The organism is Nostoc sp. (assembly GCF_036917975.1).
Classification (GTDB): domain Bacteria; phylum Cyanobacteriota; class Cyanobacteriia; order Cyanobacteriales; family Nostocaceae; genus Nostoc.
Genome location: NZ_JBALEJ010000001.1, coordinates 1 through 57671, shown reverse-complemented (window position 1 = coordinate 57671; position 57671 = coordinate 1). Strand labels below are relative to the sequence as shown.

Genomic DNA, 57671 nt, shown 5'->3' with positions numbered 1-57671 from the left:
GAAAAACCAACCCGTCCAGGAATAGGGAAATAGTCTATTTTCGAGGAATGGGAGGACAGGTAGTAGAAACATTGTTGTCACTCCACAGCGCCACAGCATGATAGTTGCAGTGCTAAATCGGGTTCGTAGTCGTTCTATGAGTAGCATACACGTGGCCATGAAAACCGCAGTAAGCAATGCTAAGGCATCACCCAATATTTGATCGGTTGCAAATTGTACCTTATTGAGTTCAAATGCGATCGCTCCCCCCAAGGCGATGACCAAACCAATCACAAATCTGCGATCGAAACGCCGACCAAATAAAAAATACCCAGCTAAAGCAACAAATAAGGAGTTCAAATTAGACAGTAAAGCCACATTGGCAACACTAGTTTGACTCAGCGCCCAAGCCCACAAGAGAAGGTAGGTTCCAGCAGAGGTTCCCATTGCCAACAATAGCCACACTTCTTGTTTCGTAAAAGGCTTCTGTTCTATAGATTGGCGATCAATAAAGGTAGGAGAAATACTGCCCCCTACCGACGCTCGCGGACTCGCTAACGCTGCGCTATCTTCCCTTCTACCTCCTTCAATAGACTGTTGGTAACGGTAAGCCTCAAATCCATTCCACAGCCCAAAAACAACTGTAGCAATCCAACTGCGATGAAATACTACAGCATTTGCACCAATTTCTTGTTGACACAATTTGGTTAGAGATGGTGCTAAAGATATAGGAATTAGGGCAAACAATAATGAGACAGTCCCTAATAAAGCTGGTGTTTCGGAGAATTGTTGCTTTACTAATGACAGTTTGCTCGTCATACTTTTAATGAAAGTGTTAACTATATTTGTGACTGATTCTTGAAACGGCAAATTAACAGCAGCTTGGCTAGATACGGCTAAATATAAACCGATTAAAACTACAGCAAAACCTACCCAATTTGATAAAGTTAATGTTTCCGAAAATATTACCAGAGCGAAAATGCCGCTAAATACTGGCTCTAAGATATGCACCAAGGAGACAACCACAGAGGAAAACTTAGCAAGGCTATAGGTCAAAAGCCCATGACCTAAAACTTGGCAGATCACAGCTAGAAAAATGACCCAAAGCCATCCGTTGACTGTAGAAGGGAAAAGTTGATCTTGAGTGAATAAAAGTATGGGGAAAATAGCTAAAGCTGCGATCGCACAGATCCACAACTGAATTGTGACCGGAGAAAATTTGGTGCGTAATTTTTCTACGATTAGCAGGTATGCACTCAATAAAATTGCCGAAACGATGGCAGCCAAGCCTCCTTGAACTTCGTCTGTGGCTATTTGCAGTTCCTCAAATTCAATCGCGATCGCTCCCCCAAGGGCAACGACCATGCCAATCAAGAATTGGCGCTCAAAACGCTTACGAAATAACAGCCATACCCCTAAACTAGTAAATATGGGGGCGAGATTATGCAACACACTAGAAATTGCCACACTAGTTTGAGTTAGTGACCAAGCCAACAAAACTAAAGTGGCAGCCCAAAGAATACCAGCACCTAGCAATAGCAATAGATCCTGACTGGTGTAGGGTTGCTGTTCTACAGGTTTTTCTCTGGAAAATCGCTGCCGTATTGCCTTGTATCCATGCCAGAGTAAGAAAACCACACTAGCAAGCCAAAAGCGATTAAATACAGTGGCACTGGGGCTGAGTTCCATTTCGCTCATTTTCAGAAAAATAGAGCCAAAAGATATGGCACCTACACCTAGAAATAATGAAGCGATCGCGATCTTCGTTTGATTAAATAAATTCATTAGAAAATTTCAATGCAACTCAACTATATGGATCAACCCTCTAACCAACCCAACGCTCTTGGGCAAATCCTACAGCTATTTTGGCTAGTAGTGTCATAAAAACCCCCAATATTAAATATCCCTGACGAGGATGGCGAGATAACAGCACACCAATGGCTATGTTCAAAGGCACAATACCATAAGCGAGACGGCTCAAGGAGATGGTGCCTCCAGAAGCCAACAGCAAACCAATACCACAAAAGCCATAAATCACCGTAACCGGCGTTAGTTGCGTGTGTAAGTGCCACAATATATAGCCACCACCCAAGACCATGAACAAGTTGAGCAAGTTATTAAGCCACTGTTCGCTTGCTAGAATCAACAAAAGTAAGGCTAAAGCATAAAAGCCATAGAATAATTTTACAGAACTAAAACGTTGAGGGAAACGCCATAAAAGATAGCCACTGGCAACACTCAAGCCAAACAACAAGGGATACCAGGGGTCTGGAATTCCGCCAGAGGGGTTTTGCACCCAACCATTCTGCCAATTTTCTCTGCCGACTACAATTTGCATGAACATATTTAACCAACCCTGCCAATCAAAGCCCAGAGTTGGTCGCCATCCTTTTTGTGCTTCAATAAAAGCTAAAGGGTTGCCAAAATAAATCGCACAATACAAACTGAATAAAAGTACGCCAATAGCGGTAGTCAAAGCAGCTATATAGGCAATGGGTGATCGGCGTTCTTTCCAGGCTGCGATCGCCAATGCTGGAATTAATGCCATACCTGTAGGACGTGTTGCTGTGGCCATCGCACCCCAAAGGGCAGTCCAGCCATACTGTTTCTGATCAAACGCCCGCAAAGTTGCCGTACTCAAAAACAAATACAGCCCCTCTGTGTAAATCACTCCCGTAAACATGGACGACGGATACAAAGAAACCACAGCTGTTACCCAATGGGCTGCATTGATGCCATAATGCTCCTTGACCCAAAAGTATAAACAGTAAAGCCCTGCAAAAAATGCCAAATTGTTGACTAACATACCTGCTAGTTCAAACGGTAAGCCTAATTTCATCAAAACCCAGATGCTTAAGGGAAATAGAGGAAAGAAGGCCAGATTATGCTGTTTGCCGTCATTGGCAAATTCATAGCCAGAAGTTGCGATCGCTCGATAATGTATACTATCCCAAGCATCAAAAATCCCCCAACCAAAATGAGGCAAAAAGTCTTCTGCTGGTAATGGTAGTTTTGGCGCAATCAGCAACATAGCAGTCCAGATGAATATTCTACTGGCAAACCATATTGCGGCTGGAAACAGGAAATCATTTTTCCATAAAACTTTTTTTATAACTATCTGAACTTTGACCATAAGGTTGAGTACTTCAAAAAACTCCTCAAATATTGATTTTTCTAGCGCACCATCGAGTTGACTTTACAGAGCAACAATATAGCAATCCTATTTGATTTGTAAACACCGAGAGGCTCAGATCCCCGACTTCTTCAAGAAGTCGGGGATCTTTTTGCCCCTACGACCTCTGCACTTCGGTTTGATAAATCTGGTGAGAAATCCGGGTTAAACCCTTGATTTTACGATCAAGAAAAAACTTACAGCGATTTTCAGGTAAATGAACCACAACTCTAGTCTCCGTAATGGGGGCTGACCACTTTACCTTGAAATACCCGGTAAAGATAGATATTGTAGAACAATATAATCGGGACGAAAAACCCGATAAAAGCAATCATGAAGGTTTGGGCGCTAAGGGAAGAGGAAGCCTGATAAATTGTGACTTGGAAGGGAATGATGTAAGGAAACACCACAAAAGCCAAGGACAGAATAGTGATTAAGAAAACCACAATTGTCCAAACAAAAGGCATCTTTTCTTCACGGCGATTGATACTATTCATTAGTAGTGCCATTGCACCCGTTGCCACAAAGGGAATCGCTTCAAAAATCAATACCTCTGGTTGATGGAATATCTTGGTACGGATTGATTCGTAGAACATTGGTGCCGCAATTGTCAATGCCAACGCACCAATAAATGTGGTAATAGCGCTAAATTTGGCAGTGATGTAGTGATATCGTTTTAACTCACCTTCTGTCTTAGCAATTAGGTAAGTAGAACCGATTAAGACATAGCCTTGCACTACAGTTAATGCCACTAATATTGATGGTAAATTCCACCAATCCCAAGTACCACCAATAAAGTTTCCGGCCTCATCAACTTTAATACCGGCAATCACGCCACCTAAGATTAATCCTTGAGACAAAGCGACTAGCAAACTCCCACCACCAAAACCCCAGTTCCAATAGGTTTTGTTGATAGAATGTTCACGGAATTCAAAGGATACAGCGCGGAAGATAAACCCAATCACCATTAGAGTAATAGGGATGTACAAGGCGTTGACAATAGTAGCGTAGGCGAGGGGAAAAGCACCATACAACAAACCTCCCGTACATACCAACCAAGTTTCATTGGCATCCCAAACACTGCTTAAGGTATTGATAATTATCCCGCGTCGTTCTTCGTTAGCAGCAGTCAGTGTGAGAATCCCCACGCCTAAATCAAAGCCATCTGTGATTAGATACAAGGTGAGGAACAAGGCAACAAGTCCAAACCAGAGTAGTGGTAGAGTAGTATTTATGGCTTCCATGAAATCTCCGGTTGTGTTGCGGTAATGTTTTCTGTCTTGCTGTTTTGTAGAAAAGCATGATTGGGCAATGGTAGTTCTAAATTTGGCCCTTGGCGGACAATACGGCTACCAAAGTATAAAGCGCTGGCGAATAACAGCAGGTAGATGCTGGTGTAGGCAATTAGTGAAACTAGAACATTGCTTGCTGGTACATTAGAAACAGCATCAGCAGTACGGATTTGTCCGTAAACAATCCAAGGTTGTCTACCAACTTCTCGCACCATCCAGCCACATTCAACAGCAAGATATCCTAAAGGTGCAGCCAATATCCAAGCACGCATCAACCAGGGTTGTTCGGTAATATTTTCTACAGATAGCTTACCCCGTAACCATTGGATGACACTTACTCCCATCAAACCCACGAGCAGGAAGCCAATACCTGCCATGATGCGGAAAGTATAAAATATTAGGGAAACCGCATGGGGCCGATCTTGAGGTCTCCACTCATTTAAACCAAGTACAGGTTCGGAAAGCTTGGGCTTCATTTCCAAAACCCTGCTTAAACCGCCTGGTACACTGAGTGCCCAGTTATTCTTACCCTCTTTGACATTCGGTATAACCAAAATATTCCAAGGTGCAGACTCACCAGCCGGTACAGTTTCCCACAAAGCTTCCATTGCTGCTAATTTGGTAGGTTGGTTGTGGTATACTTGTTCACCACTGAAGTGACCAACAAGAATTTGCAGTGGAGTGATGAGAATAGCCAGAGCGATCGCTGTTTTGAAAGATTTACTGAAAAATGCTTGATGGCGTTTGTTGAGGATATACCAAGCACTGATCCCACCAATTACAAACAAGGCGGTTTCGAGAATAGCCAATACCATGTGAAACCAGCTATTCAAAGCTGCTGGGTTAAAAATGGCTTCTAGGTAACTACGAACCAAAAATTTACCATTCACCATTTCCCCACCTGCTGGTGTTTGCATCCATGAATTGGCGACAATAATCCAGAAAGATGAGAGCGTAGCACCAATTGCCACAAACATAGTTGCTAACAAGTGCATAATCGGTGGAACCCGATTCCAACCATGTATCATAATGCCGAGGAAAGCAGCCTCTAACATAAATGCCATCGTGCCTTCAAAGCCTAAAATACTGCCTAAAAAGTCACCAACAGCTAAAGAAAATGGTGCCCAGTTTGCACCAAATTCAAATTCAATCGCTACACCAGAAGCAACACCAAGACCAAAGTTAAGAATGTAGATTTTTGACCAAAAACGTGCATGGCGATAGTAGTCAGGATTTTTCATTTTTAGCCACAGTATTTCCATGACCACCAAATACCAAGACATCCCAATTGTCAGGATAGGCCAAAACATGTGGAAGATGCTGGTGACAGCAAATTGGATGCGCGAAAGCATCACTGTATCTGAGAGAAAACTCATAGTGTATCCTCCAAATCTATTGCCATCAGGCAATCTTGATAGGTCTAAATATTGAATGAGTCGAAAATCATGAAACTCTACCCCACAATTTTTTGTAATTGTTGGATGGAGTTAATGATTAAGAATTAGACTCTATAAACAACAAAGCTTTTCAATCTCAAAACTTCATTGTTTAGATGAATAGGTTCTTTAACTCTGGCTCTTGATATTTCATATTTAACTAAAAATATTGAGTTCTATTCTGTATTTGTTGCCACTTTTTTATAGCAAATTTAAAAACAATTATCTGACAGAAATTTCAATAAATGCTCTTTAATCTGCTATCATTTTTATTGATAAATCTAACACAATAATTCAACAAAAGTCTCTGACAGACTGTCTTGCAAGCCTGTAAATAAAATCCTAAAAAAATATTTTAAACATAATTATGGTTTGACAGATTGTCTTTTGACACTATTATTTCAAGATGATATAAATTACTTTCATATTGGCTACTAAAAGTAGTATGAGCGAAGAAAAGCAGCTATGCTGAAGAAAGTCAACCCCTTCGGGTAATTCAAAATTCAAAATGACGCTCGCGGACTCGCTAACGCTGCGCTAACAAAATTCAAAATTACAATCCCCATAAATAAATTTAGTTGCTCTGAAACAAGGACGTAGTAAATATGCGCTGTGCGTCTAGAAATACATTTTTTTGCTTCTCCATAAATAAATTTAGTTGCTCTGTATCCTTTACGTTTTCGGTCAATAAGAGGCAGAGGGGATGTTGACCGCCTACAATATGCAGAGTATGAACCTACTCCAATAAGAGAAGATTCCGCCTACAAGGGGCATAGCTTGTACCGAAAATCATTTTTCTCCTCTACCCCTATGCCTTCCAATACGGTTCGGTTAAGGTTTTTTGATGAAAATTCTAGATCACAAAGACGCGATAAATCACCGTCAAGACGAAGAACTGATTATTGTAGAGACGGCGATTTATCGCGTCTCTTGCCTTAACCGAACAGTATTGCTATGCCTTCTTGTAAAAGTAATTTCTCCCTCTACTAAAAGGGTCTCAGAGCAAACTAAATTTATTTATGAAAATTAAAACAAGTCGCAAGTCGCAAGTCGCAAGTCAGTTTTGTGAAAGCGTTGCGGTAGCGAGTCTGCGTTAGCGAGTACTCGAGTGTCGCGTCCGGGGATTTAGACTCCGACCCAAAACTTACCGGTTATTGAACCGGGGGACTTAAACCCACGGTACTCGGTTAAAAAAATGAATAAGGGGTTTATCCCAAAAGTAATTGATGAACTGCAAGCAGAGTAAAGTTCCCCCGAACTTAGGAACTGCTACCGATCAAGTACTTCCACAATCCTCCAGATACTGTGGAGCAAGATCATCAGTTCATCAAACTATTGGTGAACTTATGGGATTTGGCTTCTTCACTAGAGCGCAAGTGCTTGGAGATCCTTAGTGCTTTAGCGATTTATATTCCCTATAAATAAAGAATATCATACATCTGGCCGATTTACTTGCGCTGGACAATTAATTTACAAACAGTATTCGTGGTTACAATCTGATATGTACAAAAAAAGTACAAATTCTGCCAGATATGAATTTACATTCATTCAAGCTTAGGCTTATCTACATCCATTGTTTGTGTGGCTTCAAACCAAGTATCGCAGTCATGAAGCTGAAACCAATCATTGCTCAAATTGGTATCACCTATTCTCCATAATGTGTGCCTGCCACTTTCCCTCCCCCCACTCCTGGACTCAATGTATCAATTATGGTGATTGCTGTGATTAAAGAGTCCCCAGCAATTTATAGTGGGAGTTGTCTGTAAATCCTTAAGCAATTGTGAAAGCGATTACTCTCGTTGGTTCCACTGGTTCTATTGGTACTCAGACTTTAGATATTGTCACTCAGTACCCAGATCAATTTCAGATTGTGGGATTGGCCTCTGGGCGCAATGTGGAAATGTTGGCTGCTCAAATTCGGCAATTTCGACCGAAAATAGCAGCAATTTGCTCAGAAGAGCAATTACCAGCCCTCAAAGAAGCAATCATTGACCTCGATCCCCAACCGATTCTACTGGCGGGTGACGCCGGAGTGATAGAAGTCGCCCGTTACGGCGATGCCCAAACTGTTGTTACGGGGATCGTTGGTTGTGCTGGTTTGCTACCCACCATCGCAGCGATTGAAGCTGGTAAAGATATTGCCTTAGCGAACAAAGAAACCCTAATTGCAGGCGCACCTGTGGTTCTACCCCTAGTTGAAAAACATGGTGTCAAATTACTCCCAGCCGATTCCGAACATTCCGCAATCTTTCAATGCCTCCAAGGTGTGCCAAAAGCAGGCTTGCGGAAAATCTTGCTGACTGCCTCTGGTGGGGCTTTCCGAGACTGGGATGTAGAAAAATTAGCAGATGTAACCGTAGCTGATGCCCTCAAGCATCCGAATTGGTCGATGGGGCGGAAAATCACAGTAGATTCTGCTACTTTGATGAATAAAGGGCTGGAAGTAATTGAGGCTCACTTTCTGTTTGGGTTGGATTATGACAATATCGAAATTGTCATTCATCCCCAAAGTATCATTCACTCGCTGATTGAATTGCAAGATACTTCAGTTTTAGCCCAACTCGGTTGGCCGGATATGCGCTTACCTTTGCTGTATGCCTTATCTTGGCCTGATCGCATTTACACCAACTGGGAACGACTAGATTTAGTCAAAGCTGGAAATTTAACCTTCCGGGAACCAGATCACCAGAAGTATCCTTGTATGCGGTTGGCTTATGCTGTGGGGAAAGCTGGTGGTTCCATGCCAGCTGTGTTGAATGCCGCCAATGAGCAAGCTGTGGCTTTATTTTTAGATGAAAAAATTCGCTTTTTAGATATTCCCCGGTGTATCGAATGGGTGTGCGATCGCCATCAAAATGATAACCGTACAAATCCCTCTTTAGATGACATTTTGGCAGCAGATAAATGGGCAAGACAAGAAGTTTTAATAGCGACTGAAAAGTTAGAGACTCACTCGCAGATAATTTCTCTGCGATAAAAACCTTTAATTCAGATATCCAAAAGGCAGATTTTCTGGCTCTTGACCAATTCTTGTTTAGCCTTCAGCCTAATGCTGAAGGCTAACGGTCAAATATCACACTTCCCCAATATCAAAAATGCGTAGCCGTAAGGCTTGTCGTCAGACATCGCATTCTCCCCAAAATCACCAAAACGCAATGATAATTTGTGCTTCAATCTTAAAGAAGTCCACCCGAATCTGAGGGAATGCTTAATTGTCGAGCAGCATCAATAAGTCTACGATCTAGTGAGAGAAGATTTTCTATGCTGTGGTTGCGAGCGATTGCTAAATGTAAAGCGTCTCCTGCTCTCAATCCGGTTTCCCATTGCTGGATAAATTCAGCTGCGAGAATAAAATCAGCAGTTGTCACTGTAAAAACTGTGTAAGATTGAACTGCATCTTCTTTAAATGAGTGTATTACCGCTTCCATTTGTTCTAGATTCAACTCATTCATCCGAACGCGACGGGACACAAGACTGGTAAACTCGACGGTTGTCCAATCGCTAATGGCTAATTTATGAGTAGGTATATTAAGCAGGATTGTCTCAACTGATGTACTAGTTGCTTCTTGGATGTAGAAAGGTGCAAGAAAGCTTGTGTCTAGGTAGATCAATACCTTGCCTCTTGACGTAAACTTTGAATGATTTCTACATTACTGGCTAGTGTCTGAGATTGGGTAGCTCTTAGTTTGTGGCGAGATGTTAAAGGTTGAGGTATATGTGAGATTGATGACAACCGAGCGACGGGTTTACCATGACTAATAATCACTATTTCTTCGCCATTTTTAACTTGGTTAAGCAGTTGATTTATGGTAACGGATATGTCAGTAATATCTATTTGTTGCATAATATTAGGCGATCGCACTCATAGGCTGTATATCTATATTTTTCAATCCTATCGCAACTTGTCGATGAACGCGATCGCCCTCCCAGAAACCCCAATCCCCAATAAATGCGATCGCACCAGCACCAGAATAGAAAATATTCTCTCCAGATGACTCAAGTCAGTGATGTCAGAAAGTTTTTTGACTCCTTCGAGTTGATACAGTAATCATTAAATTACTAGTCGCCAAATAGATTTTTTGGCAACTATTAGAACTCCTGTCTGATTTCTGAACAAAATGTCAAATTAAACCCTGATTCAACAGCCTTTTAAGTCTCAGGATGTTTTCAAAAATCAAATCGGAGTCCTAATCTAACTCTTGTATATTGTGATTATTGATACAAAAGCTTTAAAAAAGTCTTTCCAGTAACTCTGCCAAATTGCCAAATAACTTGCCTCTGCTCTGCATTTTTGTCTAATTTCCAGGTAATATGGCATTGGCACAGCTACATAAAAAATCTGAGCTTTAGTATCTATTCAAAATTAGGTCTAATAGCTTTAGCACTAATAATTGTTACTCAGATAAAAGTTTATCTTCCCTGAATAAACGGGTTCTCAGATAACGGCTAATATAAGGAATTTATATATTATGATTGCTACGTTGATTGTAGCTTGGATTGTCTTCATAATATTGTGGAAGTTGCTGAAAGCAACCCTAAAGAGTGCATTGACTATTGCCGCAATCCTAATCTTATTAAATATCAGTTTTGGCATTACCCCGCAAGATATCTGGCACCAGGTAACGCAATTTGCTCAAACTATCTCCCAGATACAAAGTGGCAAATAGAAAATTAAAAATTGTTATTTAATGCCGAAATCTTGGCTAAAGCATCCTTAACACTCGCTGGCAATTGACGCATAATCTTGCCTCTTTCGCGATCTAAAGCGACTAAAGTCACCTTGGCAGTGACGTACAATTGTTGTCCATCAGTTGAGACAATGGCATAATCCCAATTGATTCGGACACCAGTCACCTCAGCCATGCGCGTTTTTACCACCACTGCCATACCCAATTGAATTGAACGGTGATAGCGCACTGACAGTTCTACAACTGGTAAATCGCAGCCTATAGCGACTAAATCAGCAAATTCAACCCCTATAGATCGCAAGCATTCAATCCGCGCTTCTTCCATCCAAGCTAGATAGGAACCGTGCCAAACAAGACCGGCATAGTCAGTGTGGTGGGGTTGCACTCTCACAGGATATTCAAACCAATTCCCAAATTCATGACTTGATGGATTGTCAATGGCGCTGGTTGGTGGTAGTTTTGGTTGGCTGGGTTTTTCTTCTGACATCTTCAAATTTCTCAGCACCTATAAATTTTCCAAATCAATAAAAATTAATTGCGTTGCCAGACTTCTTGATTTAATATTTACCTTCCTGGAATAGACAGTATTTTATTATGCAGCCTGATCTTAAGTATGTTAATGTTTTTGCTTTGACTCTACTTAGTTTACTAGTACAACACGGCGTAAATAAACCACCCATTCAAAATCGATGAAACGCTTACGCTGCATTCATTTTGAATTTTGAATTTTGTTAGCGCCGGCGGCAAGCGAGTCTTCTCCCAAGGGGAGACGCTAAGAGCGAACGAGCGTCATTTTGAATTCCGCCTTGCGGTACTAGGTTTTGGGATGGCATACCCAGACAATAACCATGTAAGCACAAATGCAAGGTTGAGGTACAAATCTGGAGAAAAAGCTCAAGCTTTACCGTGCCAATTTTAGATTTTAGATTTTGGAAAATGGAATTGTTTTTTGGTTCAAGCCCCGCCCGAAGTCAAGCGGAACAAATCTAAAAGACGCTCTCTACGAGACGCTAAAAGCGTAGCTTGCTTCCCTGAAAGGGTACGCGGACTCGCTCTAAGCGTTGCCATGCTGAAGGCGTTACCTCTCGTTCGCGTTAGCGTCTCCGACAGGAGAAGCAGAAGAGAAGGCTTTACGCAACGCTTACGTCAATCCAAAATCCCCAAGCTGCAACCCAACCTGGATTTCTCACCACATCTCATTACTTCACCCGCGAGGGGAGCAGGGGAGCTTGTGAGAAATGCGGGCCAAGAGTAGGTGCAATCAATCCAAAAGACGCTCGCGGACTCGCTAACGCTACGCTATCGCAAATCTAAAATCCAAAATTGATTGACAATCAGTAATTTACAGCCCCATTGAGTATAAAATTATCCTATCATGTAGGCGATCGGGCAAAATATGCTTTAGCAACGCTCCAATTTTGGCATCTTGTCCAACAAGATAGCGCGTCTTAGGTCTCTTTGCAGTGAGCGCCTCAACAACGGTTTGAGCGACAATATCCGCAGAAATTCCCCCAGATGCAAGAATCTGCATTTTTTTGCGGACAATATTCATTGCTTGCCCGTAGAGATTTTGTGCCGATTGTGGTAAATCATCCTGTGCTATTTCCGATTGACTGAGAGACTTTTCCCAAATTGGAGTAGCGATCGCACCAGGTTCGATAATAGAAACGGAGATTCCCCAAGGTCTTAACTCCATCCGCAGCACATCAGTGAGTGCAACGAGGGCAAATTTTGACGCATTGTAAGCTCCCAAGAACGGCGTCGGACTTCTACCAGCAATGGAACCCATATTGACAATTCGCCCCCGACTCTGGCGTAATAGACCAAGAAATGCTTGTGTGACTGCTAATTGTCCGGTGACATTAACCAGCATTTGTTGCTGAAATTCGGCGATCGCTAATAATTCTAAAGGGCCAGGGACAGCAATTCCGGCATTATTTACTAAACCCAAAATTCCCCCACCACCGATTGCATTTGTTACCTTATCAACCGCATCTGCGATCGATTCAGCGTCAGTAACATCTAAAAAAATCGGAATCAGCCTTGGCGATCCTTTCTGTTTAAGTGTTTGAGCATCAATATCTTGACGCACTCCAGCAAAAACAGAGAAGCCCAACTGGTCTAAAAGCAAAGCAGTGGCCTGACCAATTCCTGTTGAGGCTCCTGTAACCACTACTGTACGTTGATATTCTACAACCATTAATTTTCTTTGATGATGGGGCTGCCGTAATTACGAATTACGAATTACGAATTACGAATTAGTATCAATCTTTGCAAATACCAAGCCGAAGGCAATCTTCGGTTTGGTCATCTCTAGCCGATATTTGCCACGGTAATATGCGTGATTGAGCATTTGTACTGTAAGCAATTAGAGCAGCTATTGTGGAAAACTGGTTTTTAACAATTGTCACGTCACTACTACAAGTATTGCCTAGCTCAACATTGTATAAATAAATAGGCAATGCCATGAGGGCAATGCAAATTGTCCGGTTCATACCCAACCTCAGCTAAAAATTTCCGATTACGCTATGTATAGATGCCACCTTGATGAACCGGATTTTTAAAACTGAGTGTTAAATGTTGAAGTTTTGAAGTTGTGTGAATTTACCATACTCAGTGCTGTTAGCGGTAGCGGGGCGTTTAGCCCGTGCTGAGTAAGAAGAGGAGTACTCGGTACTTTCGCACTTGGGTTTTTGCTATGCCCCTCTCTGCGAGACGCTGCGCGAACGTGGGCGGTCTTTCAACTCAGCACTCAGCACTCGGAACTCAGCACTCTTCATTCAGCGCTACTAGCAGCAGAGACGTGATTTCTTAATTATCGGTTCCACCCTTTTTTTAGGTTAGGCATTGCCTACAAGATGGCTTCCTACTAACTTATGCAGATGCAAACCCAAAAAACAGGACAAAAAACCCACAGCACCCAAAAACATATCTTAGTAACTCCATTCCCCAGATAAAATAGTTAACAAATGTTGCCTAGTAGCTAACTCATGACCCCTTCACAAGACGTAGATACTGTAGACGTTCCCAACATCGATCCTGAAGGATATGGCAACTCAGACACCGATCCTCTTGATGAGTTGCCAGGTGAAATCGAAATGTCCCTTTTCGACCACCTAGAAGAGTTGCGGCAGCGGATTTTTTATTCGCTCATTGCCGTAGCTGTGGGCATTATCGGCTGTTTCTTTGCCGTTAAGCCCATTGTCCAACTACTTGAGGTTCCAGCACAAGGAGTAAAATTTCTCCAACTTGCACCCGGAGAATATTTCTTTGTCTCCCTCAAAGTGGCAGCTTACACTGGCTTCATAATTTCTAGTCCTTTTATTCTTTACCAGATTATCCAGTTTGTGGTTCCAGGACTGACTCGCCGCGAACGCCGTTTACTGGGGCCTGTGGTTTTGGGTTCGAGTGTGCTGTTTGGGGCAGGTTTAGTATTTGCCTATTTACTTCTTATCCCCGCCGCCTTGAAATTTTTCATTAGTTACGGAGCAGATGTAGTCGAACAACTTTGGTCAATTGATAAATATTTTGAATTTGTGCTGCTACTGTTATTCAGCACTGGTTTAGCATTTCAAATTCCCATCATCCAATTGTTGCTTGGTAATTTGAATATTGTCTCGTCTCAACAGATGGTTTCTGGTTGGCGTTACGTGATTATGGGAGCAGTGGTTTTAGGAGCCGTCCTGACACCTTCTACTGACCCCCTGACTCAAAGTCTTTTAGCGGGAGCAGTTTTAGGGCTTTATTTCGGTGGTGTAGGACTAGTGAAGCTTACAGGTAAATAACATTTGGAATAGGTAAAAAGATTTTAATCCAAGCGTTGGCTCACCAGTCATACAGAATTCAGAATTGAATTCTGGCGACTGATGCCAATATTTATATTTTTTAAATTACGAGACGTTTAGCACGTTTATGCTCATACATGAGCTTGTCAGCCTCTTCTAGCAATTGTTCTAGTGAAACGTTTTCATTTAAAGCACATTGGGTGGCACCAACACTTATAGATAGTTGATATGAGTAATTATGCTCTTGATTAAAGCGCTCAATATTTTCTTGCAATCGCGGACGAAATTCATCTGTATTGTCTGGGGAGCAGACAGAAATAAATATTACAAACTCATCTCCTCCTATACGGGCAACAATATCCGACTCACGGAAGCTTTGTTTTAGTAATTGGGCTGTGTCAACGATCGCTCTGTCTCCTATTTCATGCCCTAGAGAATCATTAATCTGCTTTAAATCATCTAAATCAACAAACAAAAGACAGCAAAATACTTGTGTGCGTCGGGCAATTTTGAATTGATGATTTGCCAGCCAAAAGAAACCACGTCGATTATATAATCCTGTCAACTCATCAGTTAGGGATAGCTGCCTTACCTCTGCTTCAGCCTTCAGGCGTTCCTGAATTTCACCCTCTAGGCGTTGATTTTGTTCAAGAAGTTGTTGGTGTTGCTGTTTGATGAATAGCTGATTTCTGACTCGCATTAGCACTTCAAGTTCTTGAAATGGCTTGGTGATATAGTCTTGTCCACCTAGTTCAAAAGCCTGCAATTTATCATTGATTTGGTCAAGGGCACTAATAAAAATAATCGGAATGTGATTTGTTATTTTTGATGCTTTCAACTGTTGACAAATTTCATATCCGTTCATTTCGGGCATATTAATGTCAAGCAGAATCAGATCCGGCGGATGTCGATAAGCAGCTTGTAATGCCATTCTCCCGTTGAGGGATTTACGGATGATATAACCCTGCAACTCTAGCATTTTGGCTAATAACCGTAGATTATCGGGGGTATCGTCTACGACGAGGATATTCGTTTCCGAAGGGGATTTAAGTAAATTAGCCATAGGAGAATGGGGAATATTAACAATTCAAAATTCAAAATTCAAAATTCAAAATTCAAAATGACCCTCCTCCGTGGATAACGCTAACGGGGGATTTAAACTCCGAATGAAATGGGTGCTATATATATGTAGATTGCAGGTTCTTAAACCTTTTAATTTAGGGTAAAAACTAATTATTTTTTAACCCTTGTTTGCGTAAAAGGGTATCAGACCATACAGCATCTTCCGATTTTAGAGGTGGTACTGCTTCTTGATTATAATCGATTGCTAAGTAATATCTGGCACGATTGTATATGCCATGCAATAAAGATTGCAAATCTACAATCGGTTCTATATCTTCTGACTGTAAAGGTAATGGAAATACGGGAATCGTTTCTCTGATGTTAAATCCGTATAATTTCGCTTGAGGACGTGTTTCACTTCTGCTAACAATAATTTGATAATTAGTTACAGGAATTTCCCCTAAAATTAACATGGGTTTTCCAGTTCTGAGTAAATCAATTTCGACTAAGTGAGAAAGACTAGCTAAAACTTGTTTGCGTTTCAGTTTATATGCTTTTCTCCCTTCGCCTGCCCGTTTATTTTTAGGCGATAAAATTTCGATAGATGTCACCACAAAACCTGTAGAAACTTCTCGAATTTCTAAGTAATTTTCCGTAATATTTTCAGGTAAGGGTATCATCACCGTGATGCCTTCTGATGTTTCTTTGTGGATAGCAGTTGATGAGTATTGTTGCGGTAATTTTTGTTGAGAAAAAACTGAAACATCAGGTATACCAACTAATACAGAATCGGAGTCATCACTTAAATAAGTACGTTGTTCAATTGCAACTCGATACTGTGGGGGAATATTTTGCTCAATAGTATCTGCGATCGCTGTGATCAATCGATGATGTACTTCTGACCAAAACACAGGATTTTCTAAATAAGGATTCATTCCGGGAAATGGAGAATTCATAGTTTTACTACCCTGAAATGAGGAATTAGGATGATTCTAAATTAACGCTTCCCTGAGTTTGGGTAAGAGTTGCGATCGCCTCCAACTCGAAATTATCCACCAAATATTTCAGAGCATTGGCAAGAACTTGCTCCTGGTTGGGGATTTGGGCGATGAGATTATAGAGTTTGGCATCGTTGAGATCCAGGGCTGCTTGATGTGTCTGAATAATCCACTCTGGCGACATTACCTGTAAATCTTTGGCAGTTAGGGATTTATGAAGTAAGGTTTGCTGGTCTAACCCTGGTAAAACTTCTTCGCGGTAGCGGTAGCGGACTCCCAAATAGTGGGCAATCTTATCAAATAGGATAGTTTCTATAAATGGTTTGGTGATGTGGTCGTTGCAGCCTGCTTGAATGCTGGTGGTGTAGTCTTCCTCAAAGGCGTATGCTGTCACCGCAATAATCACCACCTCTTTACCTCCCTCCATCCCGCGAATTTGCTGGGTACTTTCGTAGCCATCCATCACAGGCATTTGAATATCCATTAAAATCAGGTGGGGATGCCATTCTGACCAGAGAGCGATCGCCTCCTTTCCGTTCTCGACTGCACAGACCTCAAACCCAACTAATTCTAATAGCCTGACGAGCAACAGACGATTTTCTTTAACGTCTTCCGCCACCAGAATCCGATAACTGGGCTGTCCCGGTTCCAGACCAATAACAGCGCCAGTTGTTTCCGGCACTATGACATCCACTGAGTTTACCAGAGTCAGTAAAACCTCACAAATGAAGGTTGACTGATGATTCAGGATGCTTCGCGCTGTAATATCACCACCCATTAAACGGGCAAACTGACGACTAATCGATAAGCCTAAGCCTGTACCTTTAGCCTGCCGACCTGATTCTGTTTGCGTGAAGGCTTGAAACACAGCCTCGATATCTGACTGAGCGATACCACATCCAGTGTCTTCAACTTCCAGATGAAGGGTGATGATTGATTTGGAATCATCGGTAGAAATTGAATCAACTCTCCCATTCAAAGCTTGTAATCGCATGGTGACACTGCCTGTTGTCGTAAATTTGATCGCATTGCTTAAGAGGTTGAGGATAATTTGGCGCAGTTTTGATTCGTCACCATACACATAGCGAGGAACGCTGGGATGCTGTTGTGCGATCAGATCAATTTTTTTCTCTAAAGCTTGCAGGGCAACCATATCTGTGATGGAGTGGATTAGCTGATGCAAATCGAAAGAGTTTTCTGTTAGGTGTAACTGACCCGCTTCAATTTTGGACATTTCCAACACATCGTTGATCAGAGTTAGCAAGTATTCTCCACTGCGGCTGATGATGCCTAAATCTTCTTGAAACTCAGATGAAATTTTGTCGTTGCGGTTCATCAACTGAGTAAATCCCAAAATGGCATTCAGGGGAGTCCGTAGTTCGTGGCTCATTTTAGCGAGGAACTGGCTTTTGGCACAGTTAGCGATCGCCGCTTGTTCTGCGGCTTGTTCTAGGGCAATCTGGGAAAACTCCAGCACTGCCAACATCAGCGTATTTCGCATCTCAGTAGCGGCTTCCACTTCCGCAACCTCCCAAGGCAAGGAAGTTTCCCGCACGGTTTCCTTCCACATTGCAAAGGACTTCCGGGGAGACAATTGCATCTCTCCAATTTCGTTGATTGTTATCGTATCCTGGGGATTGCCTGCCCAATTCACCGTCTGGATTTGCTCCGGTCGAAACCAGATAATGTGGTAAGACTTTTGTTTGGCATGGTTGAATAAAATTGAAATTGCCAGGATGCCGCTAGCTTGATCTTTAAATGCCTCCGCTTCTGGATATAAATGTGAGAGGAAATCGGTAGCAAACACTTGTTCCCCCTTGCGTTGCACCAACCAGGTAACAAGCTCCTGCACCTGGGTAGCCGATGGCGTTTGACCAACTAATGTCAGATGACCATCAAGCAAAATCGCGGCTCCTTGGGCATGAACTAGAGAAAGCAATTGAGAAGTATTTCGGATCAACACTTGCTCAATGAAATTGGACTCCTGCAATAACGTCTGTTGCAGTTCATCCTGAATCCCTTTCACTTGCGTTCGGTAAACATCCAATTCTCGTTCTTGCTGATGCACCAGTTCAATTGAGGCAAACTGTCCTAAAAATTCACAGGCTTTGCGAGTTTCATAATCCACTAGTTTCGGGCTGTAGTGATGACAGGTAATTAATCCCCAGAGGCGTTTGTCGTTGAGCAACGAAATCGACATTGACCCAGCAACCCCCATATTCTGTAGGTATTCAATGTGAAAGTGAGACACTCCTCGTAACATAGAATCACTCAGATCAAGGGGTGTATCCGTCAGAGGATGGTTAGCGGGAATCAGGAAGACAGGGATGTAATTGATATCGGGAATGAATCGCACCCACTTGCGGCAAAACAACTTGCGGGCTGGCGCGGGAATGTCTATTGCCAAATAGTGCAATCCCAAGTAGCTTTCTAGATGGCTCTGTTTCTCCTCCGCAATCACCACGCCACTGTCGTCTGCCTGAAAGCGGTAGATCATAACCCGATCAAACCCAATCATTGCTTTCACCTCTCTGGCAAGGGTTTGAGCCAGATTCGTCAGGCTAGTGGCATTACGGAAATTGGCGATCGCCCCTTGCAGGCGATGATAGAATTGGATTGAAGAGATGCTTTTGAGCGATCGCACAGGTTCTAGTTCTACGATCAACCCATCTACTATCCGGTACATCACACCTGTGAAGGTCTGACTTTTCCGTTGCCCATCAGTCTGGGCAACTCGCCGCGTTTTTAGCTCAAACGGATTGCAAAACTCCAGGTTATCTTCAGCCAGATAGCCAGCAAGTCGCTGCACTTGAGGGCGGGAAAACAACCGTTGTAAGGGTTGACCCAGCAAGGCTTCTGCCGAAATCCCAAAAAACTGTTCCACATTTTCACTAATCTGCAAGATTGTTAGCTGTGGCTCTTGCAGCATCAGCAACATTCCATGTGGCTGAATATAACCGGGAGCATACACTGATTCATCACTGCACACTTCTAAAGCCGTCAATATAGACGTGAGCGAGGAGAGCGAGATTGGATTTGGTGATTGCATAATTTCTGATTTGGATTGGCTAGAGAATTAGATATTCTCCAGCCCAATCTCAGAATTGTAACTGTGTTACTGATTTCAGGTGCAAGTAAGATAGAAGACTGATCCTTCACTTGCTTGTGGAACACTAGTACAATAAGGCAAAAGTAAAAAGGCAAAAGTAAAAAGAAAGAATGCTTATTTTGTAAGCTTTCTGACTATTTTAAATGGGTGGTTTATTTACGCCGTGTTGTACTAGTAGTATGTCCCAAAAGTTTTGAGAGGTTAGTGGTGTTTAGATCCCCGACTTCTTAAGATAACTCCACAGAATGATTGATCCAAAAGCTGTCATTGCGAGCGAAACGGAGTGTAGCAAAGCAATCCCAAGATTTTGCGGTTGCTTCATTTCGCTTCTCTACGAGACGCTACCGCGAACGCTCCATTCGCAATGACAATTGGGCATTTCTTTTTGTGGAGGTCTCTAAAGAAGTCGGGGATCTAGCGAACAATCCGAAAACCAGCGTGCTGATAAAAATTGGGACGGAACCAGTTGCGGTAATATTTTAAAGCTTCTGTACCATTAGTTATCCAACATCCTCCTAACATCATCTGATGTTGATCGTCAAAAAAGATGGCAGAATTATCTTGATAAAGAAAATGAGGTTGATATCCTGTAAGTGGATTTAAGTTATCACTCAACCATTCCCAAACATTACCCCGTAAATCGTATAATCCAGAGTTACTTTTTGTACTTTCTAACATTCCGACAGGGCTAGGTGAGCCAAATTTTAAATTGAGATTGTAATTTTCTACATTATCTAATAAGCTATTACTGTAAGTTGCTAAATGATATTCTGCTTCACTCATTAAGCGAGTATCTTTCCCTTGCCAGCGACAATAAGCCATTGCTTCATAATGGTTGACTTCTACAGGCCAATCTAAGGGTAAATTTATTTCATCAAACATAGCTCGATACTTGTAGCTACCGTTTTCATGTAACCAAAACTTGGGACACTGAATATTGTATCGATTTTTCCAATTCCAAGATTCTTCATCCCAATAGTCTTGATTTTCGTAGCCACTAGCCTTGATAAAATAGATAAATTCGGCGTTAGTAATCAGATATTTACTGGCGAAAAAAGGTGCAACTTTAACAGTGCGATCGCCATAATCAATATCCCATCCATAAGTTGAATCGTCAAAGGCTTTACCGAGTTTTACTACTCCACCAGTAACTTCTATCATTTCGTTCTGGGGAGTGTAACCATTAAAAGGGGCATATTGCCAATTTTGGGGACGTTTTACTCTCTCAATCGGTAGTTGGCGAATTAACATCGAAGAGGTTTCAATATGAATACGCTGGTGTTCAATCCCCATTATTAAAGCCCAAAGGGGATGAGTGGGATGAATTGGTAGAGTAATTGGGGTTGTCTTAATTAGTTCGGAAATTACAGTATATGCTTGTTCTCGATATTCCCAAGTCTCTGCAACTTGCGGCCATTGCAAATGAGCGATCGCTTCATTCAACTCCTCTGGAATTTCTGGATCGACTCCAATTTCAAACAGGATTTCATACTCTGGATTGAGGCGTTTTTCTAATAATCCTACCTGAATTAATTTATTGATGTAGAAAACAGCCGAATGCCCCAGATAAAAAATTAGAGGATTTCTCAAAGGGTCTGGATTTATATAGAATGTCTCTTCCCCAACCAGACTTTTCAATAACATCTCTTCCATGTGCCAAGCATTCTTAAAGTAATCTAGAATTACTTGAGAATTGCAACTATCAAGTTTAGGCGGATAAGTAGATTGAAAACTGTTCATGGTGTCAATTAAATTGATATTTAGAAAATGTACAGGATGAATAAAATTGATATCCCTGGTTTACCTCAATACAGTTTAGTAAGCCCAAAACACTTGTAGAGACGGCAATTTATCGCTTGTAGAGACGGCGATTTATCGCGTCTAGAAAACCCAAAATTGTTGCTAGTAGCTTACCCAAGCGTATTGTGGTTTACCTCACCCTCAATCCCTCTCCTTATAAAGGAGAGGGAAGCTAGAGACAGGATGAGGTTTTGCATCTTATTTAATCCACGTTCCTCAATAATTGCTGATGTAGTTAACAGATATATCTAGAAAATTAAATTTTGAAGATATGTTATTGTGAACGCAATTAAAATTGTTCAACTGAGCATGATATAAAATTTAAGCTTGACAAAGAATTAACCCAAATAAATGCTTGGGATCTGTCCAAGTCTTAAGTGTTTTAAGTCCGTGTATTTCTAGCTGCTTTTGCATCATGACTAAATCAAACTTACGAGAAATTTCAGTAAGAATACTTTCTCCATCTGCAAACAAAACTTGTAAATCTAATGCTTCTAAAGATACCTTGTGACTCTTTTGGCAATGCAGATACATCTCAATTTGAGCATCAGTCTCATTGTAAATAGCTTGATGAGTGAATAAATTGAGGTCAAAATTGCCTTGAAAACGCCAATTTAAGTGAGAGAGTATATTTATGTTAAAAGCTGCTGTTACTCCCTGACTATCGTTATAGGCTGGCTCCAAAATTTCCTTGGGTTTTTGTAAATCAATCCCCAAAAGAAAGTAGTCACCTACCTGTAAAGTCTTAGTAATTTGTTTTAAAAAATCATCACATTCTCGTGGATTAAAGTTACCAAGAGAACTACCCAAGAAAAAAATTAGCCGTGATGCTGCAAAAGTAGATTCTAGTTTTATGAGTGCTTGTTCATAGGTTCCTATTAATCCCTCAATAAAGAAAGTCGGATATTTTTGCTGTAGCTTGATTACACTAGATTTAAGGATTCCCCGACTAACATCAATGGGTATATATCTACAATAACTAGCAAACTTTTGATAAGCATCTAACAAAAACTCTGTTTTTGTAGAACTACCACTACCTAATTCCACAAGTTCACAAGCACCTGTAATCTGAGCAATCTCATCAGCATATTGACATAAAATCCATGCTTCTGTTCGTGTTGGATAATATTCTGGTAATTCACATATTTGCTCAAATAATTCTGAGCCACGATCGTCGTAAAAATATTTTGGAGGTAAGGTTTTTGCACTTCGAGTTAATCCTTGAATGACATCTATACCCTCGTTGTTGAGAGATTGATAATGCTCATTAAGAATTTTTATAGATGTCGCTAACATAATGTAAATGCTTTTGGTTTTAAATTAGATTCTTAAATATGACAGATTTACTGTTTAATGGCAATACTTCTTTTTCCGTAATTAGTTTTTCTGATAATACTAAAACTTTATCGAGTTAGTGTAGTAGCCTAGAATATTTGACTGCTTTAATATTTCTTGAATAATTAGACTATAAGCCAACAAGTAAGTCAGTACAAATAAACATAACTATATTAGTTAAAGACTTCTTAGCCTATTCCCAATGATAAATTACAACCCTCTTTAGTTAGATTTTATTTGTATGAGCTTACTGAAAGTGAAGTTAAAAATAATTCTAGATTGAGTAGCGATCGCAAAAAAATAAAGCTACTTTTTTATTGTTTTTATCAAGAGAATTATGAGTTTTATTAAAATAAAAAATAGATATTTTTGATTTCAGAAAACTTAAATTATCTGCGATCGCCTGGTGAAGCAGCGTGGTCTTCTCCCAAAGGGAGAGGCTAGCGCCTGCCGTAGGATGCCCGAAGGGCTGTAGGGGGTTTCCCCCATGAGCGACTGCTGTTAGCGCAGCGTAATACCATTTCACTTTAATAATGATACAAATACGCTGGTAAGGGCATGGCAATGCCATGCCCCTACGATAAATGTATATGTATCAGGATTTTCGTGAAATGGTATAAAGCCTTCTCTACGAGAGGCTCCGCCAACGGCATGGCTTCGCTTAGAGCGACGTTAGGAGCGTCCTTCCCGCAGGGTACATTGGTGTCAACTTCAGCTGGAAATAGCTTATCTGTTGGCTTCCATGCCCGCCAGGGAATAAATTTGAATTCTTAAAAGTTTCAGCAAAACGGGCTTTTGGGGCTATTTTTAATTAAGGATCGGAATTTGATTTGGGGAAAAGGTTACTGGGTTTGGGTTAAAGGTTTTTTTTCCCCCTTCCCCCTTCCCCTTTTCCCCAAAACCCGACAAGTATTGAGATTGTAAGTAGGAGTTTATTTATGCCGAGATGGAACGCACAGGACAAACAAGTGTATCGAACCGAAGTGATTCGACGTATTACCGCAGCGATGCCCTTAGTAATGCAGGAATATGCCTCAATTAATTGGGTAGAGGAACTCAAAGGCTACCATACTGACCATGAATATTACCCTGACTACATCCACGCTCCCATTCATGGTGTAACTGATGCCTATACCAACCCTCAATCGTGTTTAGCCTGGGATGCTGCTATGGATGCGATAATTCCCCTCAGCCACAATGTTAGTTGCCAGCAGTTGCGCGAGAAAATGGCCGAGCTAATTCCTGAAGACACTTCTGTTGAGACGGTGCTAGAGCTTGGTGCAGGTACGGGTGATGGAGCGTTGGCCTTGGCACGGCGGTTTCCACAGTCCACTTTTCGGATTACTGATGTTTCGCCTTATATGCTGGTGATCAGTAAGCACAAGTTTAACAAGGTTGGATTTAGTGAACGGGCTTTGTTTGAGCAGGTGGATGCCCGTCACACAGGCTACCCTGAGAACTCCTTCGCTCTTGTTACATCGTCACTACTCTTGCACGAAACACCTAAAGAATGGATACCTAAGATTCTGAAAGAGATGTACCGGATCACCAAACCCGGAGGTTGGGTACTATACGCTGACACCTATCGTGGTGAATACGCCCTGAACGCTTCTTTTCAAGAACCGTGGTTAGATGACTTTATCCATTTTAACTTCGAGTACGAGTTCGCCAAAGCAGGTTTTACAGAACTCAATTACATTCGCTATGCCGTAGGTTTGTGGTATATGGTTGGCCGGAAGCTAGAAACATAACTTGAACCTCACACCACTTCTAGCTCTCATGAAGGTACTTGTTCCGCCGCGTCCGTTGCCGTAAATGAATTTTGTTTAAGTTCAGCGATCGCTTATAAAATACCAGAGCTTGTAGAACAGGGTAATCCCACTTCGTTGTTGATGTTTCCTCTACTTCTATTGGTCGTAAGACCTGTAAAAGCAAGGAACGTCGGTGACGCTGGAATCCCCACCATTTATGGCTGGGGAGTGTCAAAGACTAACTCTTGAACATAGATGCAAATAACCCTGTTGAATTTCATTTCGATCGCTACCTAACCAAGCTTGAGGGATTTTGGTTAGCAAAGTTTCTATCCATCAATTCTGTGCGTGAGTTTGCCCGCACAGCCCGAAACATTCCAAATCGACACAACCCTGCACCAAACGCCAAACGCATCAGTAAAAGCGTCGGTACCTCGCGCACAGACTTGATGAAACCAGACAGCCCAAAACGCACTAATCCCTCTGGTCGAGCCACTCCTTGCCAAATCGAATCGAACCAAGAAGGAAGGGTTTCTTGCGTCCAGTCTGCCGTAATTACCTCCCCCTCAACTAAGGAAGTCTCTGCTAAAAGCTCAGAAAAGCCTTCAATGCTGGAAAAAGCTGGATGAGACCACTGATCGAGGAGTTGCCGCATTACTGGTTTCTCCCAGAAATTTAGCGGCTTTTGGCGGTCATCCCTCTGATTCCAGTCAGCTACAATTAACACCCCACCAGGCTTTAGCACCCGCATTAATTCTCTAGCAAAAACGGCTTTATCAGGCATGTGGGGGCCTGCTTCAATCGACCAGACCACATCAAAACTGGCATCTGGAAACGACAATGCCATTGCATCATCAACCGCAAACTGGGCGTTTAGTCCTTGGGGTGTTAATTCCTGAGCGCGGTTCACTTGTTGTGGGCTGATGGTAATCCCTGTGACAGCAAACCCATAATCTCGCGCTAAAATCCGGCTACTACCCCCAATCCCACAGCCAACATCTAAGACGGTAGTACCAGAAGGTAATTTTTCTATTCCACCCCATTTAACCATTTCATGTACAAAATCAGATTTAGCAGCCAAAAAATCCTTACTTCGTGGCGGCGAACCGTAATGACCAAGGTGAATGTGTTCTCCCCAATAAAACTCTACGATGCCGTCAAGAGTCCATTGATCGTAGGAATTGGCGACTGTGGATGAGGATTGATACTTGCGGGCAGTTAGGAAATAAGCCGCAATTCCAATTACTAAAAGCAGAAGAAAACCAGTTACAAAATATAATAAACTTGACATTTTTTTTGAACGCTATTGTACACCTATTTGAGTCGATCTAACGGTTTGCTTATTGCTGCTCGTCCCGAATCAGACGAGGGATGTCGTAACCGTCCGACAGAGGCGATTGCAATAGAAATCATCCGATACATCGACATTGCAATGTTTTGAACATCTGGAATAATTTTCCCTTGAAGTAGACTGGGCTTATATTTGCCTTGAGGGAGAGCCGTTTGTTTGACAAAGGGATGAATAGCAGTAGGAATCTTCCCAGTTCGGTGAAGATAGAATTTCGGCATGATAATTAACTGAAGTATTAATTTAGTAAATTAGCAATTTCTATGGGTAATGTGGAAAAGGACTATGTACGTCATACACGCCATTTACTACCTGTTTTTTAACAACTTCCACCTGTTAGGTAATACAGCATTTCGTTGTTACTGTGACTATTTGCAACCGATACTCTTATCTGGAGTAGCGCTATATCTAAAAACGCAATCTGTACCAAAAATTAACCGCCTACCCTCTCATAGAAAGTCGTAATCTGTAGCGTCTGGATATGTGGAGCTATGAAAACGTAAAGCTGAGTAGTTGTAGAAATCTTCATAAGAATACCTATCTGTGCCTCGCAGATGTACAAAATTCACAAGTTCACTTCGGCGGGCATTCTGACTCACACAATTCTGGATTTCGGATTTTGTATTTTGGATTATCGGGTAGCTTCCCAATCCAAAATCTAAAATCCAAAATCTAAAATCTGTTTACAGCTGCGGGACAGCGCCGGATTTACACCGGACTTTCCCCGTTTCCTCTAGCGGCTGTTCCCCACTAGAACCGAGATTCATCTGAATACTAACACAACTGTGATTTGCTTGCATAAAAATCAATGGTCGATCTATACTGGCATTCGTCATGAATCGGGGCAAGTCTCATTCTTTACCAAAACTTGCTCTGGATTTTTATAAGAAGAATTCAGAACTCAGGAGCGGAGCCGGAGACGCTCCGCCTCCGGTCAGAATTCAGAATTGAATTCTGTACGACTGGGTAATGAATATTGGTTTAAAACCTTGCCCGCAAGTGGCGCGAAAAAAATTAAAATATTCTTCCTAATCAAAACTCTATCCCTTTATGGGTAGAGTATTCACCAATTCTGAATTCTGAATTCTGACTCCTTTTTTATTGGGCAACTCTTCTAGAAATTTTTCAACCCAACAAACTTTTTCGGGTTGCCAGCGTTTGCTGACATAGCACTGGCATTGTTCCTTAGAGGATGTTTGAAAAGTCCTCTCGGTGGTAGCAAAACGTTTTAGATCCCCCTAAATCCCCCTTAAAAAGGGGGGACTTTGAGAAGTTTCCCCCCCTTTTTAAGGGGGGCTAGGGGGGATCAACGAGTGCTTAAAATCACACAAAAAAACTTTTCAAACAACCTCTTAGACCATTTTCAGGACTTACGCAAAAATTGTTAAAAAGCTTAATTCATTTGTCAGTCCACCATCTACCAATCAACTGATGACCAAGGAACTTCAAAGAGCAGATAATGATAGTCTGTGGAAAGAAATTTTAGAAGCTTACTTTCCCCAAGCAATGCAATTTTTCTTCCCCCAAACAGCAGCATTAATTAATTGGGAACGTCCCCACGAACTTCTCGATAAGGAATTTAAGCAAATAGCTCGTGAAGCTGAACAAGGTAGGCGATATGCAGATAAATTAGTCAAAGTATGGCAAATTCAAAGTCAATAAATTTGGCTATTAATCCATGTAGAAATTCAGGCAAAATCAGAAGACATCTTTGCAGAAAGAATGTTTTCTTACAACCTGCGAATTTTTGATAGATTTGCCAAACCTAGCTAACAATTCTTTTCCATTTTTGCAATTATTTTTCTACAATTCATCAACACATCTTGTATGCAAGCTTCATCCACACTTTTTGAGGATTCCACAACGGATATCCATGTTGTTCGTCATGATGGTTCGATAACACCGTTAGAAATTAATAAAATTCGCACAGTAGTTAATTGGGCTTGTTACGGACTTTCAGCAAATTCTATTGCTTTAGAAGCACATCTGACAACTCGATTGCGTCCCCGCATTACCACGCGAGAAATTCAAGATAATTTGATTCGCTGTGCTTTGGATTTGTGTAGTCCTGAAGAACCTGATTGATTGACGCTATGTAGCAGGGCGATTACACATTTGGAGTTTGTGGAAAGAAATAACAGTTAGCCGTGGTTATCAGTACGGTTATTATGCTCGGACTGTACATTCCAAAGTTTTGTCAGGAGAATACGATCGCCGCATTTTAATCTACACTCCACAAGAATTAGAAATTGCTAACACTTGGATCAATCCCGACTGGGATGCAGACTATGATTATGCAGGCGCAGTATTACTGACAAAGCGATATCTTCTGGCGAATGAGCTACCACAAGAAGCATTTTTAACTTGTGCGTTATTGATTGCCTCCGTGGAAACACCAGAGAATCGATTAACCTGGGCGCAAAAATTTTATGAAGCGATCGCCTCGCCCATCGTCAAATATCCTTAGCAACCCCCATTCTGGCGAACTTGCGGATTCCTAATGGTTCGCTAGCCAGTTGTTTCATTACGGTTAAAATTCTTTCTGAGTTTCATAAAGACGCACAAAAACAAGCACTACAACTGTCAACGAGCGATCGCTGGCAGTTAATACAAGCCCTTTTAGAGTCTCTAAAAGACGAAGCCAATCCTAAGCCAAAACAGGGAAACTTGTGACCTAAATTCCGTATAATAAATAGTTAGCTGGCTTAGTCCCTGATTGGAGTAGTGATTGAAGGAAGTTAGTGAGTATTTTATTTTAAGTAGAGCTAATAAATAGAAATGAGATTATAGTGATGAAATTCAACACGGTAATTTTTTATGACATTGAGAATCTATTAAAAGGGTATAGTTTTTCACAGCAAATGATTGCAAATCTGTCTTTAGAAGAGATTCTGGAATCAATTCGTAAAACTGAAAAACTTGGGCAAATTGCTGTACAGCGAGCATATGCAAATTGGAGTGATTCTCGCCTTTCAATTATGCGTGGAGAAATTAATGAACTTGGTATAGATCCAATTCAAGTTTTTGGTTTTTATCGCGAACAGAAGAAAAATGCGGCAGATATCCAGCTTGCTATTGATGCTATTGACTTAGCTCACGTTCGTCCATGCTTAGAAGTGTTTGTTATTGTCTCAGGAGATGGTGGTTTTGCTGCCCTTGCGAAAAAATTGCATGAGTATGGAAAAACTGTAATTGGTTGCGCTTATAGGAATGCGACTAATAAAACTTTTCAAGCTGTTTGTGATGATTTTGTTTGGATAACAGATCCAGATGAAGAAGAACGTCAATATAAAGCAAGCTTACAAACTTTAACTATTAAGCAGTCTGATGGGTTTGATCCGCGAAACTCTCGCCTCATCAATCAAATTAAACGGACAACATCCTCTTCACCGGAAGATATTGTAGTGAAAACGAAAGAAATATTAAATTGGTATGCTAGCGATCGAGTCTGCCAATCAGATTTAGCTCGTTATGGGATTTATTTATCAGTTATACAACAAGCAATCAGTTATATAATTCCTGGACTTCAGCCTATACAACTAGGTTTTGCAAAGTTTATTGAATATATGCAATATATATGTCAAGGATCAGAATTATGTATAGCACGTATTCCTCCCTCACAAGTGATCTTAGCTCTTCGCAGTTCAGTTCCTAAAGGAAGCGAAGTTTTACCTGATCTGAACGCCAGAGAAATTCACTCAGTTGATACATATCGATCAATCTTGGCATCAGGTTCACCTATTTATCGCCTTCCGTCGCCAGAAGATTTATACGCAATCTCAAATTGGATTGTTAGAAATCCAGTTCATCAAGTTGATCTTGGAACTGCTATCGAGGAAATAGTTACTGCATTAAATGGAGAAGTTTCATCAGAGATAGTCAAGTTTACATTATTCAGTTTTATTTCAGCAGAAATGTTTATTCGAGAACCTGAAGGCATTCAAGGTTCTGAACAAAAGCTATCATTTCGAGGTGATATTCAGTCTTTAGAAACTGTCATACATATTTTGAAAACTGGAGTTATGCAAAAAATAAACACAATTCTCCCTTCTATCAACGAAGAGGTGTTGCGACAAATTCTGCCAGACGCCAGCTAACAATCCCGTTGCACACCGACCGTTGAGAGATGGTTGGTTGAGGATGAGAGGTGATCTGCGGCGGGTGAACGGGGTCGTTAAATCATTACAAACCTATTTAATTCTGTACGTAATCTTGTCCTGTCACTAATGCCCATTCTGCTCGCATAAACTCACGTCCGAATGGCACTAAGTTAAGATACAGCCCTTACCATGACTGGTTCCTAGCCTCCAGGCTAGGAACCCATTCTGGGAGGCTCTGCCTCCTCTTTCTTGACCAGAGGCGGAGCCTCTCGGAATACGTTCCCAGCCTGGAGGCTGGGAACGAGGCTACACAAGCTTTTGGGCTTTTCTTAGTGCCATTCAACTCACGTCCCAAGTAAGCCGTATGATCCAATCGGTGGTTAAGTCGATAACCCGACACCAGAAAATTATTTCGTATCGCTGTTGGCGGATTATTTGTTGGAAGGGTTGTATTTCTACAATGGGTTTATATTTGGTTTAGATGTAGAGACGCGATATATCGCGTCTTTAAAAATGTGTTTCTGCTGAGGTAGTGATATGCCAAGACGCACATTACTGAGCTAGTTTATAATCGAAACTTTAAGCTAAATTTAGTGTAGAGTTAGCTTTCTACATAGATGACAACATTACAAGAATTACAAAAACAAGCACTGCAACTGTCAACGGGCGATCGCTGGCAGTTAATACAAGCCCTTTTAGAGTCTCTAAAACGGGAAGCCAATCCTAAGCCAAAACAGGGAAACTTGTCACGGTTACGAGGCATTGCCAAAACCTCGGCTGCTTTAGGAGAAGGTAATGATAAAGAAGATTACATAACCTTTTTGACCGATAAGTATCAGTAATGCGAGTTTTGATTGATACCAATGTAGTTCTTGATTTCTTACAAGAACGAGAGCCGTTTGTGGAACATGCAGCAAGATTATTTGAGCGTATTGATGTTGGAGAGATAGCAGGGTTTATCGCAGCAACGACAATAACCAACATCTACTATATCGTCCGTCGAGCAGCAGGGAGAGTAGTAGCTCAAGATGCAATCATCCAAGTGTTAAGTGATCTAAACATTTGTGCAGTCGATTTGGAGGTACTGGAGCAAGCTCTTGTATTGAATTTTGAAGACTCATTACAATCGAACCAAATAAACGCTGTGGTAAGCCTTGTGTACGCGGCTTGCGAATTACGGTTTATGAAGTGCTTGAGTACTTGGCTTCCGAGATGACCGAAGCAGAAATTCTCGACGATTTTCCCGATCTGACGCGAGAAGATTTAAAAGCTTGCATTGCTTATGCTGCTGACCGTGAGCCTCGGTTTATGACCCCTCCATTATCTGCATGAAATTACTTTTTGATGAAAACTTGTCACCTAAGTTACCAAGCCATTTGAGTGATCTTTTCCCAAATTTGCTTCACGTTCGAGATGTGGGCATGAAAGCAACGATTCTCCCTAATTTCTCGTTGGGAAAACTCGTGTCACATTAGATACTGTGACTACTGTCTTTAATCAGGGTGCAACAGCAGAGGAGATTGTTTATCGGTATCCGTCACTGAATTTAGCTGATGTTTAGGCCACGATCGCCTTCTATCTCAAGCACCAATCGGAAGTAAAAGCTTATCTGCAACAGCGACAGCAGCGATCGCAAGAGATTCGAGAAATGAATCAAGCGAGGTTTGACCCACAAGGCTTGCGCGATCGCCTGCTTGCTCGTAAAACAGAGCAAGAAGCATGTTAAAACTACTTGCTGACGAGAATTTCGATAATACGATCGTTCGAGGACTATTCCGACGTAATCCAACACTTGATATTTCTATTGGGCGATCGCTACTCCTAAATTTTACTCGATAACGATATCGCCACATCACAAAACCAGTAGACATACATCTCCGAAAAATAACGTAGAGACGTAGCACTGCTACGTCTCTACAAGGATTCTGGATAACGCATATTTAATTTCTGGAGATGTCTATTGTTCTTTTAGTCCTAACGCAGACTTACCAGAAATGGGAACAGAAACTGGAGTGGGTTGCTGTTTACTGAAGGTAGCCGCGTAGATCATCGGCTTGATGAACTCACTAAAGCTCCAGCAAAATCCGGTGAAAAATGTGAAGACTAGAAATACTGCTGAGACAACGCCAGCAACTTTGTGAACATCAAAGTTCACTCGCTTGGGATGAGCGTTCCATTTGATTTTAAAGCCAGATATCAACCTACGCCAACCTGGCCACAGAATAATACCTTTAACAAACTCCGTGGGTTTAAGTCCCCCGGTTCAATAACCGGCAAGTTTTGGGTCGGGGTCTAAATCCCCGGACGCGACGCTCGAGTACTCGCTTGCCGCCGGCGCTATCGCAGACTCGCTTTGCGCGTCGCTTTCACAAAACTTACTTGCGACTTGCGACTTGCGACTTGTTTTAAACTATCAGTGTTTAAAGCTTTGACCCTGGCGACTGTTCGAGTTTTGTCAAAGAGATTGTTGTAGTGACCCATGCTACGAAGCAGTCTTTCTTGACCAAGGTTGGGACGATCTACTACTATTTTTAAGATACAAGGTTGGGTTGAGGAACGAAACCCAACACCCAAAGACCTTGGTATTGTTGGGCTTCACTCCGTTAAACCCAACCTTGTATTTTTAGACAAACCCAATCCAAAATCTAAAATCTAAAATCCAAAATGGTATCAGCTTTGAGTCACAGCCTCTTTCGCCAAGAACTTCTCTAATTCTGTCAACGCATCAGCATCAACCTTAGTTTGCATTGGGCAGAACTTAGGCCCACACATCGAACAAAACTCAGCAGTTTTATAGATATCTGCTGGTAGAGTTTCATCGTGATATTCCTTAGCTCTCTCTGGATCGAGTGATAATTCAAACTGACGGTTCCAATCGAAGTTGTAACGCGCCTTAGAAAGTTCATCATCTCTATCCCTTGCACCAGGGCGATGTCTAGCAATATCAGCCGCATGAGCTGCTATTTTATAGGCAATCAACCCATTCCGCACATCTTCGGCATTTGGTAGACCCAAATGTTCTTTAGGTGTTACATAGCACAGCATTGCAGTACCATACCATCCAGCCAGAGCTGCCCCAATGGCTGAAGTGATATGGTCATAACCAGGAGCAATATCTGTCACCAAAGGCCCCAACACATAGAAAGGTGCTTCCGAACACTCTTCCATCTGCTTACGGACGTTGAACTCAATTTGATCCATCGGGACGTGTCCAGGCCCTTCCACCATCACCTGTACATCATCTTCCCAGGCTTTGCGAGTTAGCTGTCCCAGGGTTTTCAATTCAGCTAATTGTGCTTCATCTGAGGCATCATGGGTGCAGCCGGGACGCAGGGAATCTCCTAAACTGAAGGAGACATCGTATTTTTTGAAAATCTCAATAATGTCTTGGAAGTGGGTATAAAGGGGGTTTTGTTTGTGGTGATGTAGCATCCACCGCGCCAAAATACCGCCACCGCGAGAGACAATCCCAGTGATGCGGTTTCTCACCAAAGGCAAATGCTCAATTAAAATCCCTGCGTGGATAGTTTGATAGTCTACTCCTTGCTGGGCGTGCTTTTCTATGATATGGAGAAAGTCATCAGCAGTCAGGTTTTCAATTGTGCCGTGGACGCTTTCTAAAGCTTGGTATACTGGCACCGTACCAATGGGAACAGGTGAAGCTTTAATAATCGCGGTGCGAATTTCATCCAAGTTGCCGCCGCCTGTGGATAAATCCATCACGGTATCAGCACCATACTTCACCGCTAGGTTTAGCTTATCAACTTCTTCCTGAAGATTAGAAGAATTAGGAGAAGCGCCGATATTAGCATTTACTTTACATTTAGAAGCGATGCCAATAGCCATCGGCTCTAAATTCGTGTGATTAATATTAGCTGGGATAATCATTCTTCCCCGCGCCACTTCCTCACGAATGAGATCGGCAGGGAGATTTTCCCGTTTGGCGACATAGTGCATTTCTTCAGTGATAACACCTTGGCGGGCGTAGTGCATTTGAGATACATTAGCCTGCCCACGCCGTTTAGCAACCCATTCTGTCCGCATATTGTCATTCCTCAATAAACAGCTTCCCTCCGCTGGTATTACCCAGACTCAGGTGTTAAGGGTGTGATCTCAGCCTGGTTATGTAGGCACCCCTAGCATGGATGTAGTGTACCACTTTGGTCATATCTAGGGGCAAGGGTGTGAAAAATTTATGCTGTTTTTTTGGAGTCTGGCGATGCCTACGACGAGCTGTGCCTACGCTGTTTCTGTTGAATAATGTCTAATACTGCCTTGTGGATTTCCTCTGGAGTCATTGAAGCGGGATAAGTTGCAGAGGGAGGTTTTGCCGTCAAACGATCCGCAAGTGCGTAAAAAGCCTCTTGATCGTCTTGGTGTGCAATGACGTAGGCGCGTAATTCTGCCTTGCTCATAGCATCAAAGTTTGGTTTACTCATGGATATTCCCAGTTGCCATCACGACTAATCAGAATTTCTATATCTTCTCCAGCCAAGATGAATATTTTTCCAGTGCGCTCAATCCAGTTAGACTACAACGAAATTGGTTGCGCTCAATGACAATCCAATACTGATTTGCGCGAATTGCACCTGAGAATCGGGGCTAATTTCTTCCCCTACTCCCTACTCCCGCCCCGAAGGAGTAGTAAGATGTACTCTTGCAACACCGATAAAATAAACCTTAAGGTGATGTGTGGGTTGGGCTAAAAGCGATCGCTAACAGATAAATATCTGCAATATCAGGTCAAAGAACCCAGGATAATGAATCATAATTAATCTCTATAGCTTTGATTTATCAGCCATCAGCCACCAGTTACAAGCCGGAAGCTGAGATGCCGATTACTCAAGGCTTTTGATTCAACTTAACGAATTGACTATGAATTCTGAAAAAATCAAAAATTCTCTAAATATTTCGTCAGCGATACGTGTGGGAGTACTGGGCTTCGGCGGACTCGGACAAGCGGCCGCCAAGGTACTTGCTGGCAAACGAGAAATGATTTTAGTCGCAGCAGCAGATCAAAAAGGTTACGCTTATGCAGCTGAAGGTTTAAATACTGAAGCATCCATTGCAACCTATCAAGCCCAAGGTTCGGTGGGTTATTTAGAGCCAATTGGTACATTAACAAATCAAAGTATTCAGGATTTAATCGAAATAGCTCAACCTGTAGATGGGTATTTTTTGGCTTTACCCAACCTACCTAATGACTTTATTCCCAATGTCGCCAAGGAATTTATCAAATCTGGTTGGCGTGGGGTACTAGTAGATGCGATTAAACGCACCACTGCTGTAGAACAACTCCTCGCGATGAAAGAGGAACTACAAGCCGCCGGGATTACCTACATGACAGGATGTGGTGCTACACCTGGACTATTAACAGCAGCAGCAGCTTTAGCCGCTCAAAGCTATGCCGAAATTCATCAAGTTGAAATTACCTTTGGGGTAGGAATTGCAAACTGGGAAGCTTACCGCGCCACTGTTCGGGAAGATATCGGACACATGCCTGGTTACACAGTGGAAACTGCGAGGGCGATGACTGACGCCGAAGTAGAAGCACTATTAGATAAAACTAATGGCGTGCTTACCTTGACAAATATGGAACACGCTGATGATGTGATGCTAGAAGTAGCGGGGATAGTGGGACGCGATCGCGTTACAGTTGGTGGTGTCGTCGATACCCGCAATCCCAAAAAGCCCCTCAGCACTAATGTGAAGGTAACAGGACGTACCTTTGAAGGCAAGATTTCCACCCATACCTTTACTCTGGGAGATGAAACCAGCATGGCAGCAAATGTCTGTGGGCCTGCCTTCGGCTATCTCAAAGCTGGTAGACAATTGCACCAACGCGGCATCTATGGAATATTCACCGCCGCCGAAATTATGCCGCAATTTGTTAGGTAAGTAGGGGACTGGGGACTGGGGACTGGGGACTGGGGACTAGGAATACCCAATACCCAATCCCCAATCCCCAATTCTTATAATAGAATTTCAGCGCTAATAAATCGGAGGTAAGTGTGACCACTACGGTACACTGGCAGGAACGAGTTGGTAATCAAAGGGATTGGATTTGGCGCGGCTGGCAAACCCGCTACACTTACATTCGTCCTAGCCAAAATCACCACAATACAACACCCCTAATTCTGTTACATGGCTTTGGCGCTTCCATTGGTCATTGGCGACATAATTTAGAGGTTTTGGGTGAACATCATACAGTTTATGCCATTGATATGTTGGGTTTTGGCGCTTCTGAAAAAGCCGCAGCTAATTACAGCATCGAATTCTGGGTTGAGCAAGTTTACGATTTTTGGAAAACATTTATCCGTCAACCAGCGATATTAATAGGTAATTCCAACGGTTCACTAATTTCGATGGCCGCCGCCGCCGCCCACCCCGATATGGTGCTGGGTATGGTGATGATGAGTTTACCCGACCCTTCATTAGAACAAGAAGCAATTCCTCCTGTGCTGCGCCCACTCGTCACAGCAATTAAAAATGTTGTTGCTTCACCGTTGATACTTAAACCTGTATTTAACTTCGTGCGCCGTCCTGGGGTGCTGCGTCGCTGGGCTAGTATCGCCTACGCTAATCCAGAGGCGATTACTGATGAACTCATTGAAATTTTAGCAGAGCCTCCCCAAGACCGGGGTTCTGCGAGGGCGTTTAGTGCTTTGTTCAAAGCTGCGATTGGAATTAATTTTAGTCCTAGTGTCAAGACAGTATTACCAACCTTAACAATTCCCATGCTTTTAATTTGGGGACAAAAAGACCGATTTGTTCCACCAGCCCTAGCTACCCAATTCGCCCAATACAACAAAAAATTGGAAGTGCTGAATCTGGAGGATGTCGGGCATTGTCCCCATGATGAATGTCCAGAACTAGTTAACCAAGCGATTTTAGATTGGATTGAGAAATGGATTGGCGTAGGCGAAGCCCAACCCAGGCGTCGCCAACCGTTGGTTATTCCCTAAATGTTATGGTTATGCTGCAATGGGTGCGATCGCATCGGCAGTACCTACTCAATTGTCGTTTGACTAGAGTCAACATCTGTAGTGCCATTCACTGAACGTGCCACGGAAATTACTTTATTGAGAATTTCCTGACTGGGGACTTTACCTTTCAACACTACAGTGCTACCAGTCTGAGCCACCCAAAGGGTATTAACATCGTCAAGTTGATCGTCTTCATCAAATGCCAACGCTACCCGTTTTGCTAAACCACTTTGGTCATATTCTCCGCTTAATCCTAGACGTTCTGGGGGTATCGATTGCGTAGCAGTAGCAACATCACTACTAGGAGCTTGCACTACAGTCTGTGGAGCCGGGTTTACTTCTGCATTTTCAGGTTTTTCCAATCCAAACAATCTTTGTAACCAACCCATAAAAACTTTTCTCCTTAGTTAGAGGCTTATCAACCCTGAGTATAAAAGCCTTACAAGAATGCCACATCTGCCAATGAAAAGATATACATTCAATGAAATTTTGGCTTGCAGTATGATTTCTAGACAATTTCTCGATTGAGAATGCAATGAGTGCATCTCTTAAGTTTACAATAGGAGGTCGCACTAAATTTTTAGCGCGGTAGTAGGTCTAGCATTGCCTTTTGCTAGTGTCTGCATTACTCAATTCCTGCTCTAGCCTCTGTTGGCGAAGATGAAACATACCCTTTCAGTTCTCGTAGAAGATGAGGCGGGTGTTCTTTCCCGCATTTCTGGTTTATTTGCGCGTCGCGGCTTTAATATTGAAAGCCTTGCTGTTGGCCCTGCTGAACAAGGAGGAGTCTCTCGAATTACAATGGTTATCCCTGGTGACGATCGCATTATCGAGCAACTCACCAAGCAACTGTACAAATTAGTCAATGTCTTGAAAGTCCAGGATATTACCGAAACTCCTTGTGTTGAGCGGGAATTGATGCTTTTGAAGGTGAATGCTAGTACCAGCAATCGCTCAGAAGTAATCGAACTGTCTCAAATTTTCCGGGCGCGAGTCGTGGATGTGGCAGAAGATTCTCTCACCTTAGAAGTTGTGGGAGATCCAGGTAAAATGGTAGCGATCGTGCAAGTGTTGCAAAAATTTGGTTTGAAAGAAATCGCCCGCACCGGCAAAATTGCCCTAACTCGTGAGTCCGGCGTCAATACCGAGTTACTCAAATCTTTGGAAGCAAAGGTTTAGTTGGGAATTTAAATCAAGGCTCAGAAATACTCAACAGCAAGCGCATAAATTAAACACAGCAGAAGTCATAGTAGCAGTTGTTACTATGACTTTATGCTTAAGGACTTCCAAATAAAAAAATATTCAATTAACTCTTGTGGGGTGGGCATCTTGCCCGCCCTTATAGACTGGGCGCTCATGTTGCCCACCCCACAATATTGGATAATTTATTTCTTGGAGTTCCCTTAGATAAGCCCAAAACCCTGATGTAGAGACGCGATTTATCGCGTCTTCAAAGACCAATAACCCTTAACCCAAGCGTATTGCCTTAAAGACTACCAAAAAATTGAAGGAGGCAGGAGGTTTTACAATTCGTGTGACATTAAAGCTAATAATAAAACTGTGTTCAGTAAGTTAACACCCGACAAAATTTGGTACGTTACTCATGCTCAGACGCAAAAGCAGCCGTAAAATATCCTCAGTGGTTATGCTTGTGCTTGTTATATGCTTTACTCTGATAAGTGTGCGTTCATTTGGGCAAACAATTATGACATCAGCACCCCAACTGCTCACCGATCCATTTTTGCAACTGCCAACTGAAAACTCAGTGCGAGTAGTCTGGTTTACTGAGTTTGCTGGTGTTAATCACACAGTCTTCTATGGAGAAAATCTCAAACAAACTGCTAAGGCAAATATTACCAAACTCAGTCGCACGCGCGAAGACCAAAAGTCAAGAGTTGCCAACCAAACCAAAGACGGCCAAATTGATCAAAAACCCGTTCAGCGTGACATTTGGCGACATGAAGCTGAGGTAACTGGGTTAACTCCTGGTTTACGGGTAAACTATCGCGTTACAAGTGTGCGAGAAGATGGCGAGAGTGTTAACAGTGATGTTTTTACCCTTACAGCTACACCCAAACCCGATACGCCACTCAAAATTTTACTCACTTCAGATCATCAATTAAAGCCCATGACCTCTGCAAATCTGCAAAAGGTGGTAGAAACAGTTGGCAGAGTTGATGGGGTGTGGTTTGCTGGTGATTTGGTTAATGTCAGCGATCGCGCCTCAGAATGGTTTGATGATAGTAGTGGTGGTGCATTATTTCCCGGTTTACAAGGTCGTGCTACTTATGACATGACTCACAATGGTGTTAAGACAACCTATGTTGGTGGACAAATAATTCAACACGCACCCATGTTTACTTGCATTGGCAATCATGAAGTGATGGGGCGCTTTGCCAGGACAGGAAGTTTAGATGGTGAATTTGATGATACAATTCCCCGTGTTGTTGCTCAAAAAATCTACCAGGATAAATCTTTAATAGATAATTCTTTTAATACTAATACCTACGAAGAGATTTTCTCTTTACCAAAAAGTAAAGAGGGTGGAAAAAAGTATTATGCAGTCAGCTTTGGTGATGTACGTTTAGTGGTACTCTACATTACGAATATGTGGCGGACTCCCAACTTAGATGGAAAGCGTAGGGGTAGATATCAAGAAGCTGAAAAGGACTTAAATAATCCTGAAAATTGGGGCTATGGACAACTAATTTATGAGCCAGTTGCTAAAGGCAGCAAACAGTACAATTGGCTGGAGACAGAAATTAAGAGCGCGGAGTTTAAACAAGCAAAATACAAAGTTGTGATGTTCCATCATCCACCCCACACATTAGGCGATAATATAGTTCCTGCTTATACAGAACCAGTACAAATAATTGAACGGGATGGTAATAATATCAAAGCAGTCCGTTACGAATATCCCAAAGACGCAGATTATATTATTCGTGATATTGTCCCAATACTTGAAGCCGCTAATGTGCAATTAGTATTTTATGGGCATTCCCATTTGTGGAATCGCTTTGTTAGTCAAAGTGGAATGCACTTTCTAGAAACATCTAATGTGGGTAATACTTACGGCGCTGCCTGGGGTGACAGAAAACGAGAAGTACCAATTGGATATCAAGAGGATTATGTCAAGGTTGGCGATCCCAATGGATTAGAACCGATAGTGCCAACAATTGCCCCTTTGTTAGGCGAAGATGGAAAGCCGATGCCTTATATTGCAAGTAATGATATTACGGTTTTCAGTATCTTTGATACGGGGACAGGTACGATAAGTAGTTATCGTTTTGATACTCGCAAACCTGATTCAGAAGTATTGAAGTTTGATGAATTTAAATTGAACTGAATCAAAAGACCATTAAGGAATTGTGTGTAAGTAAGTCGGTGAGAAAAATTCAATGTATATGAAGAAATATAAATTAGCTGTAGGGTGTGTTATACCGTAGGCTAACGCACCTGGGATTGTTGACGGTGCGGCGCTTGGTGATAACACACCCTACATTAAAATTCCTTAACATAGCTGGAAATATTAGCACCGACTTACTTACAAAGAAAGGCAGAGGGCAGAGGGCAGAAGGCAGAAGGAAAGAAGTACTAATAAAAACTTTAGTTGTGGGTCTAAAGCCCACTAGTATAAAAAGATTTGTGTCGAGATGCGTAGCACGAGACACAAGGCGTCCTTACTTCAATCCCACGTTTTTAAACGTGGGTTCCCTTCTGCCTTCTGCCTTCTGAAACGGTAGCCTTTATAAGGAGAGGGATTGAGGGTGAGATAAATCAGATGTATAAATTGTATGTTATCTAATTCTTATTCATAAGAGATTTTACTAAGTAAAACAGTCCCTCTCTGAATCAGAGAGGGACAGAATTGAACTTTAGTTCAAAATTAGGAAAAGTTCGTTAGAAATCACATTAATTGAACCTTATCTACTCCCAACTCCAGCTGTTTGCCGTTCTCGCCGTGCGACTTCTGCACGTACTAAAGGAATGACATCACGCCCATAAGCGATCGCATCCTCTAGGGGATCAAAGCCGCGAATCAACAAGGTAGTCACACCTGCATCGTAATAATCAACCAAAGCCTCTGCTACTTGTTCTGGTGTACCTACTAGGGCTGTAGTGTTACCTGCTGCACCAGTAGCCGCTGCGATCGGTGTCCAGAGACGCTTATCGTAAACCTCATTTTTGGCTGCAAAATCCAGTAGGCGTTGTGACCCTACCGCCTGGGGTCTAGCTGGGGCAGCTACTTTCGCCCCTCCGCGCAACTCTTGAATTCGCGCTAAAATTTTATGTGCCTTCTCCCAAGCCTCTTGTTCTGTAGCACCAAGAATCGGTCGCAGGGAGACGCTAAAGCGAATCGAACGACCAGGTGGTAAGGCAGCACGAACCTCTGCGATTCGTTCTTTAACTGCGGCAATTGGCTCACCCCACAAGGCGTAGACATTACTGTGTTTGGCTCCTACCTGTACGGCTGGCCCAGATGCACCACCAAAGTAAAGAGGGATATGGGGCTGTTGCAGTGGTTTGATCGCCGAGAAAGCATCTTTAATGCGATAAAATTCACCTTCATAATCAAAAGGAGTGTCGCTTGTCCAGATGCGACGAACAATTTCTAAATATTCATCAGTGCGGCGGTAGCGGCTATCATGATCTAGCCAGTCACCATCTTTTTGCTGGTCAGCATCACTGCCACCAGTAATAATATGTATTGCGATTCGACCATTGGTAAAATGGTCAAGGGTAGCTGCCTTGCGAGCTGCCAGAGTTGGTGCTACAAAACCCGGACGATGAGCAATCAAAAAGCCCAATCGCTCGGTTGCCGAAGCTGCGAAACTAGCAACAGTCAAACCATCAGGGCTACTAGAACTATAGCCAATCAGTACTTTATCAAAGCCTCCTTCTTCATGGGCTTTCGCAAATTCACGAACATAAGCTGGATCAATGATGTCATCGCCCAAACTACCTGGTGTACTATTTAATTCCGAAGCTGGCTTTGTCCGAATCAATCCAATAAATTCAACTGGCATAATTAATTCTCCTAAAAATGTTATTGGGGACTTGGTTATTCCTAGTCCCCAGTCCCCAGTCCCCAATACCTAATCAAACAAGTCTGGCTGATCCTGGGTAATTTCATCCCACAAATACTGGAATCCACCCCAGCCTGCTTGGTGAGTACCGCCACGTTGTTGGATATTTAAGGCGATGTCATGGTCAATCAGGATAGGTTTTCCTACGGCTTCTGCTAGCAACTGTGCCTTAGCAGTATCCTCTAACCTGATGTACCACCAAGCGGCTTCATCTACACTGTGTCCCACGGTCAATATGCCGTGGTTGCGTAAAATCGCAGCTTTATTCTTGCCTAGTGCTTGAGCAATGCGTTTTCCTTCACTTGTTTCCAAGACAATGCCTGTAAAGTCATCAAATAGAGCATGATCTTGATAAAAAGCGCAGGAATCTTGGGTAATCGGGTCGAGCAACCGACCCAAAGATGACCAAGTTTTGCCATAGAAGGAATGGGCATGAGCCGCAGCAATAACGTCGGGGCGGGCTTCGTGGATTTGAGAGTGAATGGCAAATGCTGCTTGACTAACTTTGCCTTCACCTTGGACTACTTGACCATCACTATTTACTAGTATTAAGTCTGATACGCGAATGCGACTAAAATGTATCCCAAAGGGATTTACCCAAAAGTGATCGGTAAGTTCAGGATCGCGAGCAGTAATATGTCCTGCCAATCCTTGAGCAAAACCCAAACGCGCAAATACCCGAAAAGCTGCTGCCAAACGTTCTTGGCGATGACGACGCTCCGATTCAATAGAAACGAAGGTCGGTGGTTGGAAGGGATTACTGGGGCGGACGAGAGAAGTTTGCACCATAATTTTCAACTCCTACGTATGGATTGGCTAGATGCAGGGTACTGCCTCGTTGCTGGTGAAAGCGTCAAGGTTTGTTTATAGATGCTTCACCATAAAACTAGCGAGACAATAAAGGACTTATGGTTATTGCTCAGTGGCGATGTCTACGACGGGCTGCGCCTACGCAGTTTTTATCGCTGCAAATACGTATTGTTAAATCATGTCCAGTAGACAATGCTACAAATAAAATTTTGACAATAACCGTAAATACGTTACTAATTACCTGATGTCAGCTTTTAAACTACCTAGCGACAACAAATTTCTTAACTAGAGTAGTTATACTCTCAAATTAACTACTGCAACTCGACCGATTTACAGTAGTTTAAGTCTAAATGAATTTACCACAGTTGATTTAAATAAACAAGCTCCATTTTTAGCTACAGCATCCCAATATTATTACCGAAAAGCTCTCGTTTATACATTCACTCTAGTAAATAATGGTAGGTTGCCTCGTTCCCAGTCTCCGACTGGGAATGCCGTCCTAGAGGCTCTGCCTCTTTTGCTGGCGGCTCTGCCGCCAAGAACAGCATTTCCCGCCGGAGGCTAGAAACGAGGTTTTAAAGGAGTTTCGCTACACAGGTGCAGGGAGAAAAAACGAGATTTTTCTAGTCAATTTGAAAGTTAATTAGCTGAAACTCTTGATATTACTTAAGTGGGCGATACTGGATTTGAACCAGTGACCCCATCCGTGTGAAGGATGTGCGCTACCCCTGTGCTAATCGCCCAAGGCTTCTAATTATATCATAACTTACTCACATTAGCACTCTCACTTTTTTAAATGAGAAGGGACGAAAATCTCGTGCCTCCTGCATTCTTCACGTAAATCACCGAAACAGTGCTGAGTGCTGAATGAAAGGGAGTAGGGAGTAGGGAGTGGGGAGTAGGGAGTGGGGAGTAGGGAAACTAAGCAGGCTTTTCCGAAAAGCGGGGTTTCAACCAATATGCGATACAAGGATTTTTTCTCTGACGAGACGCTGTTCGCGTTCGCGCCACTTGCGGGCGAAAACGCAGCGGGACGAAGTACGGCTTTAAACCTAAATCGAGGGCTAATTTCTTCCCCTATTCCCTACTCCCTACTCCCGCCCCGAAGGGGTTGTAAAAAGTTTGTTTATTTCCGCCGTGCTGTACTACGTATCTTTGCTCTGGGCGTGGGGTCACTGAAGATTCATTTCTTTAGTTTATCTAAAGTCGCATCTAAGTTAGCAAATTACCTTTCTAAGATAGAAGCAGCAACTATAAGTTGCCACACACGACTAACACCCAACTAACAGCTAGTGGCTGCGGAGAACATAAACAATGGCTAAAACGCCAGAATCTTTAGACTTATCTACTTACGACTCTACAGACAAAGCTCTAGATCGTGATTGTACAACCTTATCTCGTCACGTCCTCCAGCAACTTCAGAGTTTTTCGCCAGATGCACAGGATTTAAGTGCGCTGATGAATCGCATTGCCCTGGCTGGCAAACTGGTTGCTCGTCGTATGAGTCGTGCTGGTTTAATGGAAGGCGTTCTCGGATTTACTGGGGAAGTTAATGTCCAAGGCGAATCCGTCAAAAAGATGGATGTCTATGCCAATGATGTATTTATCTCAGTGTTTAAGCAAAGCGGCTTAGTCTGTCGCCTGGCTTCTGAGGAAATGGAAAATCCCTATTACATCCCCGAAAATTGCCCCATTGGACGCTATACGCTGCTCTACGATCCAATTGATGGCTCATCCAATACTGATAATAATCTCAGTTTAGGTTCCATTTTTGCCATTCGCCAACAAGAAGGAACTGATAGCGATGGTAAGGCAACTGACCTGCTCACCAATGGACGTAAGCAGCTCGCTGCTGGATATATCCTGTATGGCCCTTGCACAATGCTGGTTTATACTATAGGTAAAGGCGTTCATTCCTTTGTCCTTGATCCCAGCTTAGGAGAGTTTATTCTCACAGAAGAAAATATCCGTATTCCTAAGCACGGTTCTGTTTACAGCGTCAACGAAGGTAACTTCTGGCAGTGGGAAGAATCGATTCGAGAATACATCCGCTACGTTCATCGTACAGAAGGTTACAGCGCTCGTTATAGCGGCGCAATGGTGAGCGACATCCATAGAATTTTGGTTCAAGGCGGCGTATTTCTCTACCCCGGTACAATTCAAAATCCAGAAGGAAAGTTGCGCTTGCTTTATGAAACCGCTCCTCTGGCATTTTTGATTGAGCAAGCAGGCGGTCGTGCTACCACCGGACTAATGGATATCTTGGATGTAGTGCCGAAAAAACTACATCAGCGCACGCCTTTAATTATTGGTAGCAAAGAGGATGTAGCAAAGGTGGAGTCTTTTATTCAAAACGGACATTAGTGTGAGAAGGCAGTACCGATGAGAAAGGGACTGGGGACTGGGTACTGGGGACTAGTATTTTTACTTAGTACTAACTACACGCCCCGCTATCCATGTACAACACGGGCTAAACGCCCCGCTATCGCTAACAGCACTTTCAAGACAGAGATAGGAGAAAAAAAGGTTGTAAATTACACTTCTGAAATTTTTTCAACTCAATAGTTATTTTTGCCATATAGCAGTAGAAGACGGTAACAAAAGTATCAAGGATGCGTCTATCATCTGCCATTAATTAAACGTTAATCATGGTGATTTAGGATTGGGAATGCAAAATAGCGCTTTTTGAAGATAAATTCAGGATTATCTCAGCTGGCCGATGCGATAAGTACTTGGCAACGTCACAATTCAAAAGTAACCATCAATATTTGATGGGTTTTGCCAACTTTACTTAGAAGCATCACTATACAGGAGTCAAATAAACTAGCTATGGCTACCAATCATCTACTAGAAATTAAGCAATACGGTCAAAGTATCTGGCTGGATAATTTGACCCGTGACATTATTCAATCAGGCGAACTCAAAGAACTGGTTGAAAATCAAGGAGTTTCTGGGATTACTTCTAACCCGGCTATCTTTGAAAAAGCGATCGCTGGTAACGTTATTTATGATGCCGATATCGAAGCCGGAGTTCGGGCTGGCTTACCGACAGACAAAATTTACGAATCCCTAGTTTTTGCAGATATCCGTAATGCCTGTGATATTTTACGCCCTGCTTATGAAGCCTCTAATAGACTAGATGGTTATGTGAGTATTGAAGTACCACCAACCATAGCCCATGATACTGAAGCAACCATAGCCGCAGCCCGTCGCTATTTTCAAGAAATTGGTCGGGAAAATTTGATGATTAAAATTCCCGGTACTGAACCTGGTTTGCCAGCAGTGGAACAGGTAATAGCTGATGGGATAAATGTCAATATTACGCTACTGTTTTCTGTAGAAAGCTATGTAAACACAGCTTGGGCATATATTCAGGGCTTAGAAAAACGGCTGGCTGAAGGTAAAGACATCAGTAGAATTGCTTCAGTTGCCAGTTTCTTCCTCAGCCGGATCGATAGCAACATTGACGCCAAGATTGATGCTAAGTTGAAAAAAGGCGTTGATGATATTACCGTGGAAGCAAAGCTAAAAGCTGTCAAAGGGAAAGTTGCGATCGCTAACGCTAAGATTGCGTATCAGGAATACAAGAAAATCATTAGAAGCGAGCGTTGGCAAGCATTGGCAGCAAAAGGAGCCAAAGTACAACGGCTACTTTGGGCTAGTACCAGCACCAAAGACCCCAACTACAGAGACGTGATGTATATCGAAGAGTTGATTGGTCGAGACACCGTTAACACCGTACCACCAGCGACCATTAAAGCTTGTGCCGATCATTGTAACGTAAGCAAGAGCTTAGAAACAGATGTGGACAAAGCTTACACACTGATCGAAAACCTCAAAGATCCCGACATCAACATCGATCTCGATAACGTAATGGATGAACTGTTAGTCGAAGGTATTGACAAGTTTATCCAGCCCTTCCAGTCCTTGATGAACTCTTTAGAAGAAAAGATCAAGGTATTGTCACCAGTGTAGGGGCTAGTGACTGGGAATTTTGGATTTTAGATTTGCGATTTTGGATTGGACTCCAATCTAAAATCCAAAATCCAAAATCCAAAATCGTTTCCAATGCCCCATCCCCAATCCAAAATCCAAAATCCAAAATCCAAAATTCCTATGGTTAGTCTGCTAGAAAATCCCTTGCGCGTTGGTCTGCAACAACAAGGGATGCCCGAACCCCAGATTATAGTTATCTTTGGCGCTTCTGGCGATCTCACCTGGCGCAAACTAGTGCCAGCACTTTACAAATTGCGGCGAGAACGGCGTATTCCCCCAGAAACCACCATTGTCGGTGTGGCGCGTCGAGAATGGAGCCACGAGTACTTCCGCGAACAAATGCAAAAGGGCATGGAAGAAGCCCATTCTGATGTCGATTTAGGAGAACTCTGGCAAGATTTCTCTCAAGGTTTGTTCTACAGCCCTGGGGATATAGACAACCCCGAAGGCTACCAGAAACTAAAAAACTTATTGAGTGAATTAGACGAAAAACGGGGCACGCGAGGTAATCGCATGTTCTACCTCTCAGTTGCCCCCTCATTCTTTCCTGAAGCTATTAAGCAGCTAGGAACCGCCGGAATGCTAGAAGATCCCTACAAACATCGTCTAGTAGTTGAAAAACCCTTTGGTCGAGACTTAGCATCTGCCCAAAGTCTTAACCAAGTGGTACAGAAATATTGTAAAGAAAACCAAGTATACCGCATTGACCACTACTTGGGTAAAGAAACAGTCCAGAATTTGCTGGTGTTTCGCTTTGCCAATGCGATTTTTGAGCCGTTGTGGAATCGTCAATTTGTTGACCACGTGCAAATTACCGTAGCAGAAACCGTGGGAGTGGAAGACCGGGCTGGTTACTATGAAAGCGCCGGCGCACTACGGGATATGTTGCAAAATCACCTCATGCAACTTTACTGTCTAACGGCGATGGAAGCACCTAACGCAATGGATGCCGACAGCATCCGCACAGAAAAAGTGAAGGTACTCCAAGCTACTCGTTTAGCTGATGTTCACAATCTGTCGCGGTCAGCAGTACGCGGTCAGTACAGTGCTGGCTGGATGAAGGGTCAAGCAGTGCCAGGGTATCGGGTAGAACCAGGTGTTGATCCCAACTCCACCACACCCACTTATGTAGCGATGAAGTTTTTGGTAGACAACTGGCGCTGGAAAGGTGTGCCTTTCTACTTGCGTACCGGCAAGCGGATGCCGAAAAAAGTCAGTGAGATTTCCATTCACTTCCGCGAAGTTCCGTCTCGGATGTTCCAATCTGCGGCCCAACAGACAAACGCCAACATTTTGACGATGCGGATTCAGCCGAATGAAGGTATTTCCCTGCGTTTTGATGTGAAAATGCCGGGGGCAGAATTCCGCACCCGTTCCGTTGACATGGACTTTAGTTATGGTTCCTTTGGCATCCAAGCTACATCTGATGCCTACGATCGCTTATTCCTTGATTGTATGATGGGCGATCAAACATTGTTCACCCGCGCGGATGAAGTAGAAGCAGCTTGGCAGGTAGTAACGCCAGCCCTCTCCGTTTGGGATGCACCTGCCGATGCCAATACTATTCCCCAGTATGAAGCCGGAACCTGGGAACCAGCAGAAGCAGAATTCTTAATTAACCAAGATGGCCGTCGCTGGCGCAGACTCTAACAATTTTAGATTTTAGATTTTAGATTTTAGATTGGGGACGGCGAAATCGGGAATAGATAATAGGGAATATGAAAAACTATTACTAATTACCAAATTACTAGTTCTTAATCCAAAATCCAAAATCCAAAATCCAAAATCCAAAATCCAAAATCCAAAATCCAAAACCTCCTATGGCTCCCCAAGCTTCGACAATTTATTCACTTCAAGCGCCAAAAGATATTTCGCTTGACGAATTAGACGCGGAACTTCATCAAATTTGGCAAAGTTACGGCATCACTGGCGATAACGGTGGGCATCCTGCTGCTACTCGGGCCACGACATTTACCTTAGTGGTTTACGAACCTGAAGAAACCCAGTATCTTTTGGCTACTTTGGGATTTTACAACGGTCCGCTTGACGGGATTTTAGGGCCTCAAATGGAAGCTGCTTTGCGGCAAGTGCAGAAAAAATATGCACTGCCAGATACAGGAACAGCAACACCTGAAACCTTGGCTATCTTGAGAGAAGAATTCATCAAACGTCAAGGAAACGGGGCTGCGGGGGATAATGGTTCTATTGAACTCCCCAGCTTAAATGCCCCAAGCCCCAGAATTGCCGATGAAATCGCCCTCCGCAACCCTTGCCGGATTATTGCCCTATTTCCCATTGCTGGCGAAGATGAAGGGGTGAAGGCTCAAGTTTCTGCCTATTGTCCAATTCAAAAGCAATCGTCAAGTACACTAATCTGCTGCGAATACATAACTCTTAGTGGTACTGCTGCTGCCTTGGAACGCATCGGTGGTATGCTTCCAGCATTGTTGATTGGCGGCTTACCAAAGTTTCTTTGGTGGAAAGCAACACCAGTCCCCAACAACGCTCTATTCAAGCGGCTAGCAGCAGTTTGTAATAATGTAATTGTGGATTCTTGCCGCTTTAACGAGCCAGAAAGTGATTTAATCCGCCTGCAAGAATTGGTGGATAGTGGAGTTCCTCTCGCTGACCTCAACTGGCGTCGCCTCTCAGCTTGGCAGGAATTGACAGCTGAAGCCTATGACTCACCCAACCGTCGGGCTGCCCTTCGGGAAGTTGACCGAGTAACTATTGATTACGAAAAAGGCAACCCCGCACAAGCATTGCTGTTTTTGGGTTGGCTGGCAAGTCGTCTAGCATGGCAGCCAGTTTCTTATCAAAAGGAAATCGGAGATTACGACATCACTCGCATTCACTTTATTGCCCAAGACCAACGGCAAGTAGAAGCAGAATTAGCGGGTGTTCCTCTGGCTGATGTCGGCGAGATTGCTGGCGACTTGATTGCTTTGCGCCTCAGTTCGACCAATCCGAAGGCAGACTGTGGTACAGTAATTTGCTCGGAAACTGGTGGCTGTATGCGGATGGAAACCCACGGTGGTGCCCAATCTGCCGGTCTGTTTCAACAGGTGACTTCACTTTCAGAACAAAAGGCGGAAGCATTGCTGAGTCAACAGGTACAACGTTGGGGTCGCGAGTCACTTTTTGAAGAAAGTCTGGGAATTACAGCCAATATTTTCAAGTTGGCAACAAATAGCTAGTTTCGCCTGGAAAGCATAAAAGTTACCCAAATTGCGGGAAATCAAACACCAACCCCAATACAGTTCAGATAGAGCAACAAAACCCTTGTAGAAACGGCGATTTATCGCGTCTTCTCTAGACCAGTTATCTACACCAATAACCCTTGACTGAACCGTATTGACATCAACCCTTCAGATTTTTGGATATTTCCATCATCTGGAGGGTTTTTCTATTTCACAGGAGTGATAAAAGGAATACTGTAGGACTAGCCCTTTCAAGGTGAGTAAAAATTTTGCTCAAAAAATTCCTCTTTAATCTCTTAACTCTGTGTTCTCTGCGTCTCTGTGGTTAAATAAATTACTTTTAAACCGCAGAGGCACAAAGATCGCAGAGAGAAAAACAGCTTAACTGAACTGTATTGTGATATCAAGCGTATTGTTTTTGATTATTGAATCGGTATTCTAATAGTTGTACTCTGGCTTGATATCTCGCAACATCAACTCATCAAGTGCTTGTTCGGGTGTGATTTCACCTTGAAGTAACCGATGAACTTGCTCAGTAATTGGGACTGCGATGTTTTGTTGCTTGGCTCGCTGCATCAAAACTCGGCAAGTGTTTACTCCTTCAGCAGTTCCTTGTAAATTTGCAAGAGTTTCTGTAAGTGACTTACCACCAGCTAGCTGATAGCCGACTTGGTAATTGCGACTTAAGGGACTATTGCACGTTGCTAATAAATCTCCTAGACCCGATAAACCATAAAATGTTTCTGTCTTTGCACCCCAGTTGTTGCCGATGCGAACCATTTCGGTAAGTCCACGGGTGACTAAAGCAGCTTTGGCATTGGTTCCCAGTTGTAAACCATCGCACACACCAGCTGCGATCGCAATCACATTTTTCAGTGTTCCCCCCAGTTCCACTCCCAAGGGGTCGGGATTGGTATATACCCGAAAACGATGAGAAGAAAATACTAACTGCACTACTTCCGCCGCCGTGGGAATATTACTGGCTACCACCGTGGCTGCGGGTAATTTCATTTGAATTTCTTTTGATAAATTAGGCCCAGACAAAACAACCACTGCATGGTTAGGGAATATTTGTTGCCAAATTTGTGACGGTGTACAAGTGGTTTGGGGATCTAAGCCTTTTGTCGCCGTCACAAAAATTGTCTCTGGAGAAAGGGGGAAAGATTGGACTTGGGAAGCAACATCTCTCACGCCAATCATTGAGATAGCGGATAGGATTATTTGGGCATTTGTTAAAACTGCTTCCAGAGTTTGGGAACCTTGACGCGACCACACGCGCACCTGATGACCATTTGCAGCAGCGAGATTTGCGAGAGATGCACCCCAAGCACCTGCACCCAGAATTGCAACGGAAAGTTTTGTGTTGGAGTACATCTGCTCACTCATAACTCCTAATTCCTAACTCCTAACTTTTGAGCGTGGGTAACGTTCCATCAATTCTCTAACTTGCTCTGCATGATATGAGCTTCTTGTCAATGGTGAAGAAACAACTTGTAAAAATCCGATTTCTTCGCCGAATGCCTTCCAAGCAGCAAATTGTTCTGGATTGACAAATTCGTTTACTTGCAAGTGTTTTTGACTGGGTTGGAGATATTGCCCAATGGTTAAAATATCGCAATCCACAGATCGTAAGTCTTGCATGACTTGGCGAATTTCGGCATCAGTTTCACCGAGTCCAACCATAATGCCAGATTTAGTGTAGGCACTAGGAGAAAGTTGGCGAGTGCGCTGCAATAATTCTAATGTGCGATCGTAGTTTCCTTGGGGACGCACCCGACGATACAGGCGTGGAACAGTTTCGGTATTGTGGTTTAATACCTCTGGCGCAGCTTGTAGAATTATCTCCAGAGCATTCCAATTACCGCATAAGTCAGGAATTAGCACCTCAATTGTGGTGTTGGGTGAAACAGAGTTAACTGCATCAATACATGCCACAAACTGAGATGCACCACCATCAAGCAAGTCATCTCGGTTTACAGAAGTAATTACCACATGATTAAGGTTCAGGCGGCGAACAGCTTGGGCTAGTCGTGTAGGTTCGGTGGGATCTAGTGGTTTGGGTTTTTTCTCAAAATCAATATCGCAGTAGGGACAAGCGCGTGTACAAGCCGGGCCCATAATTAAAAACGTGGCAGTCCCAGCGTTGAAGCATTCACCAATATTCGGACAGGACGCTTCCTCGCAAACTGTATTGAGGGCTAAATCCCGCAAAATTTCTTTAACGTTACCGATGCGCTCACGCCCAGGTGCTTTCACCCGCAACCAGTCTGGTTTTACAGTCACAATCCGCTTTTACCACTAGAGTTATACAAATTTAATCCTAGCAAGCAAAGTCTTTGGTGAAGCGATCGCATATAGATGTAATTCTGATATTTGGCACAGTTTGTGATATTCTTATATTTACAATGCCATTTTTTTGGCGGGATGTGGCGCAGCTTGGTAGCGCACTTCGTTCGGGACGAAGGGGCCGCTGGTTCGAATCCAGTCATCCCGATTGGTAGATGTCGAATAACTAATTATTTGTGAAAGTAGATAAAGAGGCAAAGGATTTGTCCTCTAAATGAACATAGTTATAAATATTCCCGATTGCCTACTTGTTTGTATTTGTTGACAGATTACTAGTAGCGTCTTCCAGACTAACTAGGGCGGTTATTCACACCGGAAGTTTTTGGGATAGTTTGTCAAAATTAAAGATAACTGGAGGTTCAAAATATGAAATTTTCAATCCAATCACTTTACACTTGGTACCGCGATGTGCTTCGTAACCCCAAGTACCGTTGGTGGGTAATTTTAGGAACATTAGTCTATTTAGTTAGCCCATTTGATGTTCTCCCAGATTTTATACCGGTTGTGGGACAAATTGATGATGTTTTCCTTTTGACTTTGCTAGTTTCTGAGGTATCTGGGCTAGTCATTGAGGGCTGGAAAACTCGTAAGGGTGAGGTGGGGACTGAAGTAGCTAATAGTACTGAGGGTTCTACCTCTAGTGGAAGCACTATTGATGTTGATGCTGTTTCGGTTAAGTAGTTTTAATAAAACCCCTGCTTTTGGAATCTGAGGTGGGGGATATTTTTTTTAAAAATCTTTCACAAATTCCGTCAAGAACCTAAATGCCTTCAAAATATAACCAGTGCAATCTCTAGGAGAAGTATTGTAAAACGATCGCCACGCACTCCCCTTATCTTCATCATAGCGATCGCTGCGTTGACTATGATTTTCTAACCATGCCAATCGCACTGCATGGCCAATTAACACATCCAACACAATATATCCTTCGATTTGCAGGTTGGGATTATTGGCTGCGATCGCAGCTAATTCTACTAATGCTTCAATATTAACTTGGCGATATTCTGGAGCTTCGATTTTATTCAGCAAATGCTCAACTAACAGGGCAAAATTTCTTTCTCCGGCTGTCATTTCTGACAACATTATCTCACTATCTAAACGATTGCGGCGCTCTAGTTTATCGCCAATTACTAAACCTTTGCAATGCTGCATTAATAGCCAAACTTCTTTAAAAAATTCTTTTGGTACGCGCCCCGTCGCACCCTCGGCTTGGCGAAACCGCCGCCAACCGCCCGGCGGGATTTCTATTCCTTCGGCTATTGCTGGTAACACTACCCAAGCAATATCACTTTCTTTTTGTTTGACATGCAGTGATTCTTGCTGGCGTAACAGGTTACTCATGCCAGTATATCCAGTTAATACTTGACGCAAGCGCGTTTTCACATCAAAGGGTGAAAGTTGCATTAAATAGTCATAAGCTTCATCTTGAGTGACGTATAATTCTCGTGCTAGTTCGCTGGTAATCAATAAGATAAGATAGCCGACTCTCAGGGTTAGTAGTCCCTGAAATAGTTCGGATTCTGAGCGAATTAAGATGCCAAGATAGATTAAAATCTCTTGAGTGAGGACGCGATCGCGTATATCTTCACGACAAAAATGATTAATTTTATCGGCAATTTCATCAGGTGACATCGGTACGGTAATTAGGGACGCCTCACTGTAAGCTCTACCCACAGCAATTTGCTTACCTCGCACCAAAATACTCGTGACTGCATCTGATAGGCTGATATCAACCATTTGGCGTAATCCCGCAGCCCGACGCACTACCGCCCAAATACCTAAATCTCCAGCTTTGGTGTAAACTTCATCGAGTAAATCGCCTACGGTCACGGGATATCCTGGTTCACCGTACCCCGTATCAAATTCCATTCCTTGCAAGCGTGTTAAAGTTTGCAATAACTCAATTTGCTCGTAGATATTCTCTGATGAACGCAAACGAGAAAGTAATAACCCAAAGTTGGTTTCACACTCCATTTGAAATTCTTGGCTATGTCCTAAGCGCCAGTTTTTCTCAGGATGATACGCTAAATAATAGCAGCGTGGGCTAGCATTTTTCACTGGCGATCGCAAAAATTCTGCATTAGGGAGAAAATCAATTCTTTGGATTCCAGCTGTTAGCATTAGCTGATTTAGTCGCCCTAATTTCACTCGCACGCCGTTACAAACACCATCTTTCAGTTCTTGCATCAATTCTAGTAATGCTTCCGAACCGACTTCTAACATGGTATGTGTCAACATGAAAGTCAAGGTAGGGCGTCCTAAATCGCCCCAATATTTTTGAATGTAAGCTAGTTCACTTCTAATTTGATCCAGCAGAAAATGGTAATCAAGGGTTAAATAAAACTCTTGAGAGTCGGAAAATGAAGGTAAAAAGACAATTGTTTCACCACTAATCCGAAAAATTCTAGATGTTGTTAAACTCCGCAGCCGCCGCACTGGCCGCCCAGTTAAACCAAGTTTGTCGTTACGTCCAATTTGGGTATAAATAGCTGAAAATTCTCCAGCTTTTCTCACTTGAATCGGTTCTACTTGGGTAGGTGTTTGTGCTTCAATTCCGTGAACTTCTAATTTCTTCTGTAAATCTTCATCTTCTGCTAATAAAGCAATTTGTACCAATGAATCGCGCTGTTTACCAACACACAAATGTCTTCCTAAAGGATCGATATCACCAACAGCTAGTAACCCTTCACTCAACATTTCACTGAGAAAATATAAACTCTGTGCCCACACCAAGGGAATATTTTCATTAGGTAAACGTGGTTGGGTTTGGGGTGCTAACTTTTCTGCCTCGATATTTTCGGCAGGAACATAATAAAGTTCTGGCAATAAACGCAAACCATCTTGTTCTATAAATAATGATTCTAAAAGACTTTGGTATTTTTTAACTTGTTCTTGTTCGCCGCGAAATAATCCATCTAGAACTAAATAAGTGAAAAATAACGGCCATTCGCATTCGATATGCTCAAATTGCTTAAGTTCTAAAGGTTCGTAGTGCAAGCGCTGATGATCTTCTAAAACGGTTTGGTGTCCATCACGCAGAAAGCGTTTGCAGCCGTATTTACCTGCAAGTTTATTGATAATATCGTTTAAAGTGCGATCGCGTAACTCTAAATCTTCCACTGCAAAGGCAGGATAACTAATAATACTTAACAGCGCCGCATCAATTTCTTTGGAACCAGATTCTCTCGGTAATAGTGATTCTAAAGTAATTCGGGCACGGGCGATTTCATCTGGTAGGACGTGAATCACCGATGCTTGACTACCACGCACACCAAACAAATCCAGTCCGTTGATAGCTTCTAAAGCGGCTTTTGCCATACCTACGGAACTGGCGTTTAACTCAGCACTACCACGATTAATTTTATTACCACGTTCCCAAATGCCGTAATCTGGTGTACGGTAAGCTCGTCCAATGTAGTAAACCAAATTTTGGACGAAATTCACTTCATCAATGGTATAAATTATTTGCAATCCCGCAGCCGTCATTTGCCCCAACATCAGTAAAAATATCGATGTGGCATCAAGTTGCAAATGTCCCCATTCGTCATCACCAACAACAATGTCACCAGTGGCGGTATTATATTTGGCGTGCAGTCCATCTAGTAGCGACTGAGTATGTTTAAATGTCTCTACTTTATGAGCCTGTCGCATCATCGCAAATAGCAACCCGCGCATCAGTTTGATGACACTGTGTTCTAGTTCATAAGTGCGTCCTTCATCGTCGTCAATCTTGCGGTATGCAAGTCCTAAACCCCAAACTGCCAAAATGCTGTAAACATTGTCTCGCACCCAGGCATCAGTATAATCGCCGTGGGCTGTAATCGCTGTACTCGCGGGTAGCAAACCAGTAATGGGATTTTGCCGAGTCAGAATAATCGTTTTGATTTGCTGGTAGTAATAGTCTAGGCGAGTTAGCAATTTGGTGGATGTTTTCATGGTTTGGTTCAGAACAACTTGCAAAATTTTACCCTGTGACTGTCAAGTGAATTACCTAAACCAAGCCAGAATAAGTTCTGTAATGGTTGATGGGACAACAGCTAAGGGTGGTGTGAGTTTATTATTATCTCGTGTTAATCGGTTTCTGGGTACTTAATTTTAGTGATTCCGGTTTATAGTACAATACAGTTCAATTAAACATTTCTTCCTTCTCTTCCTTTGCGTTCTTTGCGTCCTTCTTCCAAGGGGAGACGCTAACGCGAATGCGGTTCGTTAAAAAATTGGCTTTGAGAAAGAGTTAAGCCTTAACCCAAGCGTATTGGGTTAGAAACCGTCTAATTCTGTAGCTTTTTAAGCTCTGCTTCTGTAAAGGGATTCTTCCCCGCTTGTAAATCTTTCACCCAGCGCTGCCGTTGTGCTTTACTATCTTTATCCTGAGTCTGGGCGATGTATGCCTCAAAGTCAGTAATTGCCCCTTGGGTGTCGCCTGTCAGCGCCCTAGCCAAGCCACGACTATCACGATTATTGCCATCTTCAGGTGCAAGTGCAACGGCTTTTTCACAGGCTGGTAAAACATCGGCGGCTTGTTTTTGCAGACTCCCGCCCCTGCATAGTCTATTCCAAGAATCAGCAGGAATTTCGACTTTTGGATCAAACTTGAGGGCTGCGGTATAAGCTGCGATCGCTTCCTTAAACTTTTTCTCTTGTAAGCGGCTGTATCCTTCATCAACTAAGCGTTCAGCCTTACCTTTGTTGACAAACTCTTTCGCTTTCGCCTGGGAATCAAACTTTAATTTATTATCCCACTGCTGCGCCTTGCTAAACTTTTCAACAGCGCCATTAATATCATCATTTCGCGCTAACTCCTCACCTTGGATGACTAACGTTGTCGCCCCCAGCACCAAGCGAAATGGAGTTTGACAAGATCGCAACTCTTCTAAAACTTCTGGATGTCCAATGAAGTAATTATTCAGCAAGTTGCAACCACTGAGTAATAAATTATCGAAATCCAAGTCCCATAAAATCACAGTCTTGTCACCACTGCCAGAAGCCAGTGTCTTGCCATCGGGGCTGAATCCAACGCTATAGACCGTACTGCTATGCCCAGTCAGGGTTTTGATGGCTTTGCCTGTGCTGACATCCCAGAGTTTGATCGTCTTGTCATCACTGCCAGAAGCCAGTGTCTTGCCATCGGGGCTGAATCCGACGCTAATGACCCAACTGCTATGCCCAGTCAGGGTTTTGATGGCTTTGCCTGTGCTGACATCCCAGAGTTTGATCGTGTTGTCATCACTGCCAGAAGCCAGTGTCTTGCCATCGGGGCTGAATCCGACGCTCCTGACCCAACTGCTATGCCCAGTCAGGGTTTTGATGGCTTTGCCTGTGCTGACATCCCAGAGTTTGATCGTGTTGTCATCACTGCCAGAAGCCAGTGTCTTGCCATCGGGGCTGAAT

The 57671-nt window shown here is 42.7% G+C and carries 50 protein-coding genes, 2 tRNA genes, 3 pseudogenes and 2 riboswitches (1 of these 57 running past the window's edge); of the genes and pseudogenes, 25 read left to right on the top strand and 30 right to left on the bottom strand.

Features of this window, described 5'->3' with window-relative positions; genetic code table 11:
• From V7K76_RS00265 to V7K76_RS00250, 4 genes are all read right to left on the bottom strand, one after another.
• Positions 1 to 1764 carry the 5' portion of a DMT family transporter gene (locus V7K76_RS00265; RefSeq protein WP_334777612.1) on the bottom strand. The gene continues 252 nt to the left of window position 1, outside the view, so only the first 1764 of its 2016 coding nucleotides appear in the window; the start codon lies at positions 1762 to 1764; its stop codon lies beyond the left edge, outside the window.
• 40 nt (positions 1765 to 1804) lie between these two features.
• Positions 1805 to 3112, bottom strand: a complete 1308-nt coding sequence (locus V7K76_RS00260; protein ID WP_334777611.1) for a mannosyltransferase family protein — start codon at positions 3110 to 3112, stop codon at positions 1805 to 1807.
• Between the two features lie 269 nt (positions 3113 to 3381).
• On the bottom strand, positions 3382 to 4395 hold the full coding sequence (gene cydB / locus V7K76_RS00255; RefSeq protein WP_334777610.1) for a cytochrome d ubiquinol oxidase subunit II: 1014 nt from the start codon (positions 4393 to 4395) through the stop codon (positions 3382 to 3384).
• Positions 4383 to 5819, bottom strand: coding sequence for a cytochrome ubiquinol oxidase subunit I (locus V7K76_RS00250; protein ID WP_334777609.1), 1437 nt, complete (start codon positions 5817 to 5819; stop codon positions 4383 to 4385). The genes cydB and V7K76_RS00250 overlap by 13 nt, the downstream gene beginning before the upstream one ends.
• A gap of 904 nt (positions 5820 to 6723) precedes the next feature.
• On the opposite strand from V7K76_RS00250, the gene V7K76_RS00245 reads away from it, so the two are divergent.
• Both V7K76_RS00245 and dxr read left to right on the top strand, forming a co-directional pair.
• Positions 6724 to 6909 (top strand): hypothetical protein, encoded by a 186-nt coding sequence (locus V7K76_RS00245; RefSeq protein ID WP_334777608.1) that lies wholly within the window; start codon positions 6724 to 6726, stop codon positions 6907 to 6909.
• A 750-nt stretch (positions 6910 to 7659) separates the two neighbouring features.
• Entirely contained in the window at positions 7660 to 8856 is a 1197-nt protein-coding gene (dxr, locus tag V7K76_RS00240; protein WP_334777607.1) for a 1-deoxy-D-xylulose-5-phosphate reductoisomerase, read from the top strand.
• A 199-nt stretch (positions 8857 to 9055) separates the two neighbouring features.
• On the opposite strand, the gene V7K76_RS00235 is transcribed toward dxr, so the two are convergent.
• Together V7K76_RS00235 and V7K76_RS00230 are read right to left on the bottom strand one after the other, a co-directional pair.
• Positions 9056 to 9490, bottom strand: a complete 435-nt coding sequence (locus V7K76_RS00235; RefSeq protein WP_334777606.1) for a type II toxin-antitoxin system VapC family toxin — start codon at positions 9488 to 9490, stop codon at positions 9056 to 9058.
• Positions 9487 to 9723 (bottom strand): type II toxin-antitoxin system Phd/YefM family antitoxin, encoded by a 237-nt coding sequence (locus tag V7K76_RS00230; protein ID WP_334777605.1) that lies wholly within the window; start codon positions 9721 to 9723, stop codon positions 9487 to 9489. The genes V7K76_RS00235 and V7K76_RS00230 overlap by 4 nt, the downstream gene beginning before the upstream one ends.
• Positions 9724 to 10348: 625 nt before the next feature.
• Between V7K76_RS00230 and V7K76_RS00225 the strand changes: the two genes are divergently transcribed.
• Positions 10349 to 10546, top strand: a complete 198-nt coding sequence (locus V7K76_RS00225) for a hypothetical protein (protein ID WP_334777604.1) — start codon at positions 10349 to 10351, stop codon at positions 10544 to 10546.
• A gap of 4 nt (positions 10547 to 10550) precedes the next feature.
• Here the strand turns inward: V7K76_RS00225 and V7K76_RS00220 are convergent, their stop codons facing one another.
• The 3 genes from V7K76_RS00220 to V7K76_RS00210 form a co-directional block, all read right to left on the bottom strand.
• Positions 10551 to 11054, bottom strand: coding sequence for an acyl-CoA thioesterase (locus V7K76_RS00220; protein ID WP_334777603.1), 504 nt, complete (start codon positions 11052 to 11054; stop codon positions 10551 to 10553).
• Between the two features lie 855 nt (positions 11055 to 11909).
• Positions 11910 to 12767, bottom strand: a complete 858-nt coding sequence (locus tag V7K76_RS00215; RefSeq protein ID WP_334777602.1) for an SDR family oxidoreductase — start codon at positions 12765 to 12767, stop codon at positions 11910 to 11912.
• Between the two features lie 64 nt (positions 12768 to 12831).
• Positions 12832 to 13062 (bottom strand): hypothetical protein, encoded by a 231-nt coding sequence (locus V7K76_RS00210; RefSeq protein WP_292848643.1) that lies wholly within the window; start codon positions 13060 to 13062, stop codon positions 12832 to 12834.
• Between the two features lie 495 nt (positions 13063 to 13557).
• On the opposite strand from V7K76_RS00210, the gene tatC reads away from it, so the two are divergent.
• The gene (gene tatC, locus V7K76_RS00205) at positions 13558 to 14352 is read left to right on the top strand and encodes a twin-arginine translocase subunit TatC (protein ID WP_334777601.1); all 795 of its coding nucleotides are present in this window, start codon (positions 13558 to 13560) and stop codon (positions 14350 to 14352) included.
• A gap of 100 nt (positions 14353 to 14452) precedes the next feature.
• On the opposite strand, the gene V7K76_RS00200 is transcribed toward tatC, so the two are convergent.
• From V7K76_RS00200 to V7K76_RS00175, 6 genes are all read right to left on the bottom strand, one after another.
• Positions 14453 to 15415 (bottom strand): GGDEF domain-containing response regulator, encoded by a 963-nt coding sequence (locus tag V7K76_RS00200; RefSeq protein ID WP_335029629.1) that lies wholly within the window; start codon positions 15413 to 15415, stop codon positions 14453 to 14455.
• Between the two features lie 166 nt (positions 15416 to 15581).
• Positions 15582 to 16370: a DUF4058 family protein gene (locus V7K76_RS00195; RefSeq protein ID WP_334777599.1), complete on the bottom strand. Its 789-nt coding sequence runs from the start codon at positions 16368 to 16370 to the stop codon at positions 15582 to 15584.
• Between the two features lie 25 nt (positions 16371 to 16395).
• Positions 16396 to 19461: an ATP-binding protein gene (locus tag V7K76_RS00190; protein ID WP_334777598.1), complete on the bottom strand. Its 3066-nt coding sequence runs from the start codon at positions 19459 to 19461 to the stop codon at positions 16396 to 16398.
• A 474-nt stretch (positions 19462 to 19935) separates the two neighbouring features.
• Positions 19936 to 21261, bottom strand: coding sequence for a 5-histidylcysteine sulfoxide synthase (gene ovoA, locus V7K76_RS00185; RefSeq protein WP_334777597.1), 1326 nt, complete (start codon positions 21259 to 21261; stop codon positions 19936 to 19938).
• A gap of 381 nt (positions 21262 to 21642) precedes the next feature.
• Positions 21643 to 22617, bottom strand: coding sequence for an L-histidine N(alpha)-methyltransferase (gene egtD / locus V7K76_RS00180; RefSeq protein WP_334777596.1), 975 nt, complete (start codon positions 22615 to 22617; stop codon positions 21643 to 21645).
• Between the two features lie 313 nt (positions 22618 to 22930).
• On the bottom strand, positions 22931 to 23182 hold the full coding sequence (locus V7K76_RS00175; RefSeq protein WP_334777595.1) for a hypothetical protein: 252 nt from the start codon (positions 23180 to 23182) through the stop codon (positions 22931 to 22933).
• Between the two features lie 412 nt (positions 23183 to 23594).
• Between V7K76_RS00175 and V7K76_RS00170 the strand changes: the two genes are divergently transcribed.
• The gene (locus V7K76_RS00170; protein WP_334777594.1) at positions 23595 to 24407 is read left to right on the top strand and encodes a class I SAM-dependent methyltransferase; all 813 of its coding nucleotides are present in this window, start codon (positions 23595 to 23597) and stop codon (positions 24405 to 24407) included.
• A gap of 289 nt (positions 24408 to 24696) precedes the next feature.
• Here the strand turns inward: V7K76_RS00170 and V7K76_RS00165 are convergent, their stop codons facing one another.
• Together V7K76_RS00165 and V7K76_RS00160 are read right to left on the bottom strand one after the other, a co-directional pair.
• On the bottom strand, positions 24697 to 25698 hold the full coding sequence (locus tag V7K76_RS00165; protein WP_334777593.1) for a methyltransferase domain-containing protein: 1002 nt from the start codon (positions 25696 to 25698) through the stop codon (positions 24697 to 24699).
• A 23-nt stretch (positions 25699 to 25721) separates the two neighbouring features.
• The gene (locus tag V7K76_RS00160) at positions 25722 to 25976 is read right to left on the bottom strand and encodes a hypothetical protein (protein WP_334777592.1); all 255 of its coding nucleotides are present in this window, start codon (positions 25974 to 25976) and stop codon (positions 25722 to 25724) included.
• Positions 25977 to 26318: 342 nt separating this feature from the next.
• A riboswitch (cobalamin riboswitch) is annotated at positions 26319 to 26531 on the bottom strand.
• 655 nt (positions 26532 to 27186) lie between these two features.
• Between V7K76_RS00160 and V7K76_RS00155 the strand changes: the two are divergent.
• From V7K76_RS00155 to V7K76_RS00115, 10 genes and pseudogenes are all read left to right on the top strand, one after another.
• A pseudogene (locus V7K76_RS00155) lies at positions 27187 to 27525 on the top strand (hypothetical protein); the annotation flags it as partial.
• 57 nt (positions 27526 to 27582) lie between these two features.
• Positions 27583 to 27840, top strand: coding sequence for an ATP cone domain-containing protein (locus tag V7K76_RS00150; RefSeq protein WP_334777591.1), 258 nt, complete (start codon positions 27583 to 27585; stop codon positions 27838 to 27840).
• A gap of 37 nt (positions 27841 to 27877) precedes the next feature.
• Complete coding sequence (locus V7K76_RS00145) at positions 27878 to 28222, top strand: ribonucleotide reductase N-terminal alpha domain-containing protein (protein ID WP_334777590.1); 345 nt, start codon at positions 27878 to 27880, stop codon at positions 28220 to 28222.
• Positions 28223 to 28242: 20 nt separating this feature from the next.
• A complete protein-coding gene (locus tag V7K76_RS00140) occupies positions 28243 to 28428 on the top strand; it encodes a hypothetical protein (RefSeq protein WP_334777589.1) in 186 nt (61 codons plus the stop codon).
• 119 nt (positions 28429 to 28547) lie between these two features.
• Positions 28548 to 29852 (top strand): NYN domain-containing protein, encoded by a 1305-nt coding sequence (locus V7K76_RS00135; RefSeq protein WP_334952892.1) that lies wholly within the window; start codon positions 28548 to 28550, stop codon positions 29850 to 29852.
• 620 nt (positions 29853 to 30472) lie between these two features.
• Positions 30473 to 30697: a hypothetical protein gene (locus V7K76_RS00130; RefSeq protein ID WP_334777587.1), complete on the top strand. Its 225-nt coding sequence runs from the start codon at positions 30473 to 30475 to the stop codon at positions 30695 to 30697.
• Positions 30697 to 31071, top strand: a complete 375-nt coding sequence (locus V7K76_RS00125) for a type II toxin-antitoxin system VapC family toxin (RefSeq protein WP_334777586.1) — start codon at positions 30697 to 30699, stop codon at positions 31069 to 31071. The genes V7K76_RS00130 and V7K76_RS00125 overlap by 1 nt, the downstream gene beginning before the upstream one ends.
• Positions 30975 to 31187 (top strand): DUF433 domain-containing protein, encoded by a 213-nt coding sequence (locus V7K76_RS00120; RefSeq protein WP_334777627.1) that lies wholly within the window; start codon positions 30975 to 30977, stop codon positions 31185 to 31187. Before V7K76_RS00125 ends, V7K76_RS00120 begins: the two co-directional genes overlap by 97 nt.
• On the top strand, positions 31184 to 31330 hold the full coding sequence (locus V7K76_RS34525; RefSeq protein ID WP_334952894.1) for a DUF5615 family PIN-like protein: 147 nt from the start codon (positions 31184 to 31186) through the stop codon (positions 31328 to 31330). The genes V7K76_RS00120 and V7K76_RS34525 overlap by 4 nt, the downstream gene beginning before the upstream one ends.
• Positions 31324 to 31416 (top strand): annotated as a pseudogene (locus V7K76_RS00115) (DUF433 domain-containing protein); the annotation flags it as partial. The gene V7K76_RS34525 and the pseudogene V7K76_RS00115, both read left to right, overlap by 7 nt.
• 19 nt (positions 31417 to 31435) lie before the next feature.
• On the opposite strand, the gene V7K76_RS00110 reads toward V7K76_RS00115, so the two are convergent.
• The 5 genes from V7K76_RS00110 to V7K76_RS34520 all read right to left on the bottom strand — a co-directional run bounded on the left by V7K76_RS00110 (position 31436) and on the right by V7K76_RS34520 (position 34377).
• Complete coding sequence (locus tag V7K76_RS00110; RefSeq protein ID WP_334952896.1) at positions 31436 to 31726, bottom strand: hypothetical protein; 291 nt, start codon at positions 31724 to 31726, stop codon at positions 31436 to 31438.
• An 86-nt stretch (positions 31727 to 31812) separates the two neighbouring features.
• On the bottom strand, positions 31813 to 32079 hold the full coding sequence (locus tag V7K76_RS00105) for a PepSY-associated TM helix domain-containing protein (RefSeq protein ID WP_334777626.1): 267 nt from the start codon (positions 32077 to 32079) through the stop codon (positions 31813 to 31815).
• 446 nt (positions 32080 to 32525) lie between these two features.
• Complete coding sequence (gene thiC, locus V7K76_RS00100) at positions 32526 to 33899, bottom strand: phosphomethylpyrimidine synthase (protein WP_334777584.1); 1374 nt, start codon at positions 33897 to 33899, stop codon at positions 32526 to 32528.
• Positions 33900 to 33906: 7 nt separating this feature from the next.
• Positions 33907 to 34003, bottom strand: a riboswitch (TPP riboswitch).
• Between the two features lie 75 nt (positions 34004 to 34078).
• Positions 34079 to 34294: a DUF6887 family protein gene (locus V7K76_RS00095; protein WP_334952898.1), complete on the bottom strand. Its 216-nt coding sequence runs from the start codon at positions 34292 to 34294 to the stop codon at positions 34079 to 34081.
• A complete protein-coding gene (locus V7K76_RS34520) occupies positions 34291 to 34377 on the bottom strand; it encodes a DUF6888 family protein (protein WP_442936237.1) in 87 nt (28 codons plus the stop codon). The genes V7K76_RS00095 and V7K76_RS34520 overlap by 4 nt, the downstream gene beginning before the upstream one ends.
• 353 nt (positions 34378 to 34730) lie before the next feature.
• Between V7K76_RS34520 and bioU the strand changes: the two genes are divergently transcribed.
• Together bioU and V7K76_RS00085 are read left to right on the top strand one after the other, a co-directional pair.
• The gene (bioU, locus tag V7K76_RS00090) at positions 34731 to 35753 is read left to right on the top strand and encodes a (S)-8-amino-7-oxononanoate synthase BioU (RefSeq protein ID WP_334952900.1); all 1023 of its coding nucleotides are present in this window, start codon (positions 34731 to 34733) and stop codon (positions 35751 to 35753) included.
• Between the two features lie 113 nt (positions 35754 to 35866).
• Positions 35867 to 36820: an alpha/beta fold hydrolase gene (locus tag V7K76_RS00085; RefSeq protein WP_334952902.1), complete on the top strand. Its 954-nt coding sequence runs from the start codon at positions 35867 to 35869 to the stop codon at positions 36818 to 36820.
• Between the two features lie 44 nt (positions 36821 to 36864).
• Here the strand turns inward: V7K76_RS00085 and V7K76_RS00080 are convergent, their stop codons facing one another.
• Positions 36865 to 37230 carry a phospholipid-binding protein gene (locus V7K76_RS00080; protein WP_334777581.1) on the bottom strand — a complete coding sequence of 122 codons (366 nt, stop codon included), beginning with the start codon at positions 37228 to 37230 and terminating at the stop codon, positions 36865 to 36867.
• A gap of 271 nt (positions 37231 to 37501) precedes the next feature.
• Between V7K76_RS00080 and ilvN the strand changes: the two genes are divergently transcribed.
• Both ilvN and V7K76_RS00070 read left to right on the top strand, forming a co-directional pair.
• A complete protein-coding gene (gene ilvN, locus V7K76_RS00075; RefSeq protein WP_196529110.1) occupies positions 37502 to 38020 on the top strand; it encodes an acetolactate synthase small subunit in 519 nt (172 codons plus the stop codon).
• A gap of 526 nt (positions 38021 to 38546) precedes the next feature.
• A complete protein-coding gene (locus V7K76_RS00070) occupies positions 38547 to 40187 on the top strand; it encodes a metallophosphoesterase (RefSeq protein ID WP_335029628.1) in 1641 nt (546 codons plus the stop codon).
• A gap of 577 nt (positions 40188 to 40764) precedes the next feature.
• Here V7K76_RS00070 and V7K76_RS00065 read toward each other — a convergent pair.
• From V7K76_RS00065 to V7K76_RS00055, 3 genes are all read right to left on the bottom strand, one after another.
• On the bottom strand, positions 40765 to 41868 hold the full coding sequence (locus V7K76_RS00065; RefSeq protein ID WP_335029626.1) for an LLM class flavin-dependent oxidoreductase: 1104 nt from the start codon (positions 41866 to 41868) through the stop codon (positions 40765 to 40767).
• A gap of 69 nt (positions 41869 to 41937) precedes the next feature.
• Complete coding sequence (locus tag V7K76_RS00060) at positions 41938 to 42717, bottom strand: class II aldolase/adducin family protein (protein WP_334777578.1); 780 nt, start codon at positions 42715 to 42717, stop codon at positions 41938 to 41940.
• Between the two features lie 692 nt (positions 42718 to 43409).
• A tRNA-Val gene (locus V7K76_RS00055) sits at positions 43410 to 43481 on the bottom strand.
• A gap of 571 nt (positions 43482 to 44052) precedes the next feature.
• Here V7K76_RS00055 and fbp point away from each other — a divergent pair.
• From fbp to opcA, 4 genes are all read left to right on the top strand, one after another.
• Complete coding sequence (gene fbp, locus V7K76_RS00050) at positions 44053 to 45102, top strand: class 1 fructose-bisphosphatase (protein ID WP_334777577.1); 1050 nt, start codon at positions 44053 to 44055, stop codon at positions 45100 to 45102.
• A 465-nt stretch (positions 45103 to 45567) separates the two neighbouring features.
• The gene (gene tal, locus V7K76_RS00045; protein WP_334777576.1) at positions 45568 to 46713 is read left to right on the top strand and encodes a transaldolase; all 1146 of its coding nucleotides are present in this window, start codon (positions 45568 to 45570) and stop codon (positions 46711 to 46713) included.
• A 141-nt stretch (positions 46714 to 46854) separates the two neighbouring features.
• The gene (gene zwf / locus V7K76_RS00040) at positions 46855 to 48384 is read left to right on the top strand and encodes a glucose-6-phosphate dehydrogenase (RefSeq protein ID WP_334777575.1); all 1530 of its coding nucleotides are present in this window, start codon (positions 46855 to 46857) and stop codon (positions 48382 to 48384) included.
• A 170-nt stretch (positions 48385 to 48554) separates the two neighbouring features.
• Positions 48555 to 49931, top strand: coding sequence for a glucose-6-phosphate dehydrogenase assembly protein OpcA (opcA, locus tag V7K76_RS00035; RefSeq protein ID WP_334777574.1), 1377 nt, complete (start codon positions 48555 to 48557; stop codon positions 49929 to 49931).
• A 441-nt stretch (positions 49932 to 50372) separates the two neighbouring features.
• Here the strand turns inward: opcA and V7K76_RS00030 are convergent, their stop codons facing one another.
• Both V7K76_RS00030 and lipA read right to left on the bottom strand, forming a co-directional pair.
• Complete coding sequence (locus V7K76_RS00030; RefSeq protein WP_334952928.1) at positions 50373 to 51308, bottom strand: NAD(P)H-dependent glycerol-3-phosphate dehydrogenase; 936 nt, start codon at positions 51306 to 51308, stop codon at positions 50373 to 50375.
• Positions 51309 to 51332: 24 nt separating this feature from the next.
• Positions 51333 to 52217 carry a lipoyl synthase gene (gene lipA / locus V7K76_RS00025; protein ID WP_334952908.1) on the bottom strand — a complete coding sequence of 295 codons (885 nt, stop codon included), beginning with the start codon at positions 52215 to 52217 and terminating at the stop codon, positions 51333 to 51335.
• A 137-nt stretch (positions 52218 to 52354) separates the two neighbouring features.
• Between lipA and V7K76_RS00020 the strand changes: the two genes are divergently transcribed.
• Together V7K76_RS00020 and V7K76_RS00015 are read left to right on the top strand one after the other, a co-directional pair.
• A tRNA-Pro gene (locus tag V7K76_RS00020) sits at positions 52355 to 52428 on the top strand.
• A 218-nt stretch (positions 52429 to 52646) separates the two neighbouring features.
• Positions 52647 to 52961, top strand: coding sequence for a YkvA family protein (locus V7K76_RS00015; protein WP_334777572.1), 315 nt, complete (start codon positions 52647 to 52649; stop codon positions 52959 to 52961).
• 48 nt (positions 52962 to 53009) lie between these two features.
• On the opposite strand, the gene V7K76_RS00010 is transcribed toward V7K76_RS00015, so the two are convergent.
• Both V7K76_RS00010 and V7K76_RS00005 read right to left on the bottom strand, forming a co-directional pair.
• A complete protein-coding gene (locus V7K76_RS00010) occupies positions 53010 to 56216 on the bottom strand; it encodes a glycoside hydrolase family 15 protein (protein WP_335029625.1) in 3207 nt (1068 codons plus the stop codon).
• Between the two features lie 335 nt (positions 56217 to 56551).
• Positions 56552 to 57671, bottom strand: a pseudogene (locus V7K76_RS00005) (ribosome assembly protein 4); the annotation flags it as partial.

Coding starts and splice junctions, on each gene's coding strand:
- V7K76_RS00260 (WP_334777611.1), bottom strand. CDS start 3,112: ATGGTCAAAGTTCAGATAGTTATAAAAAAAGTTTTATGGAAAAATGAT.
- cydB (WP_334777610.1), bottom strand. CDS start 4,395: ATGGAAGCCATAAATACTACTCTACCACTACTCTGGTTTGGACTTGTT.
- V7K76_RS00250 (WP_334777609.1), bottom strand. CDS start 5,819: ATGAGTTTTCTCTCAGATACAGTGATGCTTTCGCGCATCCAATTTGCT.
- V7K76_RS00245 (WP_334777608.1), top strand. CDS start 6,724: ATGAAAATTCTAGATCACAAAGACGCGATAAATCACCGTCAAGACGAA.
- V7K76_RS00230 (WP_334777605.1), bottom strand. CDS start 9,723: ATGCAACAAATAGATATTACTGACATATCCGTTACCATAAATCAACTG.
- V7K76_RS00225 (WP_334777604.1), top strand. CDS start 10,349: ATGATTGCTACGTTGATTGTAGCTTGGATTGTCTTCATAATATTGTGG.
- V7K76_RS00220 (WP_334777603.1), bottom strand. CDS start 11,054: ATGTCAGAAGAAAAACCCAGCCAACCAAAACTACCACCAACCAGCGCC.
- V7K76_RS00215 (WP_334777602.1), bottom strand. CDS start 12,767: ATGGTTGTAGAATATCAACGTACAGTAGTGGTTACAGGAGCCTCAACA.
- V7K76_RS00210 (WP_292848643.1), bottom strand. CDS start 13,062: ATGAACCGGACAATTTGCATTGCCCTCATGGCATTGCCTATTTATTTA.
- tatC (WP_334777601.1), top strand. CDS start 13,558: ATGACCCCTTCACAAGACGTAGATACTGTAGACGTTCCCAACATCGAT.
- V7K76_RS00200 (WP_335029629.1), bottom strand. CDS start 15,415: ATGGCTAATTTACTTAAATCCCCTTCGGAAACGAATATCCTCGTCGTA.
- V7K76_RS00195 (WP_334777599.1), bottom strand. CDS start 16,370: ATGAATTCTCCATTTCCCGGAATGAATCCTTATTTAGAAAATCCTGTG.
- V7K76_RS00190 (WP_334777598.1), bottom strand. CDS start 19,461: ATGCAATCACCAAATCCAATCTCGCTCTCCTCGCTCACGTCTATATTG.
- ovoA (WP_334777597.1), bottom strand. CDS start 21,261: ATGAACAGTTTTCAATCTACTTATCCGCCTAAACTTGATAGTTGCAAT.
- egtD (WP_334777596.1), bottom strand. CDS start 22,617: ATGTTAGCGACATCTATAAAAATTCTTAATGAGCATTATCAATCTCTC.
- V7K76_RS00170 (WP_334777594.1), top strand. CDS start 23,595: ATGCCGAGATGGAACGCACAGGACAAACAAGTGTATCGAACCGAAGTG.
- V7K76_RS00165 (WP_334777593.1), bottom strand. CDS start 25,698: ATGTCAAGTTTATTATATTTTGTAACTGGTTTTCTTCTGCTTTTAGTA.
- V7K76_RS00160 (WP_334777592.1), bottom strand. CDS start 25,976: ATGCCGAAATTCTATCTTCACCGAACTGGGAAGATTCCTACTGCTATT.
- V7K76_RS00150 (WP_334777591.1), top strand. CDS start 27,583: ATGCAAGCTTCATCCACACTTTTTGAGGATTCCACAACGGATATCCAT.
- V7K76_RS00135 (WP_334952892.1), top strand. CDS start 28,548: ATGAAATTCAACACGGTAATTTTTTATGACATTGAGAATCTATTAAAA.
- V7K76_RS00130 (WP_334777587.1), top strand. CDS start 30,473: ATGACAACATTACAAGAATTACAAAAACAAGCACTGCAACTGTCAACG.
- V7K76_RS00125 (WP_334777586.1), top strand. CDS start 30,697: ATGCGAGTTTTGATTGATACCAATGTAGTTCTTGATTTCTTACAAGAA.
- V7K76_RS34525 (WP_334952894.1), top strand. CDS start 31,184: ATGAAATTACTTTTTGATGAAAACTTGTCACCTAAGTTACCAAGCCAT.
- V7K76_RS00110 (WP_334952896.1), bottom strand. CDS start 31,726: ATGTCTACTGGTTTTGTGATGTGGCGATATCGTTATCGAGTAAAATTT.
- thiC (WP_334777584.1), bottom strand. CDS start 33,899: ATGCGGACAGAATGGGTTGCTAAACGGCGTGGGCAGGCTAATGTATCT.
- V7K76_RS00095 (WP_334952898.1), bottom strand. CDS start 34,294: ATGAGTAAACCAAACTTTGATGCTATGAGCAAGGCAGAATTACGCGCC.
- bioU (WP_334952900.1), top strand. CDS start 34,731: ATGAATTCTGAAAAAATCAAAAATTCTCTAAATATTTCGTCAGCGATA.
- V7K76_RS00080 (WP_334777581.1), bottom strand. CDS start 37,230: ATGGGTTGGTTACAAAGATTGTTTGGATTGGAAAAACCTGAAAATGCA.
- ilvN (WP_196529110.1), top strand. CDS start 37,502: ATGAAACATACCCTTTCAGTTCTCGTAGAAGATGAGGCGGGTGTTCTT.
- V7K76_RS00070 (WP_335029628.1), top strand. CDS start 38,547: ATGACATCAGCACCCCAACTGCTCACCGATCCATTTTTGCAACTGCCA.
- V7K76_RS00065 (WP_335029626.1), bottom strand. CDS start 41,868: ATGCCAGTTGAATTTATTGGATTGATTCGGACAAAGCCAGCTTCGGAA.
- V7K76_RS00060 (WP_334777578.1), bottom strand. CDS start 42,717: ATGGTGCAAACTTCTCTCGTCCGCCCCAGTAATCCCTTCCAACCACCG.
- fbp (WP_334777577.1), top strand. CDS start 44,053: ATGGCTAAAACGCCAGAATCTTTAGACTTATCTACTTACGACTCTACA.
- tal (WP_334777576.1), top strand. CDS start 45,568: ATGGCTACCAATCATCTACTAGAAATTAAGCAATACGGTCAAAGTATC.
- zwf (WP_334777575.1), top strand. CDS start 46,855: ATGGTTAGTCTGCTAGAAAATCCCTTGCGCGTTGGTCTGCAACAACAA.
- opcA (WP_334777574.1), top strand. CDS start 48,555: ATGGCTCCCCAAGCTTCGACAATTTATTCACTTCAAGCGCCAAAAGAT.
- V7K76_RS00030 (WP_334952928.1), bottom strand. CDS start 51,308: ATGTACTCCAACACAAAACTTTCCGTTGCAATTCTGGGTGCAGGTGCT.
- V7K76_RS00015 (WP_334777572.1), top strand. CDS start 52,647: ATGAAATTTTCAATCCAATCACTTTACACTTGGTACCGCGATGTGCTT.
- V7K76_RS00010 (WP_335029625.1), bottom strand. CDS start 56,216: ATGAAAACATCCACCAAATTGCTAACTCGCCTAGACTATTACTACCAG.